Annotated in this window: 45 protein-coding genes (2 of these 45 only partly in view); 18 read left to right on the plus strand and 27 right to left on the minus strand. The window is 35.3% G+C overall.

Translation table 11 applies throughout. From position 1 onward, the window contains the following. From A9D35_RS19680 to A9D35_RS09775, 6 genes are all read right to left on the minus strand, one after another. Positions 1 to 94: the 5' portion of a M23 family metallopeptidase gene (locus A9D35_RS19680; protein ID WP_369692162.1), read on the minus strand. 656 nt of this gene lie to the left of the window's left edge; only the first 94 of its 750 coding nucleotides appear in the window; the start codon lies at positions 92 to 94; its stop codon lies off the left edge, out of view. Beyond that, positions 25 to 618 carry a hypothetical protein gene (locus A9D35_RS19685; RefSeq protein WP_369692163.1) on the minus strand — a complete coding sequence of 198 codons (594 nt, stop codon included), beginning with the start codon at positions 616 to 618 and terminating at the stop codon, positions 25 to 27. The genes A9D35_RS19680 and A9D35_RS19685 overlap by 70 nt, the downstream gene beginning before the upstream one ends. 474 nt (positions 619 to 1,092) lie before the next feature. Next, the gene (locus A9D35_RS09765; protein WP_066222271.1) at positions 1,093 to 1,875 is read right to left on the minus strand and encodes a DUF3108 domain-containing protein; all 783 of its coding nucleotides are present in this window, start codon (positions 1,873 to 1,875) and stop codon (positions 1,093 to 1,095) included. Positions 1,876 to 2,023: 148 nt separating this feature from the next. After that, complete coding sequence (gene hppD / locus A9D35_RS09770; protein WP_066222275.1) at positions 2,024 to 3,184, minus strand: 4-hydroxyphenylpyruvate dioxygenase; 1,161 nt, start codon at positions 3,182 to 3,184, stop codon at positions 2,024 to 2,026. A 43-nt stretch (positions 3,185 to 3,227) separates the two neighbouring features. Continuing rightward, positions 3,228 to 3,338: a four helix bundle protein gene (locus A9D35_RS19210; protein WP_369692202.1), complete on the minus strand. Its 111-nt coding sequence runs from the start codon at positions 3,336 to 3,338 to the stop codon at positions 3,228 to 3,230. A 314-nt stretch (positions 3,339 to 3,652) separates the two neighbouring features. Continuing rightward, complete coding sequence (locus A9D35_RS09775) at positions 3,653 to 4,828, minus strand: homogentisate 1,2-dioxygenase (protein WP_066222278.1); 1,176 nt, start codon at positions 4,826 to 4,828, stop codon at positions 3,653 to 3,655. 325 nt (positions 4,829 to 5,153) lie between these two features. Between A9D35_RS09775 and A9D35_RS09780 the strand changes: the two genes are divergently transcribed. Both A9D35_RS09780 and A9D35_RS09785 read left to right on the plus strand, forming a co-directional pair. Then, complete coding sequence (locus A9D35_RS09780) at positions 5,154 to 5,861, plus strand: GLPGLI family protein (protein ID WP_066222284.1); 708 nt, start codon at positions 5,154 to 5,156, stop codon at positions 5,859 to 5,861. A gap of 79 nt (positions 5,862 to 5,940) precedes the next feature. Then, positions 5,941 to 8,469 (plus strand): carboxypeptidase-like regulatory domain-containing protein, encoded by a 2,529-nt coding sequence (locus A9D35_RS09785; protein ID WP_141675509.1) that lies wholly within the window; start codon positions 5,941 to 5,943, stop codon positions 8,467 to 8,469. A 121-nt stretch (positions 8,470 to 8,590) separates the two neighbouring features. Here the strand turns inward: A9D35_RS09785 and A9D35_RS09790 are convergent, their stop codons facing one another. Continuing rightward, the gene (locus A9D35_RS09790) at positions 8,591 to 10,789 is read right to left on the minus strand and encodes a patatin-like phospholipase family protein (RefSeq protein ID WP_235817885.1); all 2,199 of its coding nucleotides are present in this window, start codon (positions 10,787 to 10,789) and stop codon (positions 8,591 to 8,593) included. 37 nt (positions 10,790 to 10,826) lie between these two features. Beyond that, positions 10,827 to 12,620, minus strand: coding sequence for an excinuclease ABC subunit UvrC (uvrC, locus tag A9D35_RS09795; protein WP_066222290.1), 1,794 nt, complete (start codon positions 12,618 to 12,620; stop codon positions 10,827 to 10,829). Positions 12,621 to 12,730: 110 nt separating this feature from the next. On the opposite strand from uvrC, the gene A9D35_RS09800 reads away from it, so the two are divergent. From A9D35_RS09800 to A9D35_RS09815, 4 genes are read left to right on the plus strand one after another with little or no spacing between them, the layout of a single operon-like run. Beyond that, a complete protein-coding gene (locus A9D35_RS09800) occupies positions 12,731 to 13,153 on the plus strand; it encodes an ATP-dependent zinc protease family protein (protein ID WP_066222292.1) in 423 nt (140 codons plus the stop codon). After that, positions 13,153 to 14,031, plus strand: coding sequence for a 30S ribosomal protein S6--L-glutamate ligase (rimK, locus tag A9D35_RS09805; protein WP_066222295.1), 879 nt, complete (start codon positions 13,153 to 13,155; stop codon positions 14,029 to 14,031). Before A9D35_RS09800 ends, rimK begins: the two co-directional genes overlap by 1 nt. Continuing rightward, a complete protein-coding gene (locus A9D35_RS09810) occupies positions 14,032 to 15,006 on the plus strand; it encodes a succinylglutamate desuccinylase/aspartoacylase family protein (RefSeq protein WP_066222298.1) in 975 nt (324 codons plus the stop codon). A gap of 3 nt (positions 15,007 to 15,009) precedes the next feature. Further along, the gene (locus tag A9D35_RS09815) at positions 15,010 to 15,573 is read left to right on the plus strand and encodes a 5-formyltetrahydrofolate cyclo-ligase (RefSeq protein WP_066222300.1); all 564 of its coding nucleotides are present in this window, start codon (positions 15,010 to 15,012) and stop codon (positions 15,571 to 15,573) included. A gap of 69 nt (positions 15,574 to 15,642) precedes the next feature. On the opposite strand, the gene dcp is transcribed toward A9D35_RS09815, so the two are convergent. From dcp to panC, 12 genes are all read right to left on the minus strand, one after another. Beyond that, positions 15,643 to 17,766: a peptidyl-dipeptidase Dcp gene (gene dcp, locus A9D35_RS09820; RefSeq protein WP_066222302.1), complete on the minus strand. Its 2,124-nt coding sequence runs from the start codon at positions 17,764 to 17,766 to the stop codon at positions 15,643 to 15,645. A 128-nt stretch (positions 17,767 to 17,894) separates the two neighbouring features. Continuing rightward, a complete protein-coding gene (locus tag A9D35_RS09825) occupies positions 17,895 to 18,515 on the minus strand; it encodes a lipoprotein signal peptidase (protein WP_066222304.1) in 621 nt (206 codons plus the stop codon). A 69-nt stretch (positions 18,516 to 18,584) separates the two neighbouring features. Further along, positions 18,585 to 19,205: a hypothetical protein gene (locus tag A9D35_RS09830; RefSeq protein ID WP_083191669.1), complete on the minus strand. Its 621-nt coding sequence runs from the start codon at positions 19,203 to 19,205 to the stop codon at positions 18,585 to 18,587. 125 nt (positions 19,206 to 19,330) lie between these two features. Further along, positions 19,331 to 19,711 (minus strand): TraR/DksA family transcriptional regulator, encoded by a 381-nt coding sequence (locus A9D35_RS09835; protein WP_066222307.1) that lies wholly within the window; start codon positions 19,709 to 19,711, stop codon positions 19,331 to 19,333. A 4-nt stretch (positions 19,712 to 19,715) separates the two neighbouring features. Continuing rightward, a complete protein-coding gene (gene ileS, locus A9D35_RS09840) occupies positions 19,716 to 23,120 on the minus strand; it encodes an isoleucine--tRNA ligase (RefSeq protein WP_066222312.1) in 3,405 nt (1,134 codons plus the stop codon). A gap of 176 nt (positions 23,121 to 23,296) precedes the next feature. After that, on the minus strand, positions 23,297 to 23,761 hold the full coding sequence (locus tag A9D35_RS09845; RefSeq protein ID WP_066222315.1) for a hypothetical protein: 465 nt from the start codon (positions 23,759 to 23,761) through the stop codon (positions 23,297 to 23,299). A 127-nt stretch (positions 23,762 to 23,888) separates the two neighbouring features. Then, positions 23,889 to 25,991 (minus strand): M13 family metallopeptidase, encoded by a 2,103-nt coding sequence (locus A9D35_RS09850; RefSeq protein WP_066222317.1) that lies wholly within the window; start codon positions 25,989 to 25,991, stop codon positions 23,889 to 23,891. Positions 25,992 to 26,096: 105 nt separating this feature from the next. Beyond that, positions 26,097 to 27,458, minus strand: a complete 1,362-nt coding sequence (gene radA, locus A9D35_RS09855) for a DNA repair protein RadA (protein WP_066222320.1) — start codon at positions 27,456 to 27,458, stop codon at positions 26,097 to 26,099. Beyond that, the gene (locus A9D35_RS09860; protein ID WP_066222323.1) at positions 27,458 to 28,606 is read right to left on the minus strand and encodes an alpha/beta hydrolase; all 1,149 of its coding nucleotides are present in this window, start codon (positions 28,604 to 28,606) and stop codon (positions 27,458 to 27,460) included. Before A9D35_RS09860 ends, radA begins: the two co-directional genes overlap by 1 nt. A gap of 92 nt (positions 28,607 to 28,698) precedes the next feature. Next, positions 28,699 to 29,610 (minus strand): lysylphosphatidylglycerol synthase transmembrane domain-containing protein, encoded by a 912-nt coding sequence (locus A9D35_RS09865; protein WP_235817886.1) that lies wholly within the window; start codon positions 29,608 to 29,610, stop codon positions 28,699 to 28,701. A 51-nt stretch (positions 29,611 to 29,661) separates the two neighbouring features. Beyond that, positions 29,662 to 30,012: an aspartate 1-decarboxylase gene (panD, locus tag A9D35_RS09870; protein ID WP_066222328.1), complete on the minus strand. Its 351-nt coding sequence runs from the start codon at positions 30,010 to 30,012 to the stop codon at positions 29,662 to 29,664. Between the two features lie 13 nt (positions 30,013 to 30,025). Further along, positions 30,026 to 30,805 (minus strand): pantoate--beta-alanine ligase, encoded by a 780-nt coding sequence (gene panC / locus A9D35_RS09875; protein ID WP_369692164.1) that lies wholly within the window; start codon positions 30,803 to 30,805, stop codon positions 30,026 to 30,028. Between the two features lie 176 nt (positions 30,806 to 30,981). Between panC and A9D35_RS09880 the strand changes: the two genes are divergently transcribed. The 7 genes from A9D35_RS09880 (at position 30,982) to A9D35_RS09910 (ending at position 41,886) form a co-directional block, all read left to right on the plus strand. Next, complete coding sequence (locus A9D35_RS09880; protein ID WP_066222334.1) at positions 30,982 to 31,791, plus strand: glycogen/starch synthase; 810 nt, start codon at positions 30,982 to 30,984, stop codon at positions 31,789 to 31,791. A gap of 24 nt (positions 31,792 to 31,815) precedes the next feature. Beyond that, positions 31,816 to 33,426: a BamH family beta-barrel-assembly machinery protein gene (bamH, locus tag A9D35_RS09885; RefSeq protein ID WP_066222337.1), complete on the plus strand. Its 1,611-nt coding sequence runs from the start codon at positions 31,816 to 31,818 to the stop codon at positions 33,424 to 33,426. Positions 33,427 to 33,432: 6 nt separating this feature from the next. Then, positions 33,433 to 35,283: a glutamine--fructose-6-phosphate transaminase (isomerizing) gene (glmS, locus tag A9D35_RS09890; protein ID WP_066222343.1), complete on the plus strand. Its 1,851-nt coding sequence runs from the start codon at positions 33,433 to 33,435 to the stop codon at positions 35,281 to 35,283. Positions 35,284 to 35,504: 221 nt separating this feature from the next. Continuing rightward, the gene (locus tag A9D35_RS09895; protein ID WP_066222345.1) at positions 35,505 to 38,231 is read left to right on the plus strand and encodes a TonB-dependent receptor; all 2,727 of its coding nucleotides are present in this window, start codon (positions 35,505 to 35,507) and stop codon (positions 38,229 to 38,231) included. A gap of 12 nt (positions 38,232 to 38,243) precedes the next feature. Continuing rightward, positions 38,244 to 39,860 (plus strand): SGNH/GDSL hydrolase family protein, encoded by a 1,617-nt coding sequence (locus tag A9D35_RS09900; RefSeq protein WP_066222347.1) that lies wholly within the window; start codon positions 38,244 to 38,246, stop codon positions 39,858 to 39,860. Between the two features lie 166 nt (positions 39,861 to 40,026). Further along, positions 40,027 to 41,535, plus strand: coding sequence for a F0F1 ATP synthase subunit beta (gene atpD, locus A9D35_RS09905; protein WP_066222351.1), 1,509 nt, complete (start codon positions 40,027 to 40,029; stop codon positions 41,533 to 41,535). Positions 41,536 to 41,592: 57 nt separating this feature from the next. Next, entirely contained in the window at positions 41,593 to 41,886 is a 294-nt protein-coding gene (locus A9D35_RS09910) for a FoF1 ATP synthase subunit delta/epsilon (RefSeq protein WP_066222355.1), read from the plus strand. Between the two features lie 76 nt (positions 41,887 to 41,962). On the opposite strand, the gene A9D35_RS09915 is transcribed toward A9D35_RS09910, so the two are convergent. The 6 genes from A9D35_RS09915 to A9D35_RS09940 are packed head-to-tail and all read right to left on the minus strand — an operon-like array spanning position 41,963 to position 47,950. Beyond that, positions 41,963 to 42,403, minus strand: coding sequence for a LexA family protein (locus A9D35_RS09915; protein WP_066222358.1), 441 nt, complete (start codon positions 42,401 to 42,403; stop codon positions 41,963 to 41,965). Then, positions 42,400 to 43,656: a Y-family DNA polymerase gene (locus tag A9D35_RS09920; RefSeq protein ID WP_066222361.1), complete on the minus strand. Its 1,257-nt coding sequence runs from the start codon at positions 43,654 to 43,656 to the stop codon at positions 42,400 to 42,402. The genes A9D35_RS09915 and A9D35_RS09920 overlap by 4 nt, the downstream gene beginning before the upstream one ends. A 59-nt stretch (positions 43,657 to 43,715) precedes the next feature. Then, a complete protein-coding gene (locus A9D35_RS09925; protein WP_066222363.1) occupies positions 43,716 to 44,807 on the minus strand; it encodes an acyltransferase family protein in 1,092 nt (363 codons plus the stop codon). Positions 44,808 to 44,811: 4 nt separating this feature from the next. After that, positions 44,812 to 46,152, minus strand: a complete 1,341-nt coding sequence (locus A9D35_RS09930; RefSeq protein WP_066222366.1) for a sugar MFS transporter — start codon at positions 46,150 to 46,152, stop codon at positions 44,812 to 44,814. 47 nt (positions 46,153 to 46,199) lie between these two features. Continuing rightward, positions 46,200 to 46,913, minus strand: a complete 714-nt coding sequence (locus A9D35_RS09935; RefSeq protein ID WP_066222368.1) for a LytR/AlgR family response regulator transcription factor — start codon at positions 46,911 to 46,913, stop codon at positions 46,200 to 46,202. Beyond that, complete coding sequence (locus A9D35_RS09940) at positions 46,910 to 47,950, minus strand: sensor histidine kinase (protein ID WP_066222371.1); 1,041 nt, start codon at positions 47,948 to 47,950, stop codon at positions 46,910 to 46,912. The genes A9D35_RS09935 and A9D35_RS09940 overlap by 4 nt, the downstream gene beginning before the upstream one ends. Positions 47,951 to 48,189: 239 nt before the next feature. On the opposite strand from A9D35_RS09940, the gene A9D35_RS09945 reads away from it, so the two are divergent. From A9D35_RS09945 to A9D35_RS09965, 5 genes are all read left to right on the plus strand, one after another. After that, positions 48,190 to 51,303, plus strand: a complete 3,114-nt coding sequence (locus A9D35_RS09945; protein ID WP_066222374.1) for a SusC/RagA family TonB-linked outer membrane protein — start codon at positions 48,190 to 48,192, stop codon at positions 51,301 to 51,303. A gap of 5 nt (positions 51,304 to 51,308) precedes the next feature. Beyond that, on the plus strand, positions 51,309 to 52,913 hold the full coding sequence (locus A9D35_RS09950) for a SusD/RagB family nutrient-binding outer membrane lipoprotein (RefSeq protein WP_066222378.1): 1,605 nt from the start codon (positions 51,309 to 51,311) through the stop codon (positions 52,911 to 52,913). A gap of 94 nt (positions 52,914 to 53,007) precedes the next feature. Next, positions 53,008 to 54,936, plus strand: coding sequence for a glucosamine-6-phosphate deaminase (gene nagB, locus A9D35_RS09955; protein WP_066222382.1), 1,929 nt, complete (start codon positions 53,008 to 53,010; stop codon positions 54,934 to 54,936). 6 nt (positions 54,937 to 54,942) lie between these two features. Beyond that, positions 54,943 to 55,368 carry a hypothetical protein gene (locus A9D35_RS09960; RefSeq protein WP_066222385.1) on the plus strand — a complete coding sequence of 142 codons (426 nt, stop codon included), beginning with the start codon at positions 54,943 to 54,945 and terminating at the stop codon, positions 55,366 to 55,368. Between the two features lie 17 nt (positions 55,369 to 55,385). Further along, complete coding sequence (locus A9D35_RS09965; protein ID WP_066222388.1) at positions 55,386 to 57,428, plus strand: beta-N-acetylhexosaminidase; 2,043 nt, start codon at positions 55,386 to 55,388, stop codon at positions 57,426 to 57,428. 62 nt (positions 57,429 to 57,490) lie between these two features. Here the strand turns inward: A9D35_RS09965 and A9D35_RS09970 are convergent, their stop codons facing one another. Beyond that, on the minus strand, positions 57,491 to 57,671 hold the end of the coding sequence (locus A9D35_RS09970; RefSeq protein WP_066222390.1) for an aminotransferase-like domain-containing protein. Its footprint extends 1,331 nt past the window's final position; 181 of the gene's 1,512 nt are visible here — the last part of the coding sequence; its start codon lies off the right edge, out of view; its stop codon occupies positions 57,491 to 57,493.

The following is a 57,671-nucleotide window of genomic DNA, read 5'->3' on the forward strand; positions in this document are numbered from 1 at the left end:
CTATTCCGGCATAAATGGTATCATCTATATATTTATCGGTGTAAATAACCTTAAACCGATCACCTTTTGAAGTCTCGTAAAATCGATAGTCCAAGCATAAATATCAGACATTTTATAAGCTAATATTAAACTTAAGCCGTCGTCGGCTAGAGTTTGAGAAATATTACTATTAATAACCCCTGAATATTCCTTTTCTACATATTTTATAGGTTTTCTACTCGTGTAGGCATGAATCGAGTCTTGAAAATTTACAACAATATATTCCTCTTTGTTTGGCTGATACACAAAACATTTTGGTGTTTGTAATGAATCTTTGTCGCAAAGCAAAGTATACGGTTTTCCGATTTGAATTTTTCGGATATCGAAACTATCTCTTGCGATTTCTGCTATTTGATGAATTAATGAATAGCCAACATGGTTTTTAGCCATAATCTGACCAAAACTATCACCCGTTTTAACGGTATCGCGTTTTACAATATAATCGTTTAATTTAAAACCAAATTCATAGACATCTGGTTCTGGAATATCTTTAACGGCTACCGCTAATTCGTCTTTAATTTGTTTTTGTTGTTGAGGCTCATCTTTACAACTCACTAAACTTAGTGTTGCTGCAAACATAATGACACATCTTTTCCCCAATCTGATAATTTTTGTTTGGTCCATAAATCTGGAAAAAATATTTACTTTTTTTGATGTTCTGAGAGCTTACTTTTTTAGCGCTTTCACTAAAAGTGTACACGCTTGTTTCTCTCTTATTATACTTTATATAACCGTATTGCATTTTGCTTAAATTTAAGTTGAACACAAATTCAACCCAATAAAAACGCGTAGTTTTAGCAATACGATATTATTCTTATTATACGCCCTTAGACAATAACAAACCGTAATTCCTGGTTATGCCTATTTTAGAACTCGGCTAAATTAATAAATTCAACACTGAATCACCTTTCAAAAATGTTAATATATAGCTTAATTCTACAGTTTTACCCCTCATTTTCTCCTTAAACAACCTCTAATTCACGATTAAGCGTATTATTTTGTTTAGAAAACTCCATTACTATTAGTATTTCCAAAAATGAATAGTTTCTTTTTTTAAGGTTTTGCAACAACTTTAAATGGATATTTTAACCCTTTAAAAGCTGTTAAATCGGCACGTAAAGAGCCTACAGCCAAATCTGCTTTTATACGTAAAGGCACTTTATTTCTATCGTTAGACACCCATAAGGTTAAACTTTCTTCTTCTTTAAATACGCGACCCGCCATAACATAAGGTCTAAATTTTAAGGATGCTATTTTCCCAAAATCAGTATCTATCGTTTCTTCTCCTAGATATTTCAGTTTAAAGGCATAGTTTTCTTCATCGAAAAACATATTCACAAAAATTTCACTCCCAGCTTCAAGACTGCCAATATCCATCTCATTTCTAAGATAATAAAACGTAGAAACCATATCTTGAATATTAGGTTTCGTTTCTATAGTCTGCTTTTTATGGTGCTTTTTGTTATGTACTAAAGCGAGATTATTTTCACGATCAAACTCTATTTCTAGATCTTTAGTATGTCCGCCTTCATCTATTTTTCTAATAAATTTATATGGAACATAAGTATCTCTATCGATATAAGATTCATAGCGATCTTCTACCTTAAAAAACCATTTTATCGCGCCTGTAGTCCAACCTTTTCCAACGATATGATAAACAGGTTTTCCTTTGTAATGTTGGTCTTTAACCTCTAACGTCGCATTCCCTGCTTTCAGGAATCCGCTATAGCTCATCTCGAATTTAAACCATTCACCTTCTTGAAAAGCACTCTCGTGCTGCCCAAAACCTGAAACCCAAACTAAACCAGATATTACAAAAAGTAAGATGTGTTTCATAGACGTTATTATTTTATTCAATAAACTACAGATAGACTATTTTATTGCTTGGTAATAATCAAATCAATAAGTATTCCAAATGTATTAAAAGAAAAAACTCCATCAAAATTAATGATAGAGTTTTAAGTATTAGATTATTAAATTTTTGTTAAAGCGTTCCGCGTTTTGCTTGTTCTCGTTCTATAGATTCAAACAACGCTTTAAAGTTCCCCGCTCCGAATCCCTTGGCGCCCATGCGTTGAATGATTTCGAAAAATAAGGTTGGTCGGTCTTCCACAGGTTTTGTAAATATTTGAAGCAAATAGCCTTCTTCGTCGGCATCTATCATGATTCCTAAGCCCTTAAGCGTTTCAATATCCTCTCTTAATTCGTGGTTGTGTTCTTGTAATCGCTTAGGCACTGCGTTATAATATTCCTCTGGTGGGGTAGATAAAAACGCTATCCCACGAGAACGCAAATTAGAAACGGTGGTAATAATATCGTCGGTCGCAACTGCAATATGTTGTACGCCTGGCCCTTCGTAAAAATCTAAATATTCCTCAATTTGCGACCGTTTTTTGCCTTCGGCAGGTTGGTTAATCGGGAATTTAATTCTGCCATTTCCATTACTCATAACCTTGCTCATTAGTGCTGAATATTCGGTATGGATTTGTTTATCGTCAAAGGATAAGAAATTTACAAATCCCATGACATCTTCGTACCATTTTACCCAAGTATTCATTTCTCCCCAACCTACGTTACCCACCATATGATCTATATATTTTAATCCTACAGGTTCCGGATTATAATCAGATTCCCAAGGCGTAAACCCAGGCATAAACACACCCTTGTAATTTTTACGTTCTACAAACATATGCACCGTTTCTCCGTAGGTATAAATTCCTGCACGAACCACTTCCCCATCCTCATCTGTTTCAACAGTGGGTTCCATATACGATTTCGCTCCGCGTTTTGTAGTTTCTTCGTAGGCACTTCTAGCATCTTCAACCCATAAGGCAACAATTTTTACCCCATCGCCATGTTTTACAATATGGTTGTTTATAGGGTGTTTAGAATTTAGTGGAGACGTTAAAACCAACCGAATTTTATCCTGCTTTAACACATAAGACACGGTGTCTTTACTTCCAGTTTCTAGACCTTTATAGGCGAGCGATTGAAATCCGAAAGCCGTTTTATAAAAATAAGCTGCTTGCTTTGCATTTCCCACATAAAACTCGACATAATCGGTTCCTAAAAGCGGAAGAAAATCTTCTGCTCCTTCAAATATTTTTTCTAGACCGGAGTTTCCAAATTTTATATTCTTACTCATATTATTTTAACAGATTATAGAAATTAGATTAGAGAAGATAGAACTATAGTTTATTTTGAAAACTCATCGTCATTTTTTGAAACTCCTCTATCATTTCTACAAGATTATTTAATTGTTCTTCTGTAATGTATTTTCTATTCCTAGCAATTATCAGTTGTGTTTCTAATTCAAAAGATCATCCCAAAGAACTATCTATAAATAAGAAAACGACTTATCTGTTCTAGAAGAACCTTCAGCTATATTACTTGGCATTGACACAGAACTTCAATTAAGTTGCGATCTTAAACCAAATTTTTAGATTTTTATAGTTATGCCTTTGTCTCATCAACTCATTTAAATTTTCACTCGTTTGCTCTTTTATCTATTTTCTCTTTTCTTATAATTCTAACAACTTTTAATTCTCACAACCTTCTTTTAGGAATAAAGATCTTCCCTCAAAACTAAGCAGCTGAGCAATCAATCTCCTTCCTATCGAGAGGATTTAGGTGGCTCTAACCAAGATTTAAAGTACTCCTCATCGGCTATCTTCATAGCTTCTTCTGTAACCTGAAGCGGCTTGAAAGTATCTACCATAACTGCCAACTCGTCAGTTTTAGTTTTACCAATACTTCGTTCTACGGCTCCGGGGTGCGGACCATGCGGAATCCCTGCCGGATGTAAAGAAATATGTCCTGCGGTAATATCATTTCTACTCATAAAATCGCCATCGACATAATACAGCACCTCATCGCTATCTATGTTGCTATGATTGTAAGGTGCTGGTATACTATCTGGATGATAATCGTAAAGTCTCGGCACAAAACTACATACTACAAACGCATCGGTTTCGAAAGTTTGATGCACTGGTGGCGGCTGATGAATACGCCCAGTAATGGGTTCGAAATCGTGAATAGAAAAGGCATACGGATAATTATATCCATCGTACCCTACCACATCAAACGGATGGGACGCATACACCATATCGAAAATATCGCCTTGTTTTTTTACTTTTATTAAAAAATCGCCAACTTCATTATAGGTTTCTAACACTTCAGGTCTGCGAATATCGCGTTCGCAATAAGGTGCATGTTCTAATAATTGCCCAAACCAATTTCTATAACGTTTTGGTGTATAAATTGGCCGGTGCGATTCTACAATAAAGAGTCTGATATCTTCAGTATCGAAATCTATTTTATAAATAACACCACGAGGCACTAGCAAGTAATCTCCATACTTAAAATCGAGATTCCCTAGATGCGTTCTCAATGTTCCACTACCACGGTGAATAAAAATCAATTCGTCTGAATCTGTATTTTTATAAAAATAATTTGAAGTAGATTGTTTTGGAGCCGCCAAAATAATATGACAATCACTATTGGTAAGTACAATTTTCCGACTCTCTAAATAATCATCTTCAGGCGACACTTGAAATCCTTTTAGCCGATAAGATTGTATATTATTTGCTTTTGCAATTTTGGGTGCAACACTGTATTGATTTGTAATGGCTTTAACTTGCGTAGGGCGTTGTTCGTGATACGAATTTGTTGACATGCCATCGAACCCAATAGTTCCGAATAATTGTTCGGAATATAACGTACCATCGGGTTTTCTAAACTGCGTATGGCGTTTAGGTGGAATTTTTCCAAGTTTATGATAAAAAGGCATAGGTCTTTTATTAATGATTAAACAAGGGGTTTTGAAAATTAATTACAGTACTCCACTTATTAGTATTTCTAATACAAAAAACATATTTATCATAAAAATAATTGAAATATTGCTAATATGACAATATATCGGATGTTATTTTCTAATAACATAATTTAGCCTCGGAAAATTATTTAGTTGTCAGTTTTTTTTGACAACTCTTTTTTTTTTTTAAGTTTAACATGTTGAATAAAAACAAATAGATCTATTCCAACATGTTGGTCATTTTCAACAGAAATTCTAATAAATCGTTCAATAATAGATAGTGTTTTTTTAACTTAACTAAATGAAACTAAATTACCTACTTTTAATCCTTTGCTTCAGTGTTAACTATCATTTCGGGATCGCTCAAAATGGCTACGCCTACTACAAGAAACAATTAGCAAATGATACTAAATCCGTTAGTGACCCACAAATTAAAAAGGCATTTCGCCTTTTAGAGGAACAAGAATACCAACTTGCATTTAACGGTAATGGCGCACTATTTAAAAAAGAAAAAACCTTAACTACCGAGCAAAACCCCATAATTACTGCTTATGCAGAAGGTTTTGCTCAATATTCAGGTCAAGTTTATTTTAACTCCAAAAACAAAACCATAACACAGCAAAAAGAAATTTCTGGAACCACCTTTTTAGTACAACAACAACCCATAGAGTGGAAACTAAGTAAAGACACCTTGAAAATAGATCGCTATACCTGCTATAAAGCCACGGCAACAAAAACACTTGAAACCGTTGAAGGACCACAAAAAACACAAATTACAGCTTGGTATTCTCCAGAACTGCCGCTGTCCTACGGTCCCGATGGTTACGGACAACTACCTGGCTTAATTCTTCAGCTAGAACACAATGGTGTAATAAGCACTTTAAAACGTCTAAAATTTGAAGCTAACAATCCCGTAACTATAGACCCACCAACAAAAGGTAAAAGCATTTCGGAAACCGATTTTAACGAGATGATAAAAAATGCTTTTAATTCTAGAAAAAACAGATAACTTCATTCTGAATATTTATTTTTAAAAACACGTAATAAATATAAACCCGTCAACATCCATAAAAGGCCTAATTTTACTTTTGTTTTGGGCTGTAACTATTACGGTTAAAGCTCAAAACATCATGCTTTCAGGGATGGTTACAGACCAGTTACAACAACCCTTGGTAAACACCAATATTTTAGCGGTGCCAATGGCCGAAAACCAAGAGCTTCGGTTTGCCATAACAAATCCTAAAGGGAGATTTCAGCTTAAACTAGCAAGCCACCAAAGTTACACCATTACCATTAGTTATTTGGGTTACCATCCAAAATCCTTTCAACTAAACACGAATAACCAAGATTTGCAAAAGGATTTTAACCTGAAAGAAAAACCGGATCAGTTATCGGAAATCACACTTAATTACACCCCACCGGTAACCATAAAACAAGATACTACAACCTACCAAGTAGATGCTTTTGCCACAGGAAACGAACGTAAACTTAGAGAAGTCCTAGAAAAATTACCAGGAGTAGAGGTTGATAAAGTAGGTAATGTAACTGTAAAAGGTAAACCCATTAGCAAAGTAATGGTAGAAAACAAAACCTTTTTTACAGGTGATAGTAAACTCGCCGTCAATAACATTCCTGCAGACGCTGTAAAAGCAATAGAAATTTTAGAAAATTATAGCGAAATAGCTATGTTAAAAAATCTAGAAGACAGCAACGAAGTGGCTATGAACATCAAGTTAAAAGAAGATAAAAAGCAATTTGCCTTTGGAGATGTAGAACTCGGTAGCGACCTAAGCGATCGTTATTTAGCTAATCCTAATGTATTTTATTACAGTCCAAAAACCAATATTAACGCCATAGTAGATATCAATAATATTGGTATAAAAAATTTCACTTTTAAAGATTTTTTAGATTTTGAAGGCGGATTTAACAAACTTATTACCAATACAACTAGTTATTTTAATTTAATGAATAATGATTTTACACAATTTTTAAACAATCAAGATTTTAAAGCAAACAGCAATCAATTTGGTGCTTTAAATCTGCAACAAGGTTTAACCAAAAATACCGATATCAATGCATACATTATCAGCTCTAAAGATAAAACCGAAACTCAAACCAAAACACTAAACGAATACACCAATAATAACAATCCGTTTACAGAAAACCGAAGTACTTTTAATCTTTTCAATAATTTTTTCACCATCGGAAAAATCAATTTAGAACATAAACCTAACAACAATACCGATTTACGGTTTAACAGCTTTGTAAAATTTACATACAACACGAGTAAAAGCCTTATAAATACCAAAAATCCAAGCCAAAACAACACGATTAACACCCTTACAGATTCAGAAGGTTTACAACTAAAACAAAACCTGAGTTACAACTTAAAATTATCAAAACAACACACCGCTACTCTGGAGGCAAATTATAATATAACACAAAACAAACCTATAACAGATTGGTTTACAAACCAAGAAATTTTACAAGAACTGATTCCACTACAACCTGATTCAATTTATAATATTTCCCAAACAAAAAAATACAACACCCACAACGCTAGCTCTATGATAAAAGACTATTGGGTGCTTAACAACTTTAACCATCTATACAGCAGCGTGGGTTTTAATACAGCTTTTAGTCATTTTTATAGTAACGATGCGCAAATATTAAGTAATGGAGCAATAAATGACTTTAACACTGCCGGTTTTGGCAACGATTTTAATTACAATTGCACCAACATGTTTATAGGATTGGAATACAAATTTCAAATAGGAATTGTCACCTTTAAACCCATGCTCTATACACATTTTTACTTTTGGACTACTGCACAAAAAAATAGCAAAACAACACAACAAAAAACAGTGGCACTACCACAAATTACAACAAAAATAGATTTTAACAACAGTGAAGCTTTAAACCTCAATTACAGCTTACAGAGTCAGTTTCCAGGAATTAATCAATTGGCAGGTAATTTTGTTTTAGGTAGTTTTAACAGTGTACTTCGTGGCAATACCACTTTAGAAAACCAGTTGTACCATTCCCTAAATGTGAGTTATTACAAATTCAGTTTGTTCAAACAATTAAACATTCACCTTAACAGCAGTTTCAACAAAAAATTAGAACAGTTTAAAACCGTTACTGTTTTAGAGGGCATAAACCAATACAACAGCTTCCTCATGTTTTACGAACCCGAACATAATTGGCGTATAAACGGGCAAATTTCAAAAAAAATAAATCGTATAAAATACCAGTTTAAAACCCAGTTTAACTACAATGACTTTTACCAATTATTAAATGCCCAAAGCAACCTAAATATTTCTAAATCTACTAGTGCCACTTTAAGTGCTCAAACTTTTTTTAAAGCGCTACCTAATTTTGAAACGGGTTATACCAAAGATTTTAGTTTCTATCGTTCGGTAGGTTTAGAAAACAAGTTTAGTAACGACAGCTTTTTTATCGATCTCGAATACGTCTTTTTTAAAGCATTCACTCTAAAAGCCGATTATACGTTAACACATTTTAAAAATTACAACAACAATAGCAACAATACTTTTGAAGTTGCAAACGCTTCCTTATTTTATCAAAAAAAGACAGTCCTTGGGGTTTCGAAATGACGGCTACAAACATATTTAACGTCACTTACAAACAATACAACAGCTTTAATAATTTCTTAATTAGCGATAGCAAAACCTTTATTATGCCTAGGATCGTAATGTTTAATTTAAACTATAAATTCTAAAACCAAAATCCGATGTTTAAAAACCATACACTTCGTTTGGTTTCTGGAGAATAACTATATGTAGCTTCAATAGGTCCTAAGAACGAATCCCAACCATAACCAAAGGCATATCCGGTATAGTCTGGTAAAGTAAACCATTCGCCGGAATCAAAAATATTATCGTCTATATTTGCGAAATTTGCCGAAGCATTAAAGTGATGTCTTCTAGCAAACTCATAATCTACTCTAAGCACACATTTTACATAACTATCGCCCGATAACGACAACCAATCGTAGCCATAAAAAGATTCTATATTATTTATTAAGTTCTCGCCATAACCACCCAAGGCAAAATTTAAATATGGGCTGTCGTTTTCTCCAATTCTAAATCCTCCTTCATTGGTAATAACTGCTGAAATTTTTCTACCTAATTTAAACGCATATCCCAGTTTAGCTTTTGCTATTGAAAACTGACTAAAATCGCCCAATTCTTCTGTAGAATAGAAATACAAATGAAAATCGCCATTGAAATAAAAACCTTGCGAAGGAAAATATTTGTTATCGTAAGAGTCGTAATTTAATTTCCCGAACACGCTAAAGTAATTATTGTCTTCAAAAATTCTATTAATATCACTAGATGTATCTGCTAGGGTTTCAGACGATATTTTTAAATATTTATGTTCGGCACCTAAACTTAATGCCATATCTCTTAAAAATTGAGTTTGCACATAAAACTGATTGGTAAAATCTCTTAATTCTGCATCTATTTTATTTACACCTAAGTTTTCATCTTCTGCAATTAAAGAGGCCGATACATTTTTATTAAATTGATTAAATCGAGATCGTAACCCTATACTCCAATAAAATCCTTTATCTATATAATATTCAAAATTGTACCTAAGGTTATCACCTAAAATAAGGTCGAAAGAAGCCACATCGTTATTAGTTAAAAGCCGTTTGCTTGTAACATTAACTAGGGCAGCACTTTTATATAGATCGTCGTAATGTAAGGCAAATTTTAAAGCTGTTTTTTTAGTGCTTTCTTTTACATAGGTTATTAAATCGTAACCATTTTTTCCTTTAGAGGATCTTAAATCATATGTAAAGCTATCAAAATTATTGGTTGCAATTAGGTTGTTTACGCCGCTAGAAAAATCGGCATAACTAATACGAGTATCGCTTTTTAATTTCAGCTTTCCTAGAATATAGGCCCGTGTATATTTTTCGTTTCCATGAATTTGAATACCATTTATAGAAATAGAATCTAAATGTTTTATATGCGGAAATGGCTTGCGTTTTATGCGTTGTTTATGTGCTATATCTAATAAATCATCGGCCTTTCTATTTGCTGCTACTATACCATTAGTTATAATATCTGTACCTTGATCGAAAGAAATAACATTAAAGTTTTCGATGTTTGGAGTTATATATACATCGGTTTCTTTAATTTTTTCAGTCATATCACTTAGTGTGTTATAATTCTGAATCTGATATAATATTTCGGTTGCCGATTGCAAATCTTTACTCTTAGATAATCCGTCCTGAACATCGACTCCTATAATAACATCGACCCCTTTAGCTTTCATTTCATCTACCGGATAATTATTTACAACACCCCCATCTATATAAACACTTCCGTCTATATGAACAGGCTGAAATAATGTTGGCAAAGCCCCACTAGCCATAACAGCTTGAGCCAAATTCCCCTTTTCTAACTGTACAGCTTCACCCGTTTCCATATTTGTTGCCATACAGAAAAATGGAATGGGTAGTTCGCTAAAATCTGAAACATTATTAACATGCAAAGTGAGCTCCGATAGTAAATTAAAGGTATTTTGACCGCGAGATAAAGCCGATGGCAAACGAATTTTAAAGTCGTCGAAAGGCAAGGTTAAGGCGTAGCGTTCAGAATTTTCTCGTTCGTAAAACGTTTTAGACTCACGCGGAAGGTTATCAATGATAATATTATCAAAATTGATGGTTTTAAAAATAGAATCGATTTCTTTTCCGGTATATCCCGAGGCGTACATAGACCCAATTATTGCACCCATACTGGTTCCCGCAACATAATCTATACGTACACCCAAACTGTCTATAACCTTAAGCACCCCAATATGTGCCAAACCTTTGGCACCACCACCACTTAGCACCAAACCCACTTTTAGGTCTTTAGCGTCTAAACGGTTTTGGTTCTGTGCATGAGTTATAACACCCATAAAAAGAACACTAAGAAGAAAAATTACGCGCATGTAATTATGAGGTATGATAATGATTATAAATTTTATGTGCTCTAGACAGTCCTACAACGGCTTCCAAATCTTTTAGAGATGCATTCGAAATTCGTTTTACAGACTTAAAATGACTTAACAAGCTTACAATTGTTTTTTCGCCTATACCCGGAATGGTTTCCAATTCGGTATTTAAGGCACTTTTGCTACGCCTGTTTCTATGGTGCTCTATACCAAACCTATGCGCTTCGTTACGCAACTGTTGGATAATTTTTAAAGTTTCGCTTTTTTTATCTAAATATAACGGAATTGGATCGTCTGGATAAAATAATTCTTCCAAACGTTTTGCAATTCCGATGATTGCAATTTTTCCGCGCAAACCTAAATCTTCTAGACTTTTTAAAGCCGATGATAATTGCCCTTTACCTCCATCAATAATAATAAGTTGTGGCAAGGGTTGTTTTTCGTCTAGCAAACGTTTATATCGCCTAAATACCACTTCTTCCATAGATGCAAAATCGTCTGGACCCTCAACCGTTTTTATATTAAAATGGCGGTAATCTTTTTTACTTGGTTTACCATCTTTAAAAACTACACAGGCCGCAACAGGATGTGTTCCCTGAATATTCGAATTATCGAAACACTCTATATGTCTCGGTTCTTCGTGCAGTCGTAAATCGGTTTTCATTTGTGCCATAATCCGGTTTACATGCCTATCTGGATCTGTAAGTTTAATTTGCTTAAAACGCTCCATACGGTAATATTTTGCATTGCGAAGCGACAATTCTAAAATTCGTTTTTTATCTCCTAATTGCGGAATAGTCACTTTTAAATCTTCTCCCAAACTCACTTTAAAAGGTACATATATTTCTTTTGAATTGGAATGAAAACGCTGACGAATTTCGGTTATTGCCAATTCTAGTAATTGTTTATCGGTTTCGTCTAGTTTTTTCTTGATTTCTAAGGTATGAGACCTAATAATTGAACCATATGATAATTGTAAGAAGTTTACATACCCAAAACTTTCGTCGCTCATAATAGAAAACACATCGACATTGCTAATTTTCGGGTTCACTATCGTCGACTTCGCCTGATAATTTTCTAAAACCTCGATTTTTTCTTTGACTTTTTGTGCCTCTTCAAAATTTAAATCGGCAGCCAATTGTTTCATCTGATTTTTAAACTGAAGCAACGAATCTTTAAAATTTCCCTTTAAAATCTCGCGAATAGCAGCTATTTTTTCATCGTACTCTTCAATAGTCTCATAATCCTCACAAGGACCTTTACAGTTTCCTAAATGATATTCTAAACACACTTTATATTTCCCGGCTTCAATTTTAGCTTCAGACAAATCATAATTACACGTCCGCAAAGCATACACCCCTTTAATTAAATCTAAAAGCGTATGAATGGTTTTAAAATTGGTGTAAGGCCCAAAATACTCGGAGCCATCCTTAATAACACGTCGCGTACTAAACACTCTAGGAAAACGCTCCTTTTTAATGCAAATCCACGGATAAGTTTTATCATCTTTCAACAAAACATTATAACGTGGCTGATGCTTTTTAATTAAATTATTTTCCAGCAACAAAGCATCTGTTTCGGTTTCTACAACAATATGCTTAATATCGGCAATCTTTTTTACTAGCACTCTTGTTTTACCACTATCGTGAGTTTTGGTAAAATAAGACGATACCCGTTTTTTTAAATTCTTAGCTTTACCCACATAAATAATGGTACCGTTGGAATCAAAATATTGATATACACCCGGAGAAGAGGGCAAGGTTTTTAACTGAATTTGTAAGGTGTTTTCGTCCATAAAACAAAGATAGTACAACAATATTAAAACCTATTCATTGTATAAAATTTAGCATATAATATTGTAGTTTTAATTCAACTTTAAATATCTTTCGCCTTTTTAACACCGGCATGAACAAACACATAATTGGTCGTGTAGATAAATTTGATTTTCCTAAACTAGATTTATTTAACATCGATGTAAAAATAGATACAGGAGCGTATACTTCTGCCATTCATTGTTCTAAGATTATAGAAGAAAACAACACCTTGCGTTGCATTTTTTATAGTAAAGGTCACCCTAATTTTAGTAGTAAAGAAGTGGTTTTTACAGAATATAGTTTTACAAACGTAAAAAGCAGCAACGGAATTAAAGAAAATAGATACAAAATAAAATCTGAAGTGATAATTTTTGATAAAACCTACAAGATCAATTTAACTTTAAGTACTCGAGACGACATGCGTTTTCCCGTACTTATAGGAAGACAGTTTTTAAAACGAAAGTTTTTAGTCGATGTCGATCTTCAAAACTTATCTCATAATTTAAAAGCCTAATGAATATTGTAATTTTATCAAGAAACGCAGAACTTTACTCCACAGACCGCCTAGTATTTGAAGGCGAAAAACGCGGTCACCGAATGGAAGTTATAGATCCGCTAAAATGCGACATTATTATAGAAAAGGAAAAACCTACCATCTATTACAAAAATCGTTATTTAGATTATGTAGATGCTATTATTCCTCGCATTGGTGCATCGGTAACATTTTATGGTTGTGCAGTAGTACGACAGTTTGAAATGATGAACGTATTTACCATTGTAACCTCTGATGCCATACAACGCTCTAGAGACAAACTACGGTCTTTACAACGCTTAAGTAAAGCCGGAATTGGTATGCCTAAAACCGTGTTTACAAATTACTCTAGAGATGTCGAAGAGGTTATTGCGCATGTAGGTGGCACACCCGTAATTATTAAACTTCTTGAAGGAACTCAAGGTTTAGGCGTGGTTTTGGCCGAAACTAAAAATGCGGCAGAATCTGTACTTGAAGCCTTTAATGGTTTACAAGCCCGTGTTATTGTTCAAGAATTTATTAAAGAAGCTAACGGTGCCGATTTAAGAGCTTTAATTGTAGACGGACAAGTCGTTGGCGCCATGAAACGCCAAGGTAAAGACGGCGAATTTAGATCGAATTTACATCGTGGGGGATCGGCAAATATTATTAAATTAGATGCCGCCGAATTAAAATTGGCTATAAATGCCGCCCATGCATTAAAGTTACCTGTTTGTGGCGTAGATATGTTACAATCTGCTCGCGGACCGCTACTTTTAGAAGTAAATTCTACCCCAGGGTTAGAAGGTATTGAAGGGGCAACAGGAAAAAATATTGCAAAAAGTATTATTACGTTTATTGAACGAAATGCAAAACGATAAATGCTATTTAACAAAGATATTTTACACATTTTAGGGAAGAAAATTTATCCTGGAGAAAGTGCCGAAATTAGCTTCGACGTTGCTAATTTACACACCTCTTCTAGCGTAGACGTTCCTGTTTTTATAGAACGATCTAAACGTCCGGGGCCAACCGTTTTATTTACAGCAGGCATACACGGCGACGAGGTAAATGGTGTAGATATTGTACGTCAGATTATTGCGAAAGGCATAAATAAACCTAAACGAGGGAGCATTATTTGCATTCCTGTAATCAATATTTTCGGGTTTATAAATTTAAAACGAGAATTCCCCGATGGCCGCGATTTAAACCGCGTTTTTCCAGGGAATGTAAATGGTTCTTTAGCCAGTCAAGTGGCTTATAAACTTATACATGAGGTAATCCCATCGGTAGATTATGTTGTCGATTTTCACACGGGTGGAGCTGGCCGATTTAATGCCCCACAAATTCGAATTGCAAAAGACGATTCAGAATTAGACGAATTAGCAAAAGCGTTTGGAGCTCCGTTTGTGATGTACTCTAAAAATTTAAACAAATCGTTTCGGAATACATGTTATAAACTAGGAATCCCAATGTTGCTTTTTGAAGGCGGAAAATCCTTTCACCTCGATGTAAACGTTACTAATACAGGAGTAAGCGGCGCCAAACGTGTCTTAGCGTATTTAAATATGTTAAACGCTAAATTTAAATCCTCGCCACCTAAAAAGCCTTGTGTTTTTATTTTAGAAAGTAGATGGCAACGTGCCGACTATTCCGGTATGTTTAGACCTGCTTTAGACCTGATGTCTACCAAAGTAAAAAAGGGCGATATACTAGGAAATATTACCGACCCGTATGGTAAGTTTAACGATTATGTAAAAGCTGAAATTAGCGGCTATATCATCAACGTAAACGAAGCTCCAATTGTATACCAAGGGGATGCTTTATTTCATATAACGCGCAAACTGAAACGTTAATTCATGACAAAATCAGAGTTAAGATCTTTATATAAAGCCAAACGAAAAGCTTTGGCTATAGAAACGTGCGACGATTTTAGTTTAGACATCTCTAATCAACTTTTATCACTTCCTATTTGGGATAAATCGTTTTATCATATCTTTTTAACCATTGAAGAACAAAAAGAAATTAATACCGAATACATACTGAATATCCTTTCTGGGAAAGATAAAAATATCGTTATTTCTAAAAGTGATTTTAAAACCGGATTAATGCATCAATTTCTTCTTACCGATGCTACCACCATTAAGAAAAATGCCTATAACATTCCTGAACCTGTAGATGGCATTCCTATCCCGAATACATCTATAGATGTGGTTTTTATACCGCTGTTAGCTTTCGACAAAAAAGGAAACCGAATTGGTTATGGAAAAGGGTTTTACGACCGGTTTTTAAAGGCATGTAAACCAGGCGTCATAAAAATTGGATTGTCGTTTTTTGAAGCCGAAGACACTATTTCTGATGTTTATGATACCGATATCCCTTTAGATTATTGTGTAACTCCAAAACGCATCTACACTTTTTAAAACAACAAAAGCCCGCATAATCAATGCTGCGAGCTTTTGGTTCCTTTTGTTTATTTTGTTTTTAGCCGTTTACTTTAGGCTTCTATTTTTTAGCAATGGCTCTATACTTGGCTCTTGACCTCGAAAATCATGGTATAGTTTTCCGAAAGCTTCTGTATTTCCGCGAGACAAAATCATATCGCGAAAACGCTGGCCATTTTCTGGTGTTAATCCGCCGTTTTCCTCAAACCAAGCAAAGGCATCGTTATCTAACATTTCTGTCCATAAATATGCATAATATCCAGCCGCATAGCCATTACTCCAGATATGTAAAAAATAACTTGAACGGTAACGCGGAGGCACTTCTTTTAAATTTAAATGTGTACGAATTAGCGCAGCCTTCTCAAAACTATCTGCATCTTCAATAGTATCCTCTTTAGTTAAAGTATGCCACTCCATGTCTAAGCTCGCTGCAGACAGTGCTTCAGTTAAGGCATACCCTTGATTAAATGTTGATGCTTTTTTAATTTTATCAATTAAAGTTTGAGGCATGGCTTCTCCCGTTTTATAATGAAAAGCATAATTTTTAAGAATACTAGGGTACAATGCCCAATGCTCGTTAAACTGAGATGGAAATTCTACAAAATCTCTTGGTGTATTGGTACCCGAAAGACTAACATATTGCTGATCGGCAAAAAAGCCATGTAAGGCATGCCCAAATTCATGAAACAAGGTAGTTACATCGTCGAAGCTTATTAATGCCGGTTGACCCTCTGCTGGCTTTGTATAATTACACACATTGTAAATAACAGGTTGTGTCCCCAATAGTTTAGACTGCTCGATTAAATTACTCATCCAAGCTCCTCCAGATTTATTATCGCGTTTAAAATAATCGCCATAAAACAATCCTATTTGACTACCATCTTTGTCCATAACATCGTAGACACGGACATCTTCTTGGTACACCGGTAAATCTTTACGCTCTTTAAACGTTAAACCATATAATTGGTTTGCCGCATAGAATACACCATTCTCTAATACATTATACAATTCGAAATATGGCTTAATTTGGCTCTCATCTAAATCGTAGCGGGCTTTTCTAACTTGTTCTGAATACAAATTCCAATCCCAATCTTCAAGTTTAAACCCACCATTTTGGCTATCGATTAAAGCTTGTATATCGGCTGCTTCTGATTTTGCTTTGGCTGTTGCAGCCGGAATTAATTGCCCTAAAAAATCTAACACCGCTTCTGGCGTTTTGGCCATTTGGTCCTGCAGTTTCCATTCGGCATAAGTTTTAAATCCTAAAATTGAAGCTTGTTCTGCACGAATTTCAGCTATACGTTCTATGGTTTTACGTGTATCGTTTTCATCGCCTTGCTCTGCGCGGGTCCATGAGTTTTTAAATAATTTTTCTCGTGTATCGCGGTTTGTCAAGTTTTGTAAATCGGGTTGTTGCGTTGTATTTTGTAACGGAATAGTCCATTGCGTTTTATCTTCGTTTGCAGCGGCATCAATTTCAGCATCAGACAAGCCCGCAAGAGCTTCTTTATTATCTACAACCAAAGCTCCTGCTTTAGCCGCAGCTAATAATTGATTCGTAAATTTTGCACTAAGAGAAGCGACCTCCCCATTTAACTTTTTAAGTTTTGTTTTTTCGGCCTCTTCTAAATTAGCTCCCGACAATATAAAACGCTGATAATAATATTCTATAAGATGTGAAGATTCCGCATCTAAGTTAAGAGTTTCCCTAGTATTATAAAGCGTTTCTACGCGTTTAAATAATTCTGGATTTAAATAAATGGCATCGCGATGTGCTGCGAATTTAGGTGCTTGTGTTTCTTGTATCGCTTGTAACTCCGGATTTGTATTTGCACTAGACAGTAAACCAAATACCGCCCTAACACGATTTAATAATTGTCCGCTTTTTTCCAACGGAATAAACGTATTCTCGAAAGTTGCTGGTTCAGGATTTGAAACAATAGCTTCAATTTCCTTTAATTGTTCTTTCATACCGGCATCCATGGCTGGTTGAAAATCTGAATCCTTAATAGCATTAAAATCTGGTGCTTGAAAAGGAAGCTCACTAGCTTTTGCAAACGGATTTGAAGCTAGTAATGTGTTATCTTCAGTCACTACTTTTTTCTCTTCTTTTTGACAAGAAGTGGTTAAAATAACAACCGAAATTAAAGCAAATGCAGCTATTTGTTTCATAAGTAAATTATTTAAAATTATATATTGAATTAGGTATTTACAAAGATAACCCAACAGGATTAGTAAACACAACTTCTTAAGCCTTAAAACCTTAATTACCTACTAAGGTGTCTTTAAATTAAATCAGACTAATCCTTCGGAAAAGCCTTTTTATTAAACACAATTAACATAATAAATCCAGTACTAATGGCCACATCTGCGACATTAAACACGGGCTCGAAGAAGGTGAAAAATTTACCACCCCAAAACGGTAACCATTCTGGCAAATAGCCTTTCCAGATTGGGAAATATAGCATATCTACTACTTTTCCATGAAGCAGGGTATCGTAACCTCCCTCGGCAGGAAAAAGTGTAGCAATTTGTCCATGACTGTCGTTAAAAATTACACCGTAAAATACAGAGTCGATAATATTCCCTAAAGCTCCAGCAAAAATTAAAGCAATAGCCAAAGTCAATAAATAATGACCTTTGTTTTTTATGGTAGAGTACAACCAATAGCCTATTCCAAAAATGGCAAAAATTCTAAAAACGGTTAGCGATGTTTTCGCTGTTCTATCTGAAATGGCAGAAGTAAAATCGCTAATCTTGGTTCCCCAAGCCATACCTTCATTTTCTATAAAGTAGATTCTAAACCAATCGAAAACCCTAATATCTTCCCCTAAAACAAAATGTGTTTTAATATAAATTTTACTTATTTGATCGATTAGTAAAATAACGAAAATAAGTAGACACGATTTTTTTAATGACATGTTTTGGGTTTTCAGCAAAAATAGGATATTCTTCCCATTAGAACTCCATTTAAGCTATATAAATCGTTACTATTCCGATTTTATAACTTTAATATTTCCATGAATAGAAGTTAGATCGATGTGGCTTTCGCCAGGTACTAAAGGACCTAAATTAACGGATCCATGCTTTGATAAGGCTTGTACTAACACATAATTTGTTTCTACAAAAATAGAACCGTTTACGGTGTTAACCGTGGCCGAGCCTAAAAAATTTTTTAAGTTGCAGTTGCCTTGGTTAAGTTCTATAACCGCTGTATTAAAACGACCTTCTGCCCAAAAGCTCGCAATATCGCTTTTTGCATACAAATTTAATTGCTCAGGAATACTTAACTCGAGCTCTATAGACATGAGTTTGTGCGCACTTAATTTATCGTTATCTGCTATAAAAGATGGATGAAAAATAGTGGCGATATAAAGGGTATCTCTACTAGTTTTAGAAACCACAACCATGTCTTCGTTGTGCTCGCCTTCAATTTTAGTTTGCAATTGAATCTCGTTAGACTGTGAAGCAACCACATGAATTTTAAAACAATTGGCACCGTTTATATAAATGGTTGAAATATTTTGAGCATCAATAATTTTATCTACTTGTTTTTGTGCCATAATGGTACAAGAAAACAGAGTTACGAAAATTAAAAATATGGGTTTCATGTACACAATTAATTTCAGCTCAAAATAAGTTGGCTCAATTCAAAAAAAAACCTAATAGTTATAAGCAAAAAAACGCCATTGCATAGACATGCAAGGCGTTTAATATTATAAGGTTAAAAGTAATATTATTGCATATTTTTGGCTTCGATACTTAGGGTTGCATGAGGCACTAATTTTAAACGCTCTTTATTAATTAACTTACCTGTTACACGGCAAATTCCGTAGGTTTTATTTTCTATTCTAATTAATGCGTTTTTAAGGTCGCGAATAAACTTTTCTTGACGAATGGCCAATTGCGAATTCGCTTCTTTACTCATAGTCGCGCTTCCTTCTTCGAAGGCTTTAAATGTTGGCGACGTATCGTCTGTCCCATTATTTAAATCGTTCATATAAGCACTTTTTATTAAATCTAAGTCGTGCTTAGCTTTTACAATCTTGTCCTGAATTAACTCCCTAAATTCAGCTAAATCTTTGTCAGAATACCTTACGTTTACATCTACGCTCATAATGTTAGTGTTTTTCTATAAACAATTTGGTTTGTATATCATCAAACGTAATTTCAACCCCATTGTTTACCTGTTCAATAATATCTAATTCGGCAGTTAATGTTTCTACCTTAATATACTCTAAATTCGAATGTACAGCATTTACAATACCATCGTGATTTTGAAGTTTAACATTAATACGGTCGGTAACTTCGAAACCTGAATCTTTACGTAAATTTTGTATTCTATTTATTAATTCTCTTGCAATTCCTTCTTTTCTTAAATCATCAGAAATTGTAATGTCTAATGCGACTGTTAAATTACCTTCGTTTGCAACTAACCAGCCTTCTATATCTTGCGATATAATTTCAACATCTTCCAGTCCTAATGTAACACTTTTTCCATTAATTTCAATGTTTAGTGCCCCAGTTTGCTCAATTTTTTTAATATCTTCTGATGTCATTTTAGCTATCTCACTAGCAATCAATTTCATATCCTTTCCAAATCGTGGTCCTAAAACCTTAAAATCTGGCTTGATTTGCTTTACAAGGATATCTGAAGCATCTTCTAGCAACTCAACATCTTTAATATTAACTTCGTGTTTAATTAAATCGGCAACTGCTAAAATCTCTTCCTTTTGTTGTTTATTATCAATAGGAATCATGATTTTTTGTAATGGCTGACGGACTTTAATTTTTTCCTTAGCACGTAACGACAACACTAAAGACGAGATGGTTTGTGCGCTTTCCATTTTACGCTCTAACGCCTTGTCTACAAATGCTTCATCATATACTGGAAACTCGGCCAAATGTACACTTTCAAAAGTTTCCTTTTGTGTTACTTGTGTTAAGTCTCGGTAAAGTTTATCCATAAAAAATGGCGCAATTGGAGACGCAAGTTTCGCTATAGTTAACATACAAGTATACAAGGTTTGATACGCCGAAATTTTATCTTGCTCGTAATCGCCTTTCCAGAAACGTCTTCTACTTAAACGCACATACCAGTTACTTAAATAATCTTGAGTAAACTCTGAAATTGCACGTGCCGCTTTCGTAGGTTCGTACTCGGCATAATATTGGTCTACACGCTGAATTAAAGTATGTAATTCTGATAAGATCCAACGATCTAATTCTGGACGTTCTGCTAAAGGAATATCGGCTTCGCTATAGCTAAACTTGTCTAAATTAGTATATAAACTGAAGAATGAATACGTATTGTAAAGTGTTCCGAAGAATTTACGTTTCACCTCTTCGATACCTTCTAAATCGAATTTTAAATTATCCCATGGGTTCGCATTGCTAATCATATACCAACGTGTGGCATCTGGCCCATATTCTTTTAAAGTTTCAAACGGATCGATGGCATTTCCTAGACGCTTCGACATTTTTTGTCCGTTTTTATCTAAAACCAAACCGTTAGACACGACGTTTTTATAGGCCACAGAATCGAACACCATAGTGGCAATAGCGTGCAGTGTATAAAACCATCCTCTAGTTTGGTCTACACCTTCAGCAATAAAATCGGCAGGAAAAGATTCATTCCCATCAATTTTCTCTTTATTCTCAAACGGGTAATGCCATTGTGCGTAAGGCATAGAACCAGAATCGAACCATACATCTATTAAGTCGCTTTCGCGTTTCATAGGTTGTCCTGAAGGAGAAACCAAAGTAATTTGGTCGACAATGTTTTTATGTAAATCTAATTTAGCATAGTTCTCTTCGGCATTATTTCCGATTTCAAAATCTTCAAAAATATCCTTTGCTAAAACGCCTGCAGAAACAGCTTTTTGCATTTCTAACTTAAGCTCTTCAACAGAACCTATACAAATTTCTTCTTTACCATCTTCGGTTCTCCAAATTGGTAACGGAATTCCCCAATAACGCGAACGCGATAAATTCCAGTCGTTTGCATTTGCTAACCAGTTTCCAAAACGTCCAGTTCCTGTAGATTTTGGTTTCCAGTTAATGGTTTCATTTAAGTCGAACATACGTTCCTTAACATCGGTAACCTTAATGAACCAAGAATCTAGTGGGTAATATAAAATAGGCTTATCTGTTCTCCAACAATTCGGATAACTGTGCTTATATTTTTCAACCTTAAAGGCTTTATTTTCTTCTTTTAACTGAATAGCGATTTCAACATCTACAGAACGTTCAGGTGCTTCGCCATCGTTATAATATTCGTTTTTTACGTATTTACCAGCGTATTCTGCCATTTCTGGACGAAATTTTCCTTGTAAATCGACTAGCGGTACTAAGTTTCCATTCTCATCTTTTACCAACATTGGTGGAATTTCTGGAACAGCTTGTTTAGCCACCAAGGCATCGTCTGCTCCAAAAGTTGGCGCGGTATGTACAATACCTGTACCATCTTCTGTAGTAACGAAATCTCCAGCAATAATTCTGAATGCATTTTCAGGGTTATCGTTTGGTAAGGCATAAGGCATTAATTGCTCGTAAGTGATCCCTACTAAGTCTTTTCCTTTAAACTCCTTTACAACGTAAAACGGGATTTTCTTATCGCCATGTTTATAATCTAATAATGGCGGCTTAGAGTCCACTTCGAAATACTTTCCTGCAAATTGCTTAGCCACTAACGGCTTTGCCAATACCACGTTCATAGGCTCGAACGTGTATTGATTATATGTTTCTACTAAAACATAATCAATTTTAGGCCCTACGGTTAAAGCTGTATTGCTTGGAAGTGTCCAAGGTGTTGTAGTCCATGCTAAGAAAAAGATATCGCCTTCATCTTGTAAGAAATCTGGTAAAGTGTCTTCGTTGGCTTTAAACTGTGCAACAATAGTTGTATCTGTAACATCTTGATAAGTTCCTGGCTGATTTAACTCGTGAGAACTTAATCCTGTACCTGCTTTAGGAGAATATGGCTGAATGGTATAGCCTTTATAGATAAGTTTCTTATCGTAAATTTGTTTTAACAACCACCAAACACTTTCCATGTATTTAGGTTCGTAAGTAATATATGGATTATCCATATCTACCCAGTATCCCATTTTTTGCGTTAAGTCGTTCCACACATCGGTATAACGCATCACAGCTTTACGGCAGGCTGCATTATAATCTTCTACAGAAATAGATTTACCAATATCTTCTTTGGTAATGCCCAATTCTTTTTCTACACCTAATTCAATAGGTAAACCATGTGTATCCCAACCTGCTTTACGCTTAACTTGAAATCCTTTCATGGTTTTATAACGCGGAAAAATATCTTTAATAGAACGTGCTAAAACGTGGTGTACACCCGGCAATCCATTTGCAGATGGAGGCCCTTCAAAAAAGACAAAAGGCTCGTGACCTTCTCTAGTTGTGATACTCTTTTCAAATATATTTTTCGATTCCCAAAAACCTAGAATTTCTTCAGCAATTTTTGGCAAGTTAAGACCTTTATACTCAGGAAATCTCATGCTCATTCTTTCTATTTTCTTATACGAACGCGAAATTAATGAATTTTGAGAAAACAGAGGGGTTTATAAGCAAAAAAACCGATTGAAAATAATCGGTTTATACTTTTGTTTTATTGTCGTTATTTTTATTTCTATTTCTGATAAAAACAAGCCCTATTTCCTGTAATAAAATAGAGGAGATTTTACTTGTTTTGATATTCGTTTTGAAAGCGTTTTGCTTTGGTTAAAAGCAAATCTTGTTCTTTAGTATCTATATTTAAAGATGAGATGATTCGTCCGTTATTGATATAGATTTTTTTATCGCTAGCCACAGATGATTTCACTAAAATAGAGACCAATTTATTATGTTTAAAATAGTAATCTTCTTCTCTAGTATTTCCAGTGTCCTCTATGTTTTTAATATGACAAAGCTGTTTACTTTCTTTATCGAAATTTACAACGTATTTAAAAGTCCCAATATCTTCTTGGCCACTTGTGTCGGCTAGTGCGCCTTCTACAACCGTTTGTTCTAGAGTATGATTCTCATCGACTTTAACCATGTAATCATTTAATTCGCCTACTAGTTTATCATCTTTTTCATGCATACGTGCACCACAAGACCACATGGCTACGCATAACACAGCTATTATAATACCTTTAATTTTCATAAGAATTAGTTTTAATAAAGCACAAACACGTTTGTTTTTACGCCCTCGTTTTCAATAGTATATCAAAGGTAAAAGAAAACCCCCGAACAAAATGTCGGGGGTTTTAAAATTTTTAACTCAAATGCGATTACCAGATTTTAACTCTGTTTTCTGGTGCGATATACATTTTATCGCCTTCTACAATACCAAAAGCATCGTAAAATGCATCGACATTTAAAAGTGGTTGTACAGCACGATTCATACCAGGTGAGTGTGGATCTGTTTTAATCTGATTCTTTAAAGCATCATCTCTATAAAGCGATCTCCAAACTGTTGCCCAAGACATAAAGAAACGTTGATCTGCTGTAAGTCCATCGATATTTTCAGGATATCCATTTTCTTTTAAACTTATTTGCAATGCATCATAAGCCGCATTTATACCGCCTAAATCACCAATGTTTTCACCTAAAGTAAATTCACCATTAATGTAGGTTTCTGGAAGCACTTCTATAGCACTATATTGATCGGCTAAAGCCTTTCCTAATTTCGTGAATTGCTCTAAATCTTCATCTGTCCACCAGTTGTTAAGGTTTCCATCTTTATCGAATCTTGAACCAGAATCATCGAAACTATGAGAAATTTCATGTCCGATTACTGCTCCAATTCCACCATAATTCACAGCGTCGTCTGCTTGATAGTTGTAAAACGGTGGTTGTAAAATAGCTGCAGGGAATACAATTTCGTTGTAAGATGGGTTAAAATAAGCATTTACAACTTGTGGCGCCATGCCCCATTCTGTTTTATCTACAGGTTTACCTAATTTATCTAAATCTTGTTGAAAATCCCAAGCCTTGGCATTTTGCATATTTTGAAGATAGGTTCCGCCGTCTTTAGGACTTTTAACTTCCATAGCAGAATAATCTTTCCATTTGTCTGGGTAGGCAATTTTAATTTGAGTCGCTTTAAGTTTCTCTATAGCTTTTGCTTTAGTTTCTTCACTCATCCATGGTAAGGCTGTAATTCGGTGCTCGAAAGCTAAAATTACATTCTTAATCATTTTTTCTGCCTTTGCTTTTGCTTCTGGCGGGAATTTTTCATCTACATATAATTTCCCTAAAGCTTCACCAACCGTCCAATTTATTGTTTGTAAAGCACGCTCGTCTCTTGGGCGTTGTTTTTTAGCTCCACGTAACGTTTTGCTATAAAACTCCCAATTCGCTTCTTCTAACTCATCGCTTAACATACCAGCAGATCCGTTTAGTGCATTCCAACGTAAATAGGTTTTCCAGTCGCTTACATTATTTTTAGCTAAAATACCTTGTAACGCTTTCATGTAGTTAGGTTCGCGTACTATTACAGTATCTAAATTTTTAGCTCCTATGCCATCAAAATACGCTTTCCAGTTAATTGCAGGAACCATTTTTTGTAAATCTGCAACCGATGTTGGATTGTAAGTTTTTCTAGCATCTCTTCGATCTACCTTATCCATTTTAGGCTCTGCTAAACTGGTTTCGAATGCTAAAACTTGTTTCGCTTCTGCCGCTGCAACTTCTTCTGAATCGCCTAAATATTGAAGCATTTTTGTAACATAAGCTACATATTTCTCTCTTTTATCTTTAGAATCTGCATCGTCTTTTACGTAATAATCTCTATCTGGAAGTCCTAAACGTCCTGTACCTATACGTGCTGCATTTTTATTACTGTCTTTTGCATCTGCACCAACACCAAAACCAAAGAACCCTGCTCCTCCTTTAGGTTCCATTTCTATTAAAAACGCCTCTAAATCTTTTACGTTTTTAATAGCGTCTATCTTAGCTAAAACTGGCTTTAACGGTGCAATGCCTTCTTTATTTCTTGCAACCGTATCCATAATGGTTTCGTATAGAAACACGACTTTTTCTTGGTCTGAGCCCGGAAGAATATTTGTTTTTGCTAAATCTTTATCGTCAGACATTGCAGATTGTAAAATATTTAAAACATCTTCGTCTGTTTTTTGTCTAAGCTCATCGAAACTACCCCATCGTGTACGGTCGTCTGGAATTGTATTGTTTTTTATCCAGTTTCCATTAACGTATTCGAAGAAATTTTCGTTAGGCTTTACCGTGGTATCCATGTAATCTAAATTGATTCCAGGCACCACTTCTTCCTTAACAACCACTGCGGTTTCTTGTTTTGGATCGTTTTTACAAGCTGTAAAACTTCCAAATGCAATTGTCCCCAGGATTGATAATCTTAGAATGTTTGTTTTCATAAATTTTAGTTTGATTTATATTTGTTTTTTTCTGAAGTAAACTTATACACTTAGTCTGAATTGTTTCTAAAATGTTACTCAAATTACGAGTTCATTTTCCTTTTACTAAACAATATGCCCAACTAAATCTTCTATTTTCGAAATTAATTGAATCTTTATCGCCTTAGGCTTTAAAGTGATTTTATTATACTTCGATACAAAAATAGTAGAAAATCCTAACTTTTCGGCTTCTAAGATACGTTGTTCCACACGTTGCACGGGACGGATTTCCCCCGACAAGCCAACTTCGGCGGCAAAACAGTAATCTTTTTGAAGCGCCTCATCTTCGTTAGAAGATAAAATTGAAGCTACTACAGCTAAATCTATAGCCGGATCATCGACACTAATTCCACCAGTAATATTTAAAAAAACATCTTTAGCACCTAAACGGAAACCTGCTCGTTTTTCTAAAACTGCTAGCAACATATTTAATCGTTTGGCATTAAAACCTGTGGCCGAACGCTGCGGTGTCCCATAAACAGCAGTACTTACTAAGGCTTGAACCTCGATCATGAGCGGACGCATACCTTCCAAAGTTGCAGCAATGGCATTTCCGCTTAATTCTTCATCTTTCTTAGAAATTAAAATCTCTGAAGGATTAGACACTTCCCGTAATCCGGACCCTTGCATTTCGTAAATCCCTAATTCGTTAGTCGACCCAAATCTATTTTTATTAGCTCGTAAAATTCTAAACACATGATTTCTATCGCCTTCAAACTGAAGTACAGTATCTACCATATGTTCTAATATTTTTGGACCTGCAATATGTCCGTCTTTTGTAATATGCCCAATTAACACCACTGGTGTCGAAGTTTCTTTAGCAAATTTTATAAGCTCTGTAGTACATTCTTTAATTTGAGAAATGCTTCCAGACGAAGATTCTATATAATCGCTATGTAAAGTCTGAATTGAATCGACAATAACAATATCGGGCTGTAAATCTTCAATTTGCTTGAAGATATTTTGTGTTTTTGTTTCGGTTAAAATATAGCAATTGCTATTATTAGGATTGATGCGCTCGGCACGCATTTTTATTTGTTTCTGACTCTCTTCTCCAGAAACATAAAGTGTTTTATAAGGCAGCTTTAATGCCACCTGAAGCAGTAATGTACTTTTTCCTATTCCTGGTTCACCACCTAAAAGCGTTAACGACCCCGGAACAATACCACCACCAAGTACTCGATTTAATTCTTGATCGAAAGTATCTAATCGCGCTTCTTGAGAGGCATCAATTTCGTTTATTAATAAAGGCCTCGACGTTCGCTTATTTTGGGTTGCAGAAGGGGTTTTCCAATCGCTTTTTTCTGGAGTCTGAATCACTTCTTCGGCTATAGTATTCCACGCTTTACACGAGTTACATTGCCCTTGCCATTTCGCATATTGTGCCCCGCAACTCTGACAATAAAATGTGGTTTTTACTTTCGCCATTAATATCCGAAATCTGCTTTAATTCGATTTGCACGTTCTATCATATCATCCTTTGTTAAGCCCGCAATTTCATCGAAAATATACGAGGATTGATAGGTTTTCATAGCCTTTTTAGGTTGGTTATTTTCTTCGTAATAACGTGCCATGTAATATTGACCTAACATGGTTTCTGGATACGATTTTCTAGCCATTTTACCCAATTCTTCAAAATCTTTAAATTCCGATTTCTTTTCAATAGCCGCAGCAATAGCTTTATAATCGTTTACCAATATGGTTTTATCTACACCGTATAATTCTTTAATAGATTCATACTTATCTTTTAAATAATCTATCGCAGGTTTATCTCCTGCCATAATATCTTTTTCAAACTCACGAGACGTAATAGGCTGGAATACATAAAAAATTCGCTCTAAGGCTTTTGGTATAGCTTGAGCCACTACAGAATAATGGGTTAACCCTTCAAACTCATCAAAATCGTATTGCAAATAGTCGTTTTCAATAACTTTTAAACTATTATTTAATAATTCGGTTCCCGCTTTTACAGATTTTAAATCGTCTGTAGTAGTTGCCAAATAATAAAACGTTTTACGATCTATTTTCCCTAAACGGTCTGGAATATATTTGGTCATATTTGGAGCCAACTCCGGACTTATTACAATATAAGATTGAAATAACGGTTTATCTTTCAACAAATAATAATTAATAAAGTTTGCTGTTTCCCCATGACCAATGGCCAATTTAAAATCTTCTGTTCTGTATTTTTCCTCAATAAACGGGATAAGTTCCATGCCTATAAATTCGAAAAATTCGGCACTACTATCTAAAGGCAAGGAATTTTGTTCGGAAAACATGGTGTCATAATACCGATCGTCAATCTGATTAATTCCAACCACGATTACTTCTGGTACATCTTCCCAATACGAATAATAATCAACGTTTCCGGCTACAACTTCAAATAGATAATCTCCATCTAAAACAACAACTAACGGATATTTTTTCTCGACATTCTTACTATAATTTCTTGGCAATTGAATCTTTAACTGGCGGGTAGCACCAAGTTTTTCAGATTTTATCGTTTCATATATAGCTTGAGCAGAGGCCCATTGGCACGAAAAGACCAAAACAAACAGGTAAATTACTTTTTTCATTTTAATACGGGGTTAGTCCTACGCAAGGTATGAAAAATACTTTTTTTGTTGAAAAAAAATATTTACTAATCAAACGTAATAAAAGAATGGCCTTAAGACTTAATTTTTCTGTTAAAAATAGGCAGTAATAAAAGCGATAAACCACCGCAAATAATGATTAAAATGGTTTGAGACGACCACATAATCCAACCAAAAGCGATACTTGGTCCTTGAGCTATACCAAATAAAGAAAACGCAGCATAAACCGCAACAGGATACGAACCAATACCCCCATTTGTGGCCGCAATACTAAAACTAGCAGAGATAAACCCTATTAAAATAGCTCCTATAGAAATAGGATGCAACCCTTGTACCGCAAAGGTGGTAACATAAAACATTAAAACATACATGCCCCAAATAAAAAGTGTATGCGCTATAAACCACCACTTTTTTTTCATTTTAAAAATACTTAAAACACCTTCTATTAAACCCGAAACAAAGGTTTTAATTTTTAACGCCAATATTGTTTGACTTTTTCTGATATAGACTAAAAAAGCTAATCCTAAACCCAGAAGAAGTACGCCTGCCAAAATAAGTTTAGGCAAATTAAATTTGGACAAAAAGAAATTAAAAATAAAATCGAATTGAAGGAAAAGGGTCACTAAAATAATAGCGAGCATAACAATAAGATCGGCAATGCGCTCGGCAACTACAGTACCAAAACCTTTATCGAAAGGGACATCTTCGTAAGTCGTTAAGATGGAAACCCGAGCTACTTCCCCTGCACGAGGTATGGTATAATTTATTAAATAGGCCGAAAAAACAGCCATAATACTGTTAGATAATTTGACATTGTAACCCATGGGCTCCAACATAAACAACCAACGATAGGCACGCGATAAATGACTTAACAAACCTAAAAATGCTCCTAGTAGAATCCACCAATAATTGGCATTTTTAAAATACACTAAAAGCTCATCTAAAGACACTTTAGACAAGGAATATCCTATTAAAAAAACTCCCAATAAAATTGGGAGTGTGATTTTTAATATTTTGGATATTTTAGGATTCAATACTTATATAAGCTTGTTGGTGGCTTCGTCTGGAAAAACTAAAGCAGGTTTAAATGATTTTGCTTCTTCCAAATCCATAATACCATAAGTAATTAGTATTAAAACATCTCCAGGAGCTACGCGTCTTGCTGCTGCACCATTTAAGGTAATTTCTCCACTATTACGTGGTCCTGGAATTGCATAGGTTTCTAAACGCTCGCCATTGTTATTATTAACAATCTGAACCTTTTCGCCCTGAACAATATTTGCAGCATCCATTAAATCTTCATCAATAGTAATACTACCGATGTAATTTAAATCTGCTCCAGTACATTTTACTCTGTGAATTTTCGATTTTACTACGTGAATTTGCATATCGTAAAGATAATTAATTTAGTGCTAAATTGTCTATTAACCTTATTTCGCCTGCGTAAACTGCTATAAACGCGCGATATAATTTATTTTCAACTTTATGTTTTACAGTTTCTAGTGTTTCCACATCTGCAATTACAAAATATTCTAACTCTAACAATGGGTGGTTTTTAAACTGATCTTCAACCCATTCGGTAACTTCATTAGCACGTTCTGTGCCAAACTTAACTTTGGCAGTTTTAAGTGTTTGATAAATAAACGGAGCGGCGGCTGCATATTCTGAGGTTAATCTTACATTTCGAGAACTCATAGCCAAACCATTAGGCTCGCGTAAAATTTCGCAAGGCACGATGGTTAAAGGCATATTACACTTTTTAACCATATTTTTTATGATGGCTAATTGTTGAAAATCTTTTTCGCCAAAATAAGCACGATTAGGCGTCACGATTTCGAATAATCTTTTAACAATAGTCCCGACACCGTCAAAATGTCCTGGTCTAAAAGCACCTTCCATTTTGTCTTCTAAACCATCAAAATCGAAATTAACCGATACCACATCCTCGCCATAAACATCTGCTACACTAGGTGCGTAAACCAAAATGTGTTCTGAAACCGATTTTAACAAATCGACATCTTTTTCTAAGGTTCTAGGGTATTTAACTAAGTCGTCTGGATTATTAAATTGGGTAGGATTAACAAAAATACTAACTACAAGAGCATCATTTTCGTTTAAGCCTCGTTGCACCAAAGACAGATGCCCGTCGTGCAAAGCGCCCATAGTAGGAACCAACCCCAATGTTTTACCTTGAGATTTTAAAAGTTGTATTTCCTTTTTAATTCCGATTGTTCTGTAATTACCTTCACCTTAATAAAAAATTAACGGTTGCAAACTTAATATTTTACTAGCAATCTGCATAAAATTTTGTAATTTTGCGTGTTTTTTATTTTGAATTCTCAAAAGCCCAGTAATTTATGAAAGATAAGAGGATATTATATGTATCATCTGAAGTAGTTCCTTATTTACCAGAAACTGAAATCTCATCTATGTCGTTTGAAACGCCTAGAATGGTAAATCAACAAGGTGGACAAATCAGGATTTTTATGCCTAGATATGGTAACATCAACGAGAGGAGACATCAACTACACGAAGTTATAAGACTATCTGGTATAAACCTTGTAATTAACGACTTAGACATGCCGCTTATTATAAAAGTAGCATCAATCCCTAAAGAACGTATTCAAGTATATTTCATAGACAACGACGAGTATTTTAAACGTAAAGCGACTTTAACCGACGAGAATGGCGAATTATTTACCGATAATGACGAGCGTGCTATTTTCTTTGCCAAAGGAGTGATAGAAACCGTTAAAAAATTAAACTGGTCTCCAGATATTATTCATGTGCATGGCTGGTTAGCATCATTATTACCGTTATACTTAAAAGAATATTTTGCGGGCGAACCTTTGTTTAACGACAGTAAAATTGTAACCTCTATTTACAATCAAGGTTTTGATGGCACGTTAAACGAAAACATGTCTACCAAAATAAAATTCGACAATATTAATGATGATGTGGTTAAAACTTTAAGCGAGCCTACCTACAACAATTTAATGAAAGTAGCTATAGATTATTCTGATGCTATTATTATTGGATCTGAAGATATTCCTGAAGAAATAACAACTCATTTAGACAATTCTGAAAAACCAGTTTTAGGATATAAAAACAAAGAAGAATTTGGCGAAGCGTATTCAAACTTTTACACTACAGAAGTTTTAAAATAATACGTTTTACTTCATAAAAAATATATGAAAAAGATTTTAAGAGCCCTTAAATTACCAAGCATACTATTATTAACACTTACTGTTTTAGTGGCTTGCGATAGAGATTATAATACTGTAGGAACAGATATAATTGGCGGAAAAAACTTTAAAACAGACAGTATAGTTTATCCTATAATAGCCTTTACTAAAAAAGTAAAGCCCGTACAAACAAACGGGTTATCGTCTAACCTATTAGGTGCTTACAACAATCCAGAATACGGATTAACAACAGCAAGTGTAGTCTCACAAATGGTAACAACAGACGGTAGGTATGCTCCTTCATTTGGAGTAGACCCACAAATAGAATCTGTTACTTTAACCATACCGTATTTTTCTACTGCAACAGAAATCGACGAAGATGGTGTTACAACTTACCGATTAGATTCTTTATATGGCGATAAACCTATTAAACTTTCTATTTACCAAAACACTTACTATTTAAGAACTACAGATCCGAGCTCGAACTTCCAAGACGGACAGGTATATTATTCTAACGCCAACAAAACGATTAATTTCGATGATTTTAGAGGTGAGCTCTTATACGAAAACGATAATTTTACTCCTAGTCCGGAAGAAATAGTTATTGAAGAAGAAAATGAAGATACAGACGAGGAAGAAGTAACCGAGCGTTTATCTCCTCGCCTACAAATAGACCTTTTAAACACTAATAATTTCTGGGAAAAACTACTTTTTGAAAAAGAAGGAAGCCTTGAACTTAGTAACCAAAATAACTTCTTAAATTATTTTAGAGGACTCTATTTTAAAGCTGAAGCTATTAATAATGATGGGAATCAAATATTGTTAAACTTTAATTCTACAGAGGCCGTTTTAGAAGTTAATTACACCTATTTGGAAGGATCTGATGATGATGAGACCGATGATGACGAAGAAAGACAAGAAGGTAGTTTTGCGTTAAAGTTTAATACCACCAGATTAAATACTTTTGAGAGTGAGATTAATATCTCAGATGGTAATTCGAAAACTGGCGACGAGACCTTGTATTTAAAAGGAGGGGAAGGCTCTATGGCGGTTATTCATTTATTTGAAGGGCCAGACACAGACGGCGATGGCGAACCAGACAGTTACCTTGACGATTTTTTATCACATAAGGATAGTTGGCTTATTAACGAAGCACAATTAACTATTTTTGAAGATGCAAGTAAAGTTTATACGGAAGACGATTACCATACCTACGACCGATTATTTGCTTACGACATTACTAATAACTCAACGCTAATAGACTATCAATACGACGGAACTTTAAATACATTAAACCCTCTAGATTCTAAAATTGTACATTTAGGACAACGTTTAGAAAACCAAGGGACGTATAAATATAAGATCCGTTTAACAGAACATATTAAAAACATTTTAGCAAACGATTCAACAAATACAAAAATTGGATTGGTATTATCTACCAATGTAAACAATACGTTGAATGCTCAATTATTAGATAGCGACGGCGATGAAGTAACCACACTTCCAGAAGGCGCTATATTGTCACCAAAAGGAACTATTTTGCACGGAAGTAGTCCTAACGTACCAGAAAATTTACGTGCGAAACTAGAAATTTATTATACCGAACCAGAAAACTAAAAATTTATGTGTGGCATTGTAGGATATATAGGAAACAGAGAAGCTTACCCTATAGTTATAAATGGTCTTAAACGCCTAGAATATCGTGGTTACGATAGTGCAGGTATTGCCATTTACGACGGTAAAGACTTAAAAGTTAGTAAAACAAAAGGAAAAGTTTCAGATTTAGAAGAACGCGTAGAAAAAGAAATTACCACTAATGGTAATGTCGCTATCGGGCATACCCGTTGGGCTACTCACGGAGTTCCAAACGATGTAAACTCTCATCCGCATTATTCTAATTCAGGCGATTTAGTAATTATCCATAATGGAATTATAGAAAACTACGAGTCGTTAAAAAAAGAATTAATAAAAAGAGGATATACTTTTAAATCTGATACAGATACAGAAGTATTAGTAAATCTTATTGAAGAAATCCTTAAAAACGAAAAGAATTTAAAATTAGGGAAAGCCGTACAAATTGCTTTAAATCAAGTGGTAGGTGCCTATGCAATTGCCGTTTTCGATAAAAACAAACCTGACGAAATTGTTGCTGCCAGACTTGGTAGTCCGTTAGCCATTGGTGTTGGAGAAGACGAGTTTTTTATTGCAAGTGATGCGTCTCCGTTTTTAGAATTTACAAAAAATGCCATTTATCTTGAAGACGAAGAATTAGCTATAATTCGTTTAGGTAAAGAAATTAAAATACGAAAAATAAAGGATGATTCTTTAGTAGATCCTTACATTCAAGAGCTTCAACTAAACTTAGAGCAAATTGAAAAGGGAGGTTACGATCATTTCATGCTTAAAGAAATTTACGAACAGCCAACTGCTATACTAGATACTTTTAGAGGCCGATTACTGGTAAATGAAGGTATCATAAAAATGTCGGGGATAGAGGACAACATGAAAAAATTCCTTAATGCCGATCGTATAATCATCGTAGCTTGTGGTACATCTTGGCATGCGGGTTTAGTTTCAGAATACATTTTTGAAGATTTAGCACGTATTCCTGTAGAAGTAGAATATGCTTCAGAATTTAGATATAGAAATCCGGTTATTACAGAAAAAGATATCGTTATTGCCATTTCTCAATCTGGAGAAACTGCAGATACTTTAGCTGCTATAAAATTAGCAAAATCTAAAGGCGCATTCGTATTTGGTGTGTGTAACGTTGTTGGTTCGTCTATCGCTAGAGAGTCTAATGCGGGGGCTTACACCCACGCCGGACCGGAAATTGGTGTGGCATCTACAAAAGCCTTTACTACACAAATTACGGTTTTAACTTTAATGGCTTTACGATTAGCAAGAGCTAAAGGCACAATATCAAGTTCAGATTACCGTCGACATTTAATAGAATTAGAACTTATTCCTGAAAAAGTAAAAAAAGCATTAGAATCTGATGCTTATGTAAAAACAGTTGCTTCTATTTATAAAGATGCCAAAAACTGTTTATACCTAGGAAGAGGTTACAATTTCCCTGTAGCTCTTGAAGGCGCTTTAAAACTTAAGGAAATTTCTTACATACATGCTGAAGGTTACCCTGCGGCAGAAATGAAACATGGCCCTATTGCTTTAATAGACGAGCAAATGCCTGTTATTGTTATTGCTACTAAAAAAGGACATTACGAAAAAGTAGTTAGCAATATTCAAGAAATTAAATCAAGAAAAGGTAAAATTATTGGAATTGTTACTGAAGGAGACGAAAGTGTAAGAGATTTGGCCGACCACGTTATTGAGGTCCCAGATTGTTCTGAATCTTTATCACCACTATTAACCACTATTCCTCTTCAATTATTATCCTATCATATTGCAGTAATGTTAGATAAGAATGTAGATCAACCTCGTAACTTAGCCAAGTCTGTTACAGTAGAATAACATCTTAACACACTATTATAAAAGGGCATTTTTAACTTCGGTTTTAAATGCCCTTGTTTTTTATATACGCAACAAATTCCCGTAAAATCTAAATATCAATAATTATTCAACGGTTTCTTTAGCAGATTTACAATAAACCACTTAATTTTTTATTAACTTTTTTTTAAGGTATAACTAAAAAATGTATATTGCTATCTAAACAATCTAACTAAACCTTGAATATGAAAAACATTTTTTCTCTTCTACTATTGTTTGTATGTGGTGTAACTTTCTCACAAACAACAATAACAGGAACAGTAGCAGATGATAGCACACAACCTATTCCTGGTGCCAATATTATTATAGAAGGCACATCTACTGGAACCGTTACCGATTTTGACGGACATTTCACCCTCTCTACAGATCTAAATCCGCCTTTTAAGGTAATAGTGAGTAGTGTGGGTTTCGATTCAACTTCGGCCATGGTAACAACTAACAATCAAGAATTAACATTTACTATTAAAGAAGGTACCGTTCTAGATGAAGTGGTAATTTCTGCCTCACGAACACCAGAACGTATTTTCGAATCTCCAGTAACCGTAGAACGTTTTGGATTAAAAGAAATTAAAAACACGGCTTCTGCCGACTTCTACGACGGGCTAGAAAATTTAAAAGGTGTAGATATCAACACCAATAGCTTAACCTTTAAGTCGATAAATACACGTGGATTTGCCGCGTTTTCAAATACCAGATTCATGCAATTGGTAGATGGTATGGACAATGCAACACCGGCTTTAAACTTCCCAATAGGAAATTTAGTAGGAATGACGGAAACCGATGTTCTTAGTGTCGAATTACTTCCAGGAGCGTCTTCTGCCCTATACGGTGCGAATGCTTTTAATGGTATTTTATTTATGAGAAGTAAAAACCCATTCGAACATTCTGGAATTAGCGGCTATGCCAAACAAGGAGTTACCGTTCAGGATGCCGCAGGAACCAATTCGTATACCGATGTAGGTATTAGAATCGCTCATAAATTTAGCGATGTCTTTGCTGCTAAAGTCAACTTCTCTTGGTTAAAAGGTACCGATTGGGCTGCCGATAACTATGCTGGAAAACCTGGCACAGGAGCTACAAGAGCCGATATTGATTACGATGGTTATAACGTATATGGTGATGAAGTGTCCACAAATATTAGAGCTGCCTCTGGCGGACTAGGAATAATCCCGAATGTAGAAGTTAGTAGAACGGGTTATAATGAATCGGACTTAACAAACTACAATGCGGAAAGTATAAAAGGAGACTGGGGGCTCTATTTACGTCCGTGGAAATCTGATTTCGAAATTGCCTATGTTGGGAAATTCGGAACAGGAAATACCATTTACCAAGGAACAAACCGTTATAACATTGCAGACTTTTTTCAACAACAACATAAAATTGAAGTAAAAAATGATAACTTCTTTGTTAGAGGGTATGTGGTTGCCGATAATGCTGGAGATTCTTACGATATGGTATTTACCGGAATTAACATTAATAGAACGTGGAAAAGCGATACGCAGTGGTTCGGAGAATACATTAACACCTACGCAGCCTCTACTTTAGGAGGAGCAACAGATACCGAAGCTCACCAAGCGGCAAGAGCTGTTGCAGATCAAGGTCGACTGGTTCCAGGAACCAAAGAATTCGAGGATGCATTTAACACCGTTACTTCTAACCCAGATTTAAATTCAGGATCTCAATTTAAAGATGCTTCTAAATATTATCATTCCGATGCAAATTATAACTTCGGACATTTACTAGATTGGGCAGAAATACAAGTAGGAGGTTCATTTAGACAATATGATTTAAATTCTTCTGGTACCATTTATACCGATACCGATGGTCCTATTAAATATTCTGAAATGGGATTTTATACCCAACTTCAGAAAAAATTCTTAGCTAATGAAGCTTTAAAATTAACAGCCTCGTTACGCTACGACAAATCTGAATTGTTTGACGGATTCTTTTCACCTAGAATATCTTTAGGTTATACTTTAGGAGATACAGACAACCACAATATAAGAGGGTCGTTCCAATCTGGATTTAGAAATCCAACTACCCAAGATTTATTTATTGGTTTAGATGCAGGTAGAGCGATTTTAGTAGGGTCTGCAGAAAGCAATTTAGATCGCGATGTTCGAACTTATCCGGTAAGTGCAAGCGGGCAATCTTTAGGACAACCAGATACGGTAGAAATTGTAGGTAGAGCTGCATACGAAAATGCGTTTACCTTAAATTCTGTTGAAAACGGAGCTCCTGTTGCAGCACATGTAGATCTTGTTAAACCAGAACAAGTTATGTCTTTTGAAATAGGATACCGCGGTAAATTAGAAAATGCTATTGTAGATTTTAGTATGTATTATAACAAATACAAAGACTTTATTTCTAACGAAACAGTTGTTGTACCTTTATACGGAACAGTTGGAGACAATTCGCTGTCTCTAGCGGCCCTGCAAAACGGAGATTACAAAGCCTACCAAACCTATACAAATTCGGCGGCCGATGTAAAATCTTATGGGGCATCTATACAGATATCAACCAAAGTATTCCTTACTTACGATTTATCTGCTAATTATACGTTTGCCAAACAAGATTTCGATCAGGCAGCTTACCCAGATTTCCGAACAAGTTTTAATACTCCTGAACATAAAGTAAAAGCAAGTTTTGGAAACACCGATTTATTTAAAAATTTCGGATTTAATGTATCCTGGAGATGGAGTGACGCGTATTTCTGGCAAGCTACTTTTGGTGATGGTAATATACCGTCTTATCATACTTTTGATGCGCAGGTTAACTACCGAGTACCATCGTTAAAATCTTCATTTAAATTAGGTGCAACCAACCTTTTAGGCGAAGAATATTTTACAGCGATAGGAACCGGTTACATTGGTTCAATGTATTATGTGTCATGGACAATTAACAACTTATAATAAACTTAACTTATGAAAGTAAAATATATATGGTTAGCAGCCCTTTCCCTAACTTTTGCTGCTTGTAATAATGATGATGATGCGTCTTCTCCAGATGATAATGGAATGGTATATCCGCCACTAACAGCAGGAACTGCAGATTTTTCTAACTATGTTTCGGTAGGAAACTCATTAACCGCTGGATATACAGATAATGCCTTGTTTATAGCAAGTCAAAACAATTCTTTCCCTAAAATGTTAGCCGAAAAATTTGAAATGGTTGGCGGAGGCGACTTTATCCAACCCCTTACAAACGACAATTACGGCGGATTAGCCTTAGCGGGAGCACGAATTGCAGCCCCTAGATTAGTCACAACAGGAGGTGCTCCGGTATCTTTAGAATCTGTTATTGGCCCCGTTACCGTGACTACAGACATTGCTTTAAACAACCCAACAGGCCCTTTCAATAATATGGGAGTTCCAGGAGCCAAAAGTTATCATTTGTTGGCAAACGGATACGGAAATATTGGCAATCTTTCTGCTGGTTTAGCAAATCCGTATTTTGTGAGAATGACAGGAAGTACTCCTGATGCCTCGGTTATCGAATTAACAATGGCCCAAAACCCAACCTTCTTTTCACTTTGGATTGGTAATAACGATATCCTAGGTTATGCCACATCGGGAGGCGATGGCTCTAACCCAATAACAGATCAAGCTACCTTTAACTATGCGTATACCACTTTAGTAAACACCCTAACTTCTGGTGGCTCGCAAGGTATTGTTGCTAACATACCTTATGTTACGAGTATTGCACATTTTACAACAGTACCATATAATGCTTTAGACCCTTCTAACCCCGACTTTGCAGCACAGATCCCATTATTAAACATGGTATATGGTTCGCTTAATCAAATTTTTGAAGCCGTAGGACAAAGTGAAAGAACAATCGAATTTTCGGAAACTAGCGCTAGTGCTGTTGTTATTAAAGATAAAAGTTTAGCAGATTTATCTCAAGTAATCACAGGAGCCTTATTGGCTAGCCCAACTTTTCCTGCATTTTTAGAGCAAATAGGGTTACCTGCATCTGCAGCACCTATTGTAGCTCCCCTATTAGGATCAACCTATGGGCAAGCCAGACAAGCTACCGCATCAGATTTATTTGTATTGCCTAGCAGTGCAATTATTGGCACAGTAAACACCACCATCGCCAATGCTTTAATTAGTCAAGGATTACCTCAAAACATAGCCTATCAATTTTCTGCCGAAGGGATAACCCTACCTTTAGAAGATAAGTGGGTATTGATTCCTACGGAGCAAGATGACATTAAAACTGCTACAGATGCGTTTAATGCGACCATAAAAGCAGCTGCAGATCAAGCCAACCTTGCTTTTGTAGATGCCAATGCGGTTTTACAAAAAGTGGCAACACCAGGCGGTTATGGTTACGGCGATTTTATTTTGAATTCGGAATTGGTTACCGGAGGTGCTTTTTCATTAGATGGAGTGCATCCAACCTCGAGGGGTTATGCCTTAATTGCAAATGAATTTATGAAAGCTATTGATGCTACTTACGAATCTAACTTTGAAGCTTCAGGAAACTTAATTAATCTAGGAAACTATCCTACTAACTATTCTCCTTTGCTTCAATAGAGTAAATAAATAAGTTAAAATAAAACGCCTTCTTTACGGGGGCGTTTTTCATTCTATAAAAAAGGTAAAAACATATTTCATTTTAAATATAAACGATTATATTTGCAGCGCGAAAAAACAGTTTTTTTTCAACACATATTAGCAAAAATCTATAAACATTTAAGTAATGTCAAAAATTACAGGTAAAGTTGCACAAATCGTTGGTCCAGTTATCGATGTTGTATTCGAATCAGAAGGCGAACTTCCAAAAATTTACGATTCTTTAGAAATTACAAAAAAAGATGGTACACTTTTAATATTAGAAGTACAATCTCACATTGGTGAAGATACAGTTCGTACCATCGCAATGGACTCTTCAGATGGATTAAGTAGAGGAACAGAAGTTGTTGCAACAGGAGCTCCTATACAAATGCCAATTGGTGATGATGTTTATGGTAGACTTTTCAATGTAATTGGAGATGCTATTGATGGATTAGGAGATTTACCTAAAGCAGGTGATGCTGGATTACCAATCCATAGACCTGCTCCAAAATTTGAAGACTTATCAACATCTACTGAAGTTTTATTTACAGGTATTAAAGTAATCGACTTAATTGAGCCTTACGCAAAAGGAGGTAAAATTGGTTTATTCGGTGGTGCTGGTGTAGGTAAAACAGTATTAATTCAGGAATTGATTAACAATATTGCAAAAGGTCACGGTGGACTTTCAGTATTTGCTGGAGTTGGAGAACGTACACGTGAAGGAAATGACCTTTTAAGAGAGATGTTAGAGTCTGGTATTATTAAATACGGAGATGACTTTATGCACTCTATGGAAGATGGTGGATGGGATTTGTCTAAAGTAGATAAAAACATCATGAAAGAATCGAAAGCGACTTTCGTATTCGGACAAATGAACGAACCACCTGGAGCACGTGCTCGTGTAGCATTATCTGGTTTATCTATCGCAGAATATTTCCGTGATGGTGCTGGAGATGGTCAAGGTAAAGACGTATTATTTTTCGTAGATAACATTTTCCGTTTTACACAAGCTGGTTCAGAGGTATCTGCACTTTTAGGACGTATGCCTTCTGCAGTAGGTTACCAACCAACATTAGCAACAGAAATGGGTGCGATGCAAGAACGCATTACATCTACTAAAACAGGATCTATTACATCTGTACAAGCGGTTTACGTACCTGCAGATGATTTAACTGACCCTGCTCCTGCTACAACCTTTGCTCACTTAGATGCTACTACAGTATTATCTCGTAAAATTGCCGAGCTTGGTATTTACCCTGCGGTAGATCCGTTAGATTCTACATCTAGAATTTTAACAGCAGACATTTTAGGAAAAGATCATTACGACTGTGCACAACGTGTAAAAGAGTTATTACAACGCTATAAAGAATTACAAGATATTATTGCTATTTTAGGTATGGAAGAATTATCTGAAGAAGATAAATTAGCCGTAGGTAGAGCAAGACGTGTACAACGTTTCTTATCTCAGCCATTCCACGTAGCAGAACAATTTACAGGTATACCAGGAGTTTTAGTTGATATTAAAGAAACTATTAAAGGATTTAATATGATTATGGATGGTGAATTAGATCACTTACCAGAAGCAGCATTTAACCTTAAAGGTTCTATTGAAGAAGCTATCGAGTCTGGAGAAAAAATGTTAGCCGACTCATAATTGGTTACTGGTTTTTAGTTCATCGCTAAACAAACCACTAACAAACACCTATAATATATGTATTTAGAAATTGTATCGCCAGAAGGCAAAATATTTAGTTCTGAAGTTGATGCCGTAACGGTACCAGGTGCAGATGGAGAGTTTGAAATGCTTAACCATCACGCTGCTATAGTTTCACTTTTAACAGAAGGAACCGTTAAAATAAAAGTGCATACACAGTCTCATTTAGAATACGATAAATTACATCCTGAAGTAACCCCACATATGGTTGATACTAAAGTATTAACCTTTAAAATTAAGTCGGGAACTTTAGAGTTAAAAGACAATAAAATTATAATCTTAGCCGACTAATAATTTTATTTTCAATATAAAAAAGCCTCAAAATATTATGTTTTGAGGCTTTTTTTATAAAGTTGGTTTTACTATATCAAACACGTTTAATAACATTGGTCACGATACCCCAAATCACAAAATCGTTAGCATCTGTAACCTGAATAGGTTCATAGTTCGGATTTTCTGGCATTAACCAAATTTCACTACCCTGAACATTTAAGCGCTTTACAGTAAATTCGCCATCTAAAAAACATACTGCTATTTTATTATGGGTCGCTGCTAGGCTTCTGTCTATCACCAATAAATCTTTGTCGTCTAGGCCAGCTCCTATCATAGACTGACCGCTAACCCGTGCAAAAAATGTAGCTTCTTTATTCCGCACTAATTCTTCATCTAAAGATAACCGTTCTTCTTTAAAGTCGTCTGCAGGGGAAGGAAATCCAGCCGATATTCCAGAATCTACAAAAGCAGCTCCTGAATTCGGGACAACTTCCGGTGTAAAAAACGTTAATTTAGGCGTTTGGTGTAGCATCATTTTACAATAATAATTTCATTAATATTAGTCGTATATTTTGGTGATAGTCGTTCTTGTTTCATTTTCCATGTCTGTTTTAAATCCTGATTTCCCAACTTAATAGCATGACCTTTATATTTTATATTTAAAGTATCTATAATCTGCATTAAAGGTTTATGCTTTGGATTTTCAGAACTAAATAGATTCAATTGAAAAGCATCATTAGGAACTAAACCTGTCACTATAACTCCAGCACGTTTATACTTTACACCAACTTTAAACAGTTGCTTAACTGCTACTACAGCTTGTTTACTAATTATTAAAGATGAATCGGTTGGATATGACAAGGTAATCATTTTACTGGCATTTTCATATGAGATATCCGTTTTATGACGACTGCTACTCAATTGCACAATAATCATATGGCAACTACTGTTTTGCTTTCTCAATTTTTCGGCACAACTTGTAGCAAACGTAGAAACTCGTTCGGTAAGATTATCGATATCAGAGAAGGTGTTTTCAAAGCTTCTTGTAGTAGCAATTGCTTTTTTAGGCGATGGTTTTTCAAGCACTAAGGTTGCCTTCCCTAACAAATCTTGTTTTAGCCTCCACTCTACTATAGAAAATTGTTTACGAATATAATCGTCTGGAAGTAATGTAAAATCGTAAGCAGTATGACAGTTCTTTAACTTTAATCGCCTAGACAAGTGTCTACCAACACCCCAAACATCTTCAATTTTTAACCACTTTAAAGCTTTAATTCTAGAAGCCTCAGAATCTATTAAATACACCCCTTTAGTGCGTTCTGGAAACTTTCGTGCAATTTTATTGGCCACCTTTGAAAGAGCCTTAGTTGGTGCCATACCGACACAAGTAGGAATACCAGTCCATTTTAATATTCGAGTTCGCATTTCATGTCCACAGGCATTAAAATCGAAATATTTAAATCCTTTAAATTCTAAAAAAGCCTCATCGATACTGTACACTTCAACATCGGGTGTAAATTGTTCCAAAATTCGCATTACTCGCGAGCTCATATCACCATAAAGAGGATAATTTGAAGAAAATACCTGAATATTATTGGCTTTAAAGAAAGCTTCATATTTAAATGCAGGTGCTCCCATAGGAAGGTTCAATGCTTTTGCTTCGTCACTTCGTGCAATAACGCAACCATCATTATTAGATAAAATGGCAATAGGTTTTCCTCGCAAATTCGGATTAAAAACCCGTTCGCAAGAGGCATAAAAATTATTACAATCTACCAAAGCATACATGGCTATAAAGGTACATTTTTTTCATGTATCTCAATACAGCACTAAGTGCCTAAAGGTTGTTAAACTTTAATAAAAATCTTCTTTTTATACAGATACAGTCCTAATCCTAAATAACATAAAACAACTACCACAGCATAACTTAACGATGAAAAATTTGCAGGCAGAAAATCGTGAACAAAAAACGTCTTGTATAACCAAGAATGAATATTATCGTTCTCCCCAACAGGAATCAAATAAAAGATTTTACTAATTAAACTCGACAGAAAATAGACGGTAATGGCATTCATTCCTGCATATTTAAAAATCGCTCCAAAATGCCAGCCTTTTACATCTACAATAAAATATATAATCCCCAAAATTAAGGTACCATAGCCTGCGGTTGCAAGTACAAAACTACTACTCCAAAGGGCTTTATTTAAAGGAAAAACCAAATGCCACATATAACCTAACACAATGCCTAAGACTCCTAATCCAATAAGTTTTATCGCTTTGTGAAGGCCTTCTGAATCTAAAAATTTTCCTATAAGCACGCCTAAAAGACTTGTTGCTATTGCTGGAATTGTTCCTATTAAACCTTCAGGGTCGTAATCAGGTTGCCACATGTGTTTTCCAAAAACCTTTAAATCTATAAAATTAGACCAATTATTAGCCGCACGTTCAAAAGTAGGAGCTGTTCCGTTTGGCAAGGGCACGAACCCTAAAAACAACCAATACCCTAACAAAATTGCAAAAGTAATCCCTAATAAGGTTTTCCAATTACAATTAAGATATAACCAAGCGGTAATAAAAAACACAATTCCGATACGCTGTAAAACACCTGAAATACGAACCGTATCTAAAGCTTCAAAAAACGGAGGAATAGGTGTAAATATATTTAAAAACAAACCTAGACCTATCAGCTTTAAACTGCGTACAGCGACCTTTTTATAAGTTCCGGTGGTATTCGATTTATACTTATATGCATAGTAAATAGAAATACCTACAATGAATAAAAAAAAAGGAAAAATTAAATCTGTAGGTGTTAAACCATGCCATTCCGCATGAAGCAACGGCGCATAAACACTCCCCCAATCTCCAGGGGTATTTACTAAAATCATGGCAGCAATGGTGATGCCTCGAAGTAAGTCTACAGATTCAATACGCTGTTTCATAATTCTAAGCTTTTTTCAATCCTACCTTATGGCCATAAACGGCATAGAATAAAATGAAGATATAACATGGTATTAATATCCAATACCCCGAAGTAGCCGAAGTTGACATAGCTGTGGCTTGGTCTACCCCTTGTGCGATTAACTCTTCTTTTTTAGAATCGACTAAGGCTCCATATAAAGGCGGAATTATAGCTCCCCCTGAAATGGCCATCACTAATAAAGCCGAAGCTGTTTTAGTGAATTTACCCATGCCATTTAATGCTAACGGCCAAATAGCTGGCCAAACTAATGCATTTGCAATCCCTAAGGCTGCCACAAATAATACCGATGTAAATCCGGTAGTATTTAAAATACATAGCGAAAAGATTATTCCCAAAATTGCACTTAGTTTTAAAGCCAATACCTGACTGATATATTTAGGAATTAAAAATACTCCTAAAGCATAGGTTGCCACCATTGCCATAAGCGTCATTAAGGTAAACGATTTGGCTTCTTCACCAGGTATTCCTAAAGACAGCCCGTAGGATATAATCGTGTCTCCTGCAATAACTTCTGCACCTACATATACAAACAATGCCAGTACCCCTAGCCATAAATGTGGAAACTGAAAGATGCTAGTCTTTTTGACGATCACTGCTCCAGACGTAGTCTCTTCTTCAATCTCTTCGGCTTCAACATGTGGCAATGGTGCTTTTGTAATTAACACTGCTAAAATAAACAGCACAACAGCCATAACGATATAAGGCATCACAACACTATCGGCCATCTCGTTTAATAACGTATTTTTTTCATCTAAAGACACGGTACTTAGTTGTTCTTTAATCTCATCGATACCAGACAATAAAATGGCTCCAAAAATAAAAGACCCTAAAGCACCAGCCACTTTATTCGCTATTCCCATAATAGCGATACGTTTAGCAGCACTTTCCATAGGCCCTAAAATTGTTATGTACGGATTTGAGGCAGTTTGCAAAAGCGTCATGCCTAATCCCTGAATAAAAATCCCCGTTAAAAATAAAGTATAAGTACGTGCTTCGGCAGCTGGAATAAAGACTAACGCCCCAACACCCATAACGGCAAGACCTAAAGACATTCCTTTTTTATACCCTACCTTTCCAATAATATAAGATGCAGGTAAAGCCATAACAACAAATGAAATATAAGACGCAGACGCCACCAAATACGATTGTGCGTCGGTGAGTTCGTTTATGGTTTTCATGAAAGGGATTAAAGCCCCGTTAATCCAAGTAACAAATCCGAAAATAAAAAACAATCCGGCAATAATAAATATAGGCACTAAAGAAGAATTCTTCTGTGCAGCGTGAGCTTGTACAGGTTTAGACATAATGATTTAGTTAATTAATTGTATTGGTTTGTGGTTAATATACTTTGTTAGGCATCTTCATTTTTAAAGATGCGTTCTCGTGTTACTTTTACATAATTACGACCTATAGGAATCTTTCGGTTGGCAATTTCTATGGTATTGCCTTCTACCGATTTTATTTTATTAATAGAAATGGTATACGATCTATGCACCCGTAAAAAGTTTGATTGTGGTAATTCTTCAGAAATGGCGGTTAAAGATTTATGCACGACATAATCGCCCAAATTGGTAATCACTTTTATATAATCTTTAAGGCTTTCTACGTAGAGAATATCGTTTAAATTCACCTTGACTAACTTCTTACTCACTTTTAAGAAAATATGAGGTTCTTGCTGAAGATTTAATTCTGATGTAGCATTATTAACATATACCTGTTGGTAAACCTTATTGATAGTCTTTAAAAACCGATTAAACGGTATGGGTTTCACTAAATAATCTAACACATTTAGCTCGAAACTTTTAACGGCATATTCCCGGTAAGCGGTAGTAAACACGATTAATGGCTTATAGCTTAGGTTTTCTATAAATGCAAATCCGCTTAATTGAGGCATATTAATATCTAAGAATATGACATCAATTTTTTCCTGTTCAATTATAGGATAGGCCTTTAACGGATTATTAAAAGTAGCTACGATTTCTATATGATCGAAATTCTTTAAATGATCCTCTATCACCTTTATTGCTAAAGATTCGTCGTCAATAATTAAGCACTTAATTTTCATCGAATGGGGATTTTTAAAAACAGATTATACGTATTGTCTTTAATGGTAGTTTCTAAAACATAATTGCTAGCAAACAGTAAATTTAGTCTGCGTTTGGTATTTGCTATTCCTATACCTTGCTCGCTCGTTATATTAGGATTTGCTTTAAAGCTATTTACCAAAGTAAAAGCTAAATAATCTTTTCCTATAACCTCGAAGCTCATTCTCACTATAACTTTATCGCAATTTTTCAGACCGTGTTTAAAACAATTTTCTATAAAGGTTAAAAATAATAACGGAGGCACCTCAACATCTTCAATATCGCCAGTGATATCCATTTCACAGTCTATGCTTTCATTAAAACGCAAACGTGCAATATCTATAAAGTTATTAATATGATTTATTTCTTCAAACAAATCGGCTTTAGAGCTATTTACTTCATACAACACATACTGCATCATATCTGATATTTTAATAACCAGTTGTGGTGCATTATCAGACTTCGTTAAAGTTAGTGCATATAAATTGTTTAAAGTATTAAAAAAGAAATGTGGCTGAATTTGAGTTCGTAAATATTTAAGTTCGGTACTTAATTGAAGCTTTGCCAAATCCTCGTTCCGCTGTTTTTCTATACTCCAATCTATTAACAGTTTTATGGCAGACACAAATCCTATAACATATAGTTCTCCTAAAACCACAGCAATAACGTGATTTAACTCCATAAACCTACCTGCATTTTCGGCTTCTGGCCAAATATCTTTGGTAACCAATACATAATTTAATCCGGTTCTTACCAAATACACCATGGCTAGCATAAAAATAAGCCACAACACATAGCTCCAATACTTCTTTCGCAAAATAAGTTTAGGTATAAGGTAATACACATTAACATAGACCACTATAATATGTATTGGAAACTCTACAAGATTAGATTTTAAGGAATACCAATAATCCTGAAAGTAACTTCCCCAACGTACAACATTGAATATAAAGTAACCCAACCAAAATAAAATGTGGTATTTAACAGAAATGGATTGCTTGATATCGATTTTAAACAATGTAGTAATATTTAAGATTAGGTGATAATATTTTAAAAAAAACGACTAATTATTAAGCAATTTTAATAATATAATAGTTAATTCACAATTAAATTAACCTTTGTTTATTTTATAAAAAACGCTTATCGAGACTCTAATGTTATTTATATGTTAAATCATGTCGTTTAGATATTTTATTTCATAGGAAATATAAAAATGAATAAACTTGAATCAAATAACAGAGACTAAACAATCAAATTATGAAACACTATTTAAGAATGACTTTCTTATTTTCTTTATTGTTTTTTAGCGCGCAATTCCTGCAAGCTCAAAGCAAAGAAATTAAGGGAACTGTTACCTCTAAAGCAGATGGCATGCCAATCGCTGGGGTAAATGTGTTGGTTTTAGGCACATCAAATGGAACACTAACCGATTTTGATGGAAACTATACCATAGACGCCAATGTAGGAGATGTATTAAAATTCTCGTATTTAGGTATGACAACCTCACAGGTTACGGTTGGCGCTTCTAGCACATATAATGTGCAGCTCGATGAGGATAGCCAACAATTAAACGAAGTTGTAGTAACAGCTTTAGGAATTAAAAAAGAGAAAAAGGCACTTACTTATTCGGCCCAAGAAGTTGGCGGAGACGAATTAACCCGTGTTAAACAAACCAACCCAATTAATAGTTTATCGGGTAAATCTGCCGGGGTAACTATTACTAGAAGTTCTTCAGGTTTAGGTGGAGCATCTAAAGTGGTTTTAAGGGGTAACTCGTCTACCTCTAACAACGATCCGTTATATGTAATAGACGGGATTCCGATGCTAAATAGCGGAAACGGATCTAACGGAAACGAGCCTGGTACCGATATTTTTGGTAGCCAAACAGGAAATCGTGATGGTGGTGATGCCATGTCGTTAATCAATCCAGACGATGTAGAAAGTATGACAGTTTTAAAGGGAGCTTCGGCTTCGGCACTTTACGGAAGTCAAGGTGCAAACGGGGTTATCTTAATTACCACCAAAAAAGGTAAAGACGGTAATTTGGCGGTAAATTTCAATTCTAGTTTTACGGTAGACAATGTAGTTTCATTACCAGAATTACAATCTGAATACCAAAGTAATTCTGTAGGACAGCCCGTAGCCGAAAACGGAAACGTAACCGACCCAATGTCTTGGGGAGCAAAAACAGGTGGTTTAAGTAACGACGCTAAAGATTTTTTCCAAACTGGTTATACCTCTATCAACGCCTTGTCTTTAACAGCAGGAAACGCAAAAGCACAAACATATTTCTCTTATGCTAATACAGTTGGAGAAGGTGTTATACCAGGAAATAAGCTTACAAAAAACAATTTAACCTTAAGAGAAACTGCTAAGTTTTTAAGAGACAAAATTGAAGTTTCTGCAAATATTAATTTATCAGATCAGCGTATTGGAAATCGTCCAACAAACGGACTTTATGCTAACCCTTTAACTGCTGTTTATTTAAACCCGGTAGGCATTAGCAGAGACACATATAAAAATCAATACGAATATTTTAATGCCGATTTAAACCAAATGGATCAGTATGCTACATCTTTCGCAGAAAACATACAACAAAACCCATATTGGTTAATTAATCGTAGCCCAAGTAAAGATATTGCACAGCGTGTGTTAGCAAACGTATCTGTTAAATACAATATTACCGAAGCCTTTTCTTTACAATCTAGAGGAAGTTTCGATAAAACGTTCTATACCTACGAGAAGAAACAATATGCCGGAACCGATATTGCAAACTCGGGATCTAACGGTCGTTATATTCTTGAAAAAACAGAAAACACCCAACAGTATATTGATTTGATCGCATCTTACAACACCGATTTTTCTGAAAACTTTACCTTTTCAGGATTATTAGGAACAAGTTTAACAAAGTATAAAATTGGGGATCAAACCTTTTTAGATTCTGGTCGTGATGGTGTAGGATTAAATTACCCGAACTATTTTGCAATTCAAAATTTCGAAAACACAAATAATATTCGTCAAACAGTTTCAGACAGAGAGGTACAATCTGTATTTGGTTCTGCAAACTTTGGCTATAAAGACATGTTATTCCTGGATGTTACTGGGCGTACAGACTGGTCTTCAACTTTAGCAAACACCGATAGTTACTCATTCTTCTACCCTTCTTTTGGTTTAACAGCCGTTTTATCGGAGATGTTTGACATGGGCGACGGAGTATCATTTGCAAAAGTAAGAGGTTCTTATGCCGAAGTTGGTAAAGATATTCCTGTGGGCGCAACAGTGCCTTTAAATTATATCAACCAAACTAATACTAGTATTTCTATAGTGCCATTTGCACCAATTGAAGGCGAAACATTAAAACCAGAACGCCAAAAAGGATTTGAAATTGGTACAGAGTGGAGATTCTTTCAAAGCCGCTTAGGTTTAGACTTCACATATTATAACTCTAAAACTTACGATCAGATTTTTTACATCACTGCAGAACCTAACTTACACGGATATTCTCAAAACATCGTAAATGCTGGAGAAATATCTAATGCAGGATACGAAATTGTAGTAAATGCTAAACCTGTTTTAACCGACAAATTCTCTTGGAATACAGCTATTAACTTTGCCCAAAACGATAACAAAGTGGTTTCTGTTCACCCATCATTAGAAAACGGAGAAGCTATAATTACGGCACCTGGAGTAAATGGTTACGGTTACTCTTTAGTTGAAGGTGAAGATTTTGGTAGTATTAAAGCCCGATCGTTAGTAAGAGACGAAAATGGTGTGCCAATGGTAACTACCACTATTGAAGATGATGGTACGCCTACTTACGCCTTACAATCTACAGGTTTTGAAACTGTAGCACATGCACAACCAGACTTTACATTAGGTTGGAATAACGATTTCGAATTCGGGAACTTCCACTTAAACTTCTTAATCGATGGTAAATTTGGTGGAGATGTAATGAGTGTTACCGAAGCCATTAACGACCAATATGGTGTGTCTCAAACTACTGCCAATGCTAGAAACACAAACAATGCTATGGTAAATGTTGTCGACCAAAATGGAGCTAGCGTACAAATAACTGCTCAAGACTACTACAATGGTATTGGTGGCCGTGCAGGTATGTTGGGAGAATATGTTTACGACGCTACAAACGTAAGTTTACGTGAATTCTCTGTAGGTTACAAACTGCAACTAGCAAGCAAAGCCGTTGAAAATATTAGCTTTTCATTAATTGCAAATAACCTATTCTTCTTCTACAAAAAAGCGCCATTCGACCCTAACATTACATCTAGTACAGGAATGGGATTACAAGGGGTAGATATTTATAACCAACCTTCTACACGAAGTATCGGGTTTAACATTAACGTAAATTTCTAAGAACAATGAAAAATATACTTAAATATACTATGGTCGCTATGACCGCCATAAGTTTATCAAACTGTACTGGAGATTTTGAAGAAATCAATACAAACAAGTATGGGTATTCTGACGAAGAACTAACACAACAAAACAATCATATAGGATCGGGATTTTCAACCATGTTCGATAATATTATCAGAACAAATCCAGGATGGAACTACCAATTACAACAAAACCTTAATGCCGATATCTTTTCTGGATATATGGCGTCTCCAACTCCTTTCGCGGGTAACATTAACAACCAAACTTATAGTTTAGTAGATGGCTGGAATGGTTTTATATGGAGCGATGCCTACGATGGTAATGATGGTAACGGGGTAATTCCTTTTGCACAACGTATTAACGATATTGTTGAAGCTTCTGGTAACGAAAACAGTATGTTATTTATTTACCTGGCTAACACCATTAAAGTTATGGGTATGCATCGTGTATCCGATATTTTTGGTCCAATTCGTTACTCCAAATATGGAGATTACGATACAACGGGTGAATATGATTCTCAGCAAACCGCGTATCAAACATTCTTTAACGAATTAGATGAAGCCATAGATGGTTTAGAAAATTTTGAAGGAAATGCGCAATTTGTGCCTTTCGACAAATCAGATTTTGCTTCACCTGCATCCGACAACATCCGCAAATGGCGTGGATTTGCAAATGCTTTACGTTTGCGTTTAGCCATACGCGTATCTAAAGTAGATCCTGTGTTAGCACAAACCGAAGGCGAGAAATCTTTAGCAAGCAACGCTGGATTTTTAGATGCCGGAGATATGCGTGTTGGTATGAATGGTTTTTCTCACCCTCTAATGGAAATTAGTAACGGTTGGGGAGATATTGCCATGAGCGCCGAGATGGAATCTATATTAAAAGGATTTAACGACCCAAGAATTTCAACCTATTTTGCTGCTCCGGTAGATGCTTCTTTAGGAAACTATAAAGGGATTCGTCAAGGTATTAAAATTGAAGCGAAATCTACTTACGGATCGCATTCTCTACTAGGTACCTATATAGCCGAGCCAACAAAAATATGGATGACTCAAGCCGAAGTTTATTTCTTAAAAGCTGAAGCTGCTTTAAGAGGTTGGGCTGGAGCCGGAGATGCTAAAACAAACTACGAAATGGGGGTTAGAGCTGCTTTTACACTAGCTAACTTAAAAAATGTAGAAGATTATTTAGCAGATACTACAAGTACTCCTGCAGATTATATAGATCCTATAAATCCTGCAAATAACTACGCCTACCCTAGCGATGTAAAAATTGCTTATAACGAAGTGGGTTCTAAAGAAGAACAATTAGAGCAAATTATTACTCAAAAATGGATTGCTATGTTCCCTGACGGGCAGGAAGCTTGGAGCGAATTTAGACGTACAGGTTACCCTAGAATATTCCCTGTTGTTGTAAATAATAGTGGTGGTACAATTGATACACAAACTCAAATTCGTCGTATTAATTTCGTACAAACAGAAAAAGATGTAAATGGTGCTAATGTAGACCTTGCCATAGGCATGTTGAAAGGCCCAGATAATGGAGGCACAAGATTATGGTGGGACACCGGACTACCTAATTTTTAAAAACGTTGTTGGTTACTAAAGTCAATTAAGTGTTTGATTAGTTCACAAAGTAAACGGGACTTGTATCCCGTTTACTTTAACAAAAAAAATTACAATGAAAGTAGATAATACTGATTACAAAAGTATAGCCTACACGGAGGCTGGAAAATTTGAAGAAACTCGTTTTGAAAAAATTCATAACGTTATTTTCAACTCTTCAAATGAAGCATCAATTATAGTTGCTCAAGAAATAGCAGCTTTAATTATAGAGAAAGACAAGTTAAACCAACCTTGTGTTCTAGGTTTAGCTACAGGATCCTCTCCTATAAAAGTCTATGAAGAATTGGTTAGAATGCACAAGGAAGAAGGCTTAAGCTTTTCGAATGTTGTAACTTTTAATTTAGATGAATATTACCCTATGGGAAAAGATAATATTCAGAGTTACTTCTACTTTATGCATGAGCATCTTTTTAACCATGTTGATATTCTTCCAGAAAACATAAACATCCCGAACGGAATGGTTAGTGCAGACGATTTATATCAATATTGCATAGACTATGAGTTAAAAATAAAATCGTACGGCGGATTAGATTTTCAACTTTTAGGTATTGGCCGTACTGGGCATATTGGTTTTAACGAGCCGGGCTCGCATTTAAATTCTGGAACACGAAGCATTACCCTAGACCACCTAACTCGAATCGATGCCGCACCCGCTTTTTTAGGCATAGATAATGTTCCTAGAAAAGCCATTACTATGGGAATTGGTACCGTAAAAAGTGCGAAACGCATAGTGTTATTAGGTTGGGGATTAAACAAAGCAAAAATCCTAAAAAAAACGATAGAAGGCGAAGTAACATCTAATGTTCCGGCAACCTACCTACAAGATCACAACAATACTACTTTTGTAATAGATAGTGAAGCCTCGTCTGAATTAACACGTGTAAAAACACCTTGGTTAGTAACGTCTTGCCATTGGAATGACACCTTAAAATTAAAAGCCGTAGTATGGCTTAGCGAATTATTAAACAAGCCGTTTTTAAAATTAACAGACAAAGATTATAACGATAACGGCATGTCTGGTTTACTAACCGAAGAAGGTACTGCTTACGATTTAAACATAAAAATGTTTAATAAAATGCAACATACCATTACTGGTTGGCCAGGAGGAAAACCAAATGCAGACGACACGTATAGACCAGAGCGTGCAACACCAGCAAAAAAACGTGTTATCATTTTTAGTCCGCATCCAGATGATGATGTCATTTCTATGGGAGGAACTTTCGATCGCTTAGTAGAACAAGGACACGAGGTTCACATCGCGTATCAAACTTCAGGAAACATTGCTGTTTCCGATGAAGAAGCGTTAAAATTTGCTGAAATCACTTATAAACTAAACCCCAATGCTACCGAAGCTAAAAACATAATTAGTTTCCTGAAAAATAAAACCGATAAAGATATCGATTCGCCTGAAGTAAGACATTTAAAAGGCCTTATTAGACGTAGTGAATCTTTAGCAGCAACGCGTTATCTAGGCTTGAGCGACGACAATGTTCATTTTTTAAATCTGCCATTTTACGAAACGGGGACTATAAAAAAAGGAAACTTATCGCAAGAAGACATAGACATTGTTGTCTCTTTGATTGAATCTGTAAAACCTCATCAAATCTATGCTGCTGGCGATTTGGCCGATCCGCATGGTACGCACAAAGTATGTTTAGACGCCCTATTTTCGGCATTAAACATACTAAAACCAAACGCTTACATGAACGATTGTTGGGTTTGGTTATACCGTGGAGCTTGGCACGAATGGGAATCTTACGAAATTGAAATGGCTGTACCTATGAGTCCAGATCAGGTGTTAAAGAAACGTCATGCTATTTTTTATCATCAATCTCAAAAAGACGGGGTTATGTTTCAAGGGGACGATTCAAGAGAATTTTGGGTTCGTGCCGAAGATCGCAACCGCTTAACAGCAAAAAAATACAACGACTTAGGTCTTGCCGACTATGCCGCTATTGAAGCCTTTAAACGTTATCATTTTTAAAAAATCATGAAAAAATCTGCCTTAATAATTTTGGCATTAATCTGTTTTAATTGCAAAAAAGAAACACCAACCATTGCTATTTCTGGAACGTGGAAATTGGTTTATGCCGAAATTATTGAGAACGATTCAATACAAATTAAAGATTTAGAAAATACCGAGTTCATTAAAATAATTAATGATTCTCATTTTGCTTTTTTCAATCAGAATAAGACCGATACTACCAATTTTTATAGCGGTGCTGGTACTTATGTTTTAAACGGAAACACCTATAACGAAGTTTTAAGTTTCACAGAATCTCAAAACTTAAAAAACCACAAGTTCTCGTTTAAAATTCAGATTAGCGGAGACACGTTAATTCAATCTGGGATAGAGCGTATTAAAGCTGCCGGAATTGACAGAACGATTACAGAAAAGTACATTAAAATAAATTGAGCCTTAAAAAAGACACAATGAAAAAAATCATACTACTAATTATAATCATAAACTTTACAAGTCTATTAAGCCATGCGCAACATGCTTTAGCTAGTAAGTATGATTTAATGCCTTGGCCAAAAAACATACAAGAAACAGGGCAAATACTCCCGATTACCGAAGATTTAACGATCTCTATAAACGGACCATCGCAAGACCGTGTTCAGTTTACGGCAACTTCTTTTTTAAGACGACTTTCTGGAAGAACCGGCGTATTTTTAAACTCAGGTTTTCCTACTTCTGCACAAAAAAACGCTAATGCTACCATTAAAATAAATTACAAAAAGGAAGGCGAATTAAGCATTACAAACGACGAATCTTATCAGTTAAAAGTTACAAGCTCTGGAGCTACAATTACAGCTTTAACAGATATTGGGGCTATAAGAGGATTGGAAACTTTGTTACAATTAACAAATTACGATACCACGCAGTACTATTTTAATGGTGTTACCATTGCCGATGAACCTCGTTTTGTTTGGCGTGGTTTAATGATCGATGTCGCTAGACATTTTCACTCGGTAGACGTGCTAAAACGAAACTTAGAAGCCATGGCTTCTGTTAAAATGAATGTTTTTCATTGGCATTTAATAGACGACCAAGGTTTTCGAGTAGAGTCTAAAACCTATCCGCAGCTCACAGATTTAGCGTCTGATGGATTATTCTATACGCACGAACAAATAAAAGATGTGGTGGCTTACGCATCGCGATTAGGGATTCGTGTTATTCCAGAATTCGATGTTCCTGGACATGCCACTGCTATTTTAACTGCTTTTCCAGAACTTGGGAGCAAACCAGGAACTACTTATACACTTGAAAGAAATTCGGGTGTTTTCGATCCAACTTTAGACCCTACGAACGATGAAACCTACGTGTTCCTAGAAAATTTATTTACCGAGGTTGCTCCGCTTTTCCCAGACACCTATTTCCATATTGGAGGCGACGAAAATGAAGGTAGAGATTGGGATGCTAACAAGCATATTCAGCAATTTAAAAAAGCACATAACTTAAAAACGAATCACGATTTACAAACGTATTTCAACATAAAGCTTGAAAAAATTCTAAATAAACTTGGTAAAAACCTTGTTGGTTGGGATGAGATTATGACGCCTACTATGCCCACTACAGCAGTGATTCATTCATGGCGAGGCGAAAACGAAGGACTTCCAAAAGGAGGTACTTTAATTGAAGCCGCCAAAAAAGGATATAACACCATTTTATCTAATGGCTTTTATATAGACCGCATGGAATCTATAAAAAAACACTATGCCACAGAACCTATCGGTGATGTAAAACTTACTAAAGAAGAAACGGCACGAATTTTAGGAGGAGAAGCCACTATGTGGAGCGAATTGGCAACTTCGGAAACCTTAGATTCTCGAATTTGGCCAAGAACTGCAGCCATAGCAGAACGATTATGGTCTCAACAATCGGTTAACGATATGGATAATATGTTGAAACGTCTGGAGGTTGTAAACTTTAGGTTAGAAGAACTGGGATTAACGCATATTAAAAATAAGGCTGTTATTTTAAGAAATATTACAAATAACCAAAATATATCGTCTCTAGAAACGTTGACGAATATTTGTGAGCCTCTAAAAATTTACGAGCGAAACAAAGATGGCATTGAGTATAAAACGTACTCCCCTTTTAGATTGTTTGCCGATGCTTGTACCGCAGATGCATCAGATGCCCTAGTGTTTAATCGTTTAGTAAAACAATACACAACATCGCCTACTGCTGCAACTAAAACCGAGATTATGGCTTATTTAAATCTTTGGTCGAAAAACTATGACGCCTTTTCCAAACTAAAAAAATCACCCATTTTAAATAGTTTAGAGCCGCTTTCTAAAAATCTTTCGGAAGCTGCTAAGCTCATTTTAAAAGGACTAGAATCAACCACCCTTTCTAATAGCGACAAAAATCTATTAAAAACGAATTTATCTGTATTAAAACAAGATCATGTAGATGTTGAAGTAGTGATTACAGAGGCTTTTGAAACGCTTTCAAAACACCTAAAATAACTTTTTTTTTAAATTTAGTTTGTTTGTTTTAAGGCCCGAAATCTAACATGGATTCGGGCTTTTTAGTTTTCATCACTATGCTGTAATGCCAACTGATTATAAATGGTTCTTAAATTAATAACTACAGCCTTAATTTCTTCTTCGTTTAAATGACCAAAACCAAAACGTATAGCACAAGTATCTTTATCCTGATATAAAATGGTTTTCGGTATAAACACTTCATGCTTTTCGGCTGCTTCGGCT

It is taken from the genome of Formosa haliotis (genome assembly GCF_001685485.1).
Lineage (GTDB): Bacteria > Bacteroidota > Bacteroidia > Flavobacteriales > Flavobacteriaceae > Formosa > Formosa haliotis.

Excerpts from the sequence above, each read along its gene's own strand:
- A9D35_RS19685 (WP_369692163.1), bottom strand. The coding sequence starts at position 618 with ATGTTTGCAGCAACACTAAGTTTAGTGAGTTGTAAAGATGAGCCTCAA.
- A9D35_RS09765 (WP_066222271.1), bottom strand. The coding sequence starts at position 1,875 with ATGAAACACATCTTACTTTTTGTAATATCTGGTTTAGTTTGGGTTTCA.
- hppD (WP_066222275.1), bottom strand. The coding sequence starts at position 3,184 with ATGAGTAAGAATATAAAATTTGGAAACTCCGGTCTAGAAAAAATATTT.
- A9D35_RS09775 (WP_066222278.1), bottom strand. The coding sequence starts at position 4,828 with ATGCCTTTTTATCATAAACTTGGAAAAATTCCACCTAAACGCCATACG.
- A9D35_RS09780 (WP_066222284.1), top strand. The coding sequence starts at position 5,154 with ATGAAACTAAATTACCTACTTTTAATCCTTTGCTTCAGTGTTAACTAT.
- A9D35_RS09790 (WP_235817885.1), bottom strand. The coding sequence starts at position 10,789 with ATGGGTGTTATAACTCATGCACAGAACCAAAACCGTTTAGACGCTAAA.
- uvrC (WP_066222290.1), bottom strand. The coding sequence starts at position 12,620 with ATGGACGAAAACACCTTACAAATTCAGTTAAAAACCTTGCCCTCTTCT.
- A9D35_RS09800 (WP_066222292.1), top strand. The coding sequence starts at position 12,731 with ATGAACAAACACATAATTGGTCGTGTAGATAAATTTGATTTTCCTAAA.
- rimK (WP_066222295.1), top strand. The coding sequence starts at position 13,153 with ATGAATATTGTAATTTTATCAAGAAACGCAGAACTTTACTCCACAGAC.
- A9D35_RS09810 (WP_066222298.1), top strand. The coding sequence starts at position 14,032 with ATGCTATTTAACAAAGATATTTTACACATTTTAGGGAAGAAAATTTAT.
- A9D35_RS09815 (WP_066222300.1), top strand. The coding sequence starts at position 15,010 with ATGACAAAATCAGAGTTAAGATCTTTATATAAAGCCAAACGAAAAGCT.
- dcp (WP_066222302.1), bottom strand. The coding sequence starts at position 17,766 with ATGAAACAAATAGCTGCATTTGCTTTAATTTCGGTTGTTATTTTAACC.
- A9D35_RS09825 (WP_066222304.1), bottom strand. The coding sequence starts at position 18,515 with ATGTCATTAAAAAAATCGTGTCTACTTATTTTCGTTATTTTACTAATC.
- A9D35_RS09830 (WP_083191669.1), bottom strand. The coding sequence starts at position 19,205 with ATGAAACCCATATTTTTAATTTTCGTAACTCTGTTTTCTTGTACCATT.
- A9D35_RS09835 (WP_066222307.1), bottom strand. The coding sequence starts at position 19,711 with ATGAGCGTAGATGTAAACGTAAGGTATTCTGACAAAGATTTAGCTGAA.
- ileS (WP_066222312.1), bottom strand. The coding sequence starts at position 23,120 with ATGAGCATGAGATTTCCTGAGTATAAAGGTCTTAACTTGCCAAAAATT.
- A9D35_RS09845 (WP_066222315.1), bottom strand. The coding sequence starts at position 23,761 with ATGAAAATTAAAGGTATTATAATAGCTGTGTTATGCGTAGCCATGTGG.
- A9D35_RS09850 (WP_066222317.1), bottom strand. The coding sequence starts at position 25,991 with ATGAAAACAAACATTCTAAGATTATCAATCCTGGGGACAATTGCATTT.
- radA (WP_066222320.1), bottom strand. The coding sequence starts at position 27,458 with ATGGCGAAAGTAAAAACCACATTTTATTGTCAGAGTTGCGGGGCACAA.
- A9D35_RS09860 (WP_066222323.1), bottom strand. The coding sequence starts at position 28,606 with ATGAAAAAAGTAATTTACCTGTTTGTTTTGGTCTTTTCGTGCCAATGG.
- panD (WP_066222328.1), bottom strand. The coding sequence starts at position 30,012 with ATGCAAATTCACGTAGTAAAATCGAAAATTCACAGAGTAAAATGTACT.
- A9D35_RS09880 (WP_066222334.1), top strand. The coding sequence starts at position 30,982 with ATGAAAGATAAGAGGATATTATATGTATCATCTGAAGTAGTTCCTTAT.
- bamH (WP_066222337.1), top strand. The coding sequence starts at position 31,816 with ATGAAAAAGATTTTAAGAGCCCTTAAATTACCAAGCATACTATTATTA.
- glmS (WP_066222343.1), top strand. The coding sequence starts at position 33,433 with ATGTGTGGCATTGTAGGATATATAGGAAACAGAGAAGCTTACCCTATA.
- A9D35_RS09895 (WP_066222345.1), top strand. The coding sequence starts at position 35,505 with ATGAAAAACATTTTTTCTCTTCTACTATTGTTTGTATGTGGTGTAACT.
- A9D35_RS09900 (WP_066222347.1), top strand. The coding sequence starts at position 38,244 with ATGAAAGTAAAATATATATGGTTAGCAGCCCTTTCCCTAACTTTTGCT.
- atpD (WP_066222351.1), top strand. The coding sequence starts at position 40,027 with ATGTCAAAAATTACAGGTAAAGTTGCACAAATCGTTGGTCCAGTTATC.
- A9D35_RS09910 (WP_066222355.1), top strand. The coding sequence starts at position 41,593 with ATGTATTTAGAAATTGTATCGCCAGAAGGCAAAATATTTAGTTCTGAA.
- A9D35_RS09915 (WP_066222358.1), bottom strand. The coding sequence starts at position 42,403 with ATGATGCTACACCAAACGCCTAAATTAACGTTTTTTACACCGGAAGTT.
- A9D35_RS09920 (WP_066222361.1), bottom strand. The coding sequence starts at position 43,656 with ATGTATGCTTTGGTAGATTGTAATAATTTTTATGCCTCTTGCGAACGG.
- A9D35_RS09925 (WP_066222363.1), bottom strand. The coding sequence starts at position 44,807 with ATGAAACAGCGTATTGAATCTGTAGACTTACTTCGAGGCATCACCATT.
- A9D35_RS09930 (WP_066222366.1), bottom strand. The coding sequence starts at position 46,152 with ATGTCTAAACCTGTACAAGCTCACGCTGCACAGAAGAATTCTTCTTTA.
- A9D35_RS09935 (WP_066222368.1), bottom strand. The coding sequence starts at position 46,913 with ATGAAAATTAAGTGCTTAATTATTGACGACGAATCTTTAGCAATAAAG.
- A9D35_RS09945 (WP_066222374.1), top strand. The coding sequence starts at position 48,190 with ATGAAACACTATTTAAGAATGACTTTCTTATTTTCTTTATTGTTTTTT.
- A9D35_RS09950 (WP_066222378.1), top strand. The coding sequence starts at position 51,309 with ATGAAAAATATACTTAAATATACTATGGTCGCTATGACCGCCATAAGT.
- nagB (WP_066222382.1), top strand. The coding sequence starts at position 53,008 with ATGAAAGTAGATAATACTGATTACAAAAGTATAGCCTACACGGAGGCT.
- A9D35_RS09960 (WP_066222385.1), top strand. The coding sequence starts at position 54,943 with ATGAAAAAATCTGCCTTAATAATTTTGGCATTAATCTGTTTTAATTGC.
- A9D35_RS09965 (WP_066222388.1), top strand. The coding sequence starts at position 55,386 with ATGAAAAAAATCATACTACTAATTATAATCATAAACTTTACAAGTCTA.